The organism is Streptomyces sp. NPDC098781 (assembly GCF_044759995.1).
Classification (GTDB): Bacteria; Actinomycetota; Actinomycetes; order Streptomycetales; family Streptomycetaceae; genus Streptomyces.
On sequence record NZ_JBIWAK010000008.1, the window covers coordinates 226,347 to 282,276 of the forward strand.

A 55,930-nucleotide genomic window follows, 5' to 3' on the forward strand; every position below is an offset into this window, starting at 1 on the left:
GCTCGGCAGCCGGCTCGAGGGGCACCCCACCCCGCGGCGGGTGCCGTGGGTGGAGACGGCGTCCGGCTCGCTCGGGCAGGGGCTGCCCATCGGGGTCGGGATCGCGCTGGCCGGGCAGCGGCTGGACCGGACCGGGTACCGGGTGTGGGTGCTGTGCGGCGACAGCGAGCTCGCCGAGGGTTCGGTGTGGGAGGCCGCCGAGCACGCGGCGTACGAGAACCTGGACAACCTCACCGCCATCGTCGACGTGAACCGGCTGGGCCAGCGCGGCCCGACCCGGCACGGGCACGACCTGGACGCCTACGCCCGCCGCTTCCAGGCGTTCGGCTGGCACACCGTCGAGGTCGACGGGCATGACGTCGACGCCGTCGACCGCGCCTACGGGGAGGCCCGGTCCACCACCGGGCAGCCCACCGTCATCCTCGCCCGCACCCTCAAGGGCAAGGGCGTCGCGAGCGTCCAGGACCGTGAGGGACTGCACGGCAAGCCGCTGCCCGACGCCGACGAGGCCGTCGCCGAACTCGGCGGCCCGCGCGACCTGCGCATCCAGGTCCACGAACCGCACGCGACCCGCATGCTGCACGCCGTGACCTCCGGCAACCTCGAACTGCCCCGCTGGGACAAGGGGGACGAGGCCGCCACCCGCGACGCCTACGGCAAGGCGCTCGCCGCCCTCGGCAGCGGGCGCGGGGACGTCGTCGCCCTGGACGGCGAGGTCAGCGACTCCACACGGGCGGAGTTCTTCGCCAAGGAACACCCCGAGCGGTTCTTCGAGTGCTACATCGCCGAGCAGCAGATGGTCGCCGCCGCGGTGGGGCTGGCCACCCGCGGCTGGGTGCCGTACGCCTCCACCTTCGCCGCCTTCCTGACCCGCGCCTACGACTTCGTGCGCATGGCCTCGGTCAGCGGGGTCGGCATCAATCTCGTCGGCTCGCACGCCGGCGTCGCCATCGGGCAGGACGGGCCGAGCCAGATGGGCCTGGAGGACCTGGCGATGATGCGGGCCGTGCACGGCTCGACCGTGCTGTACCCCTGCGACGCCAACCAGACCGCGAAGCTCGTCGCGGGGATGGCCGGCCTGGACGGCGTCCGCTATCTGCGCACCTCGCGCGGCGCAGGACCGGTGATCTACGGCCCCGACGAGGAGTTCCCGGTCGGCGGCAGCAAGGTGCTGCGCTCCAGCGAGCACGACCGGCTGACCGTCGTCGCGGCCGGCGTCACCGTGCACGAGGCGCTCGCCGCCGCCGACTCCCTGGAGCGCGAGGGCATCCGGATCCGGGTCATCGACCTGTACTCGGTCAAGCCCGTAGACCGGGACACCCTGCGCCGGGCCGCCGAGGAAACCGGCTGCCTGCTCACCGTGGAGGACCACCACGAGGAGGGCGGCATCGGCGACGCCGTGCTCGACGCGTTCGCAGACGGGCGCCCGGTGCCCCGTCTGGTGCGGCTCGCGGTGCGCATGATGCCGGGCTCGGCCTCCCCGGACGAGCAGCTGCACGCCGCGGGCATCGACGCCATGGGCATCGCCGCCGCCGGCAAGCTGCTGGTGGAGGAGGCGGTCGTACGGTGACCGACGGCGACGCCACGAAACAGGTGCGCGCGGGCCGCCGTACCGTCGAGGTCAAGCGGGTCGACAAGGTGCTCTTTCCGGGCGGCTCAGGCGCGAAGGAGTACACCAAAGGCGATCTCGTGGCGTACTACCGGTCCGTCGCCCCCTTCATGCTGCCGCATCTGCGCGGCCGCCCGCTGATGCTGGAGCGGCACCCCGACGGGATCGACGGGCCGCGGTTCATGCAGAAGAACACCCCCGAGCACTACCCGGACTGGATCACCCGCGTCGAGCTGCCCAAGGAGGACGGCACCGTCTGCCACACGGTCTGCGACGACATCGCGACCCTCGTGTACCTCACGGACCAGGCCAGCCTCACATTGCACCGCTGGCTCTCCCGCACCGGCAGCATCGACCGGCCCGACCGGCTGGTCTTCGACCTCGACCCGGCCGAGGACGACTTCGGGCAGGTCCGCGAGGCGGCCGTCCTGCTCGGCGAACTGCTCGACACCCTGAAGCTGCCGTCGGCGCTGATGACCACCGGCTCGCGCGGACTGCACGTCGTCGTACCGCTGAAGGCGCAGGACGACTTCGACGAGGTGCGCGCCTTCGCTCGGGGCGTCGCCGACACGCTCGCCGACGCCCACCCGGACCGGCTGACCACCGCCGCCCGCAAGAAGGACCGCGGCGACCGCCTCTACCTCGACGTGCAGCGCAACGCCTACGCCCAGACCGCGGTCGTGCCCTACACCGTGCGCGCCAAGCCCGGCGCCCCCGTGGCCACGCCGCTGACCTGGGACGGGCTGGACGCCCCGGACCTCGACGCCCGGCGCTGGACCATCGCCGACGCCGTGGACCAGGCACGCACCGACCCCTGGGCCGGGCTGATGGGCCGCGGCCGCACCCTGGGGCCGGCCCGGCGCAGGCTCGAAGCGCTGCGCGGCTGAGGAAAACGACGCACCGAGTGACCGAAGAAGCGGCCAGGGGTTTGATCGGCGCCTTGCAGGCCACTCGGCGTAGGAGGCGCCATGAATGATTCACAGAACACACCCAAGTCATCCAGACGGCAGACGGGCGGGAAGGGCGGAGGGCCGGCCGCGATGGAGGTACTGCGTCAGGCACGGAGCCAGCTGGCGGAGCTCACCGGTATGAACGCCGAGTCGGTGTCGTCCTTCGAACAGACGGAGGACGGCTGGAGCCTCGAGATCGAGGTCCTGGAACTGACCCGCGTTCCCGACACGATGAGCCTGCTGGCGAGCTACCAGGTCGAACTCGACCACGAGGGGCAGCTCACCGGCTACCGGCGCGTCCGCCGCTACGAGCGTGGACGGTCCGACGCACATCGGCCCGGCGGCCGCTAGGCCGCCCGCCCGCGCCCGCAAGACCAACCCCAGACAAGGAGGAACGGCAGGCATGACCGTTGTCCCGGCACAGCAGAGCGGCGGCGGAGGCGGCAGCAGCGGCCTCTACGACGTGCTCGAGCTGGTACTCGACAGGGGACTCGTCATCGACGCGTTCATACGAGTCTCCCTGGTCGGCATCGAGATCCTCAAGATCGACGTCCGCGTGGTCGTGGCCAGCGTCGACACCTATCTGCGCTTCGCCGAAGCGTGCAACCGGCTCGACCTGGAGGCCGGGCCGCGCAAGGACCCGGGCCTGCCCGACCTGGTCGGCGAGATCACCGAGTCCGGCGCCCGCGGCAAGTCCAAGGGGGCTCTGTCCGGCGCGGCCGAGACCATCTCCGACGCCTTCAAGCAGGCACGTGAGGAAGGCGAGGAGCGGCCCAGGCAGCGCACCCGCAAGTCCACGACCTCGCGCAGGAAGGAGGAGCAGGAGTGAGCACGTACGTGTACGGCATCACCGCGAGCTCGCACCCCGCGCTTCCACAGGACATGGGCGGCGTCGGCGACCCGGCGCGCCCCGTGCGCGTGCTCAAGGCCGGCGAACTGGCCGCTCTCGTCAGCGACGCTCCCGAGGGGCTGCGCCCCAAGCGCAGGGAACTGCTCGCCCACTCCAACGTGCTCGCCGAGGCGGGCGCGGCCGGCTGCGTGCTGCCCATGCGGTTCGGCAGCGTCGCCCCCGACGACGACACGGTCACCTCGGTCCTCGCCGAACGGGTCGACCACTACAAGGAACGACTGGCGGCCCTGGACGGCAAGATCGAGTACAACATCAAGGCGTCCCACGCCGAGGAGGCCGTGCTGCACCGCGTCATGGCGGGCAACTCGGAGATCCGGGCCATGACGGAGGCCAACCGGCAGGCCGGTGGCGGCACCTACGAGGATCGCCTCCACCTCGGCGAGATGGTGGTCGCGGCTGTCAAGGCGCAGGAGGTCGAGGACGCCGCCGATGTGCAGCACACCCTGGAACCGGCCGCGGCTGCCGTGAGCGTCGGCCCGGAGTCCAGCGGCTGGCTCGCCAATGTGTCCTTCCTGGTGGACCGCGACGGAGCCGAGGCGTTCCTCACCGCGGTCGAGCAGCTGCGCAAGGGCCACCCCCATCTCGAAGTGCGGGTCAACGGCCCGCTGCCGCCGTACAGCTTCGTCGAGCCCGGCCCGGCCGAGCCCGCCGGTACCACGAGCGGCGTGGAGAGCGCTGAGGAGTGAGGTCGTGGGACTGATCGGAGAGGTGTTCCTGCTGCCGTTCGCCCCGGTGCGCGGCAGCGGATGGGTGATCAAGCAGGTGGTCCAGGAAGCGGAGCGCATCTACTACGACCCGAGCGCCGTGCGCGCCGAACTGGCTCAGCTGGAGGAGCGGTTGAACGCCGGCGAGATCGACGAGGAGGAGTTCGACCGACAGGAGGACGAGCTTCTCGACCGACTTGAGACGGGCCTGCGCGCAGGGTACGGGAACAGTGACGGGACGGCATGATGAACCGAGTGGGACTGGGCCTCGCGGTAGGGGCCGGATACGTCCTAGGACGTACGAAGAAGATGAAACTGGCGTTCGCCCTCGGCACGTTGGTGGCGGGCAAGCGAATGAACCTGAGCCCACGGGCCGTCGCGGACCTGGTGTCCCAACAGCTCCAGAACAACCCGCAGTTCAAGGAGATAGGGGACCAGCTGCGCGAGGATCTGCGCGGCGTCGGCAAGGCGGCCTCGGGCGCGATGGTCGAGCGGCAGCTCGACGCGTTCTCCGACCGGCTGCACGGACGTACCGCTGAGGTGCGTGAGCAGCTGACCGGCGCGGTTCCCACGCCGGACCTGGGCTCGAAGAACGAGGAGGACGCCGAGGACGCGGAGGGCACGGAGGACACCGAGGACGAGGGCCGCGACGAGGCGTCCCGCAAGGCCCCGGCGAAGAAGGCCCCGGCCAAGAAGACCGCGAAGAAGGCGGCCAAGAAGGCCCCCGCGAAGAAGACGGCTCCCTCGAAGAAGGCGGCGGCCAAGCGGACCGGCGCCCCCAGGTCGGCGGCCAGGAAGACGGCCGCCGCACGCCGGACGAAGGGCGGTGACGAGTCATGACCGAGACACTCGGATCCGCGGGCTCCGCGGCCCGCGACACGGCCAAGCAACCGCTGTCCGGCCTCGCGGGCAGTGAGGCGGCCGACCGGTTCAAGGCCGAACTCCAGGAGTACCTCGCCGCGCAGGCGACGCGGCTGCTGACCGGCGCCGGACGCAAGCTCGGCGAGACCACGGTCAAGCTGAACGACATAGCCGAGGGCCGCAGCCCCGGTTTCGCCCAGCTCGCACTCGACGGCGGCCGCAAGCTCGCGGAGGGCAAGGGACCGCTGCGCAGCGCGCTGGAACTCGGCGCAACCCGCGCGAAGGACAACGTCGTGAACGCTTTCAAGAGTCTCGGTGGGGGCGGCAAGAGGAAGAAGGGCGGGGCGGGCAACAAGCCCACTGTGATCATCGAGCACATCGATGTCGGCGTGCCGCTGCGCACGGCGTACGACCAGTGGACCCAGTACCAGGACTTCAGCACCTTCGCCAAGGGCGTGAAGAGCGCGAACCGCGCCGACGACACGACCTCCGACTGGCAGATGAAGGTCTTCTGGTCCAACCGCAGCTGGAAGGCGCACACCACCGAGCAGGTGCCGGACGAGAAGATCTCCTGGACTTCGGAGGGTGGCAAGGGCACCACGAAGGGTGTCGTCTCCTTCCACGAGATCGGCGACAACCTCACCCGCGTCCTGCTGGTCATCGAGTACTACCCCAAGGGCCTGTTCGAGAAGACCGGCAACATCTGGCGCGCCCAGGGCCGCCGTGCCCGGCTCGACCTGAAGAACTACGTCCGCTTCATCACCCTCAAGGGAGAGGCCGAGGACGGCTGGCGCGGTGAGATCCGCGACGGCGAGGTCGTCCGCAGCCACGAGGACGCGGTCGCGGAGGAGGACGAGCAGGAGTACCAAGAGAACGAGGAAGAGAACGAGGACGAGAACGGGGCGGAGTCCGAGTACGCCGAGGACGAGGACGAGGAGCCCGAGGACGAAGAGCCGGAGGGCGAGTACGAGGACGAGGAGGCCGAAGAGGGCGAGGAGGAGCCCGAGGACGCCTACGAGGAGGAGCCCGAGTACGAGGATGAAGCCGAGTACGCGGGCGGTGGGAGTCGGCGATGACGATGTCGAGCAGGATGCCGGAGCCGTACGGCCAGGGGAGCAGTGCCAACCTGGCCGACATCCTGGAGCGGGTGCTGGACAAGGGCATCGTCATCGCGGGTGACATCCGGATCAACCTGCTCGACATCGAGCTCCTGACCATCAAGCTCCGCCTCATCGTCGCTTCCGTCGACAAGGCCAAGGAGATGGGCATCGACTGGTGGGAGGACGACCCGGCGTTGTCCTCCCGCGCCCGCCGCAACGAACTCGCCAAGGAGAACGCCGAGTTGCGCGAACGTCTGGCCCAGCTGGATCCCGCCGGCGAAGCCACCAGGAAGCCCATCAGGGAATCCGCCCGGGAACAGGAGGAGTCCCCATGACCGGACTGCGCTATGTCTACGCCGTGTGCCACCCCTTTCGCTCCGCCCTCCAGGCCCAGCTGGCGGGCGTCGCCGGCGCGCCGCCGAAGCAGCTGACGCACCGCGGACTGGTCGCCGTCGTCAGTACGGTGCCCGAGGCGGACTTCGCCGAGGCACCGCTGCGCGCCCATCTGGAGGACCTCGACTGGCTCACCGTGACCGCCCGCGCCCATCAGCAGGTCATCGACGCGCTCACGGCCGTCACCACTCCGCTGCCGCTGCGGCTCGCGACCGTCTTCCGGGACGACAGCGGCGTGCGGACCATGATGGAGGCCCGCGAGCAGGACTTCCGGCGCGTCCTTGACCGGCTGGAGGGGCGGGTGGAGTGGGGCGTCAAGGTCTACGTCGAGAGAGCGCCCACGGAAGCCCCTGAGCCCGCCGGGCCCGACCCGTCCGATCGCAGGGCGGAGTCGGGCCGTGACTATCTGCGCCGGCGACGTACGCAGACGCGTGCTCATGAGGACGTGTGGCAGCGGGCCACGCAATTCGCCGGCCGGCTGCACGAAACGCTTTCCGCGTTCGCCGAGGACCGTCGGGTGCACGCTCCGCAGAGCGCCGCGCTTTCCACCGCGTCCGGGCAGAACGTGCTCAATGCCGCCTATCTGGTACCGCGCGCGGATTCCGAGGAATTCGTGGAACTGGTGGACCGGGAAAAGGACGACGTGCCCGGAATCCGAGTCGAACTCACCGGCCCGTGGGCGGCCTATTCCTTCACGGGGGAGTTCGCGGAGGAGTCGGAGGTGGAGCGGTGACCGTGGTCGAACGCCGTGAGATCGCCCTGGTGGACCTGCTCGACCGGCTGCTCGCCGGCGGTGTGGTCGTCACGGGGGACATCACCCTGCGCATCGCCGACGTCGACCTCGTCCGCATCGACCTGAACGCGCTGATCAGCTCCGTCAACGAGCAGGTCCCGTCCCCCTGGGGGGAGTTGACGTGACATCGGACCCCGACCGCCCGGAACCGCGCCCCGAGCCGGACTCACCGGCCGACCCGGCACCGCATCGCGACCCGACGTCGCGTCGCAACCGGCTGGACCTCGACCCCGACACCGTGGAACGCGACCTCGTCAAACTCGTCCTGACCGTCGTGGAGTTGCTCCGCCAGCTCATGGAGCGCCAGGCGCTGCGCCGCTTCGACCAGGGTGATCTGAACGAGGAGCAGGAGGAGCGGATCGGGCTGACGCTGATGCTGCTCGACGACCGCATGACCGAACTCCGGGAGCGCTACGGACTGCGGCCCGAGGACCTGAATCTGGACCTCGGGCCGCTGGGGCCACTGCTTCCCCGGGACTGAATGGGGCTCGAACCCGGGGAGTGGAATCACATCACCATCGATACCAGCGGCCCCTGCCGCCCGCCGTGGTCGTGCCACGCATCACGAATCCCAGAAGCCATACGACGAGAACCGCGATCGCGATCCACCAGAGCGCCTTCAGCGCGAATCCGGCGCCGAAGAGAATCAAAGCCAGAAGCAGCACGAGCAGAATGGGAACCATAATTCAACCTCCTGCTCATAGAGTCTCCAGAAGTCCGCGATTCAGGCTTGCTTGCGGCACAGAATCTCTCCGTGCGGTACACGGAACCAGCCGTCGTCCCGACGCCCCCACTCCCGCCAGGCGGCCGAGACGGCCCGCAACTGCTCCGGCGTCGCGTGCCCGCCCCGCGTGGCGCGCTCCGCGTACGCCGACGCCAGGGTGCGATCCGCCCACAGTCCGCTCCACCAGGCCCGCTCCTCGGGCGTGGAGAAGGTCCAGGCGCTCGACGTCGCCGCGATGTCGGTGAGCCCCGCCCGCAGCGCCCACGACTTCAGCCGGCGCCCGGCGTCCGGCTCGCCGCCGTTGGCCCGGGCGACCCGGCGGTACAGGTCCAGCCAGTCGTCCATCCCCCGGGACGCCGGACGCCAGGTCATGCCCGCGTAGTCGGAGTCGCGGACCGCGATGAGGCCGCCCGGCCGGGTGACCCGCGTCATCTCGCGCAGCGCGGCCACCGGGTCGCCGACGTGCTGGAGCACCTGGTGGGCGTGGACCACACAGAAGGTGTCGTCCGGGAAGCCCAGGGCGTGCACGTCCGCCACCGCGAAGTCCACGTTGACCACCCCGCGCCCGGCGGCCGTGGACCGGGCCCGCTCCAGCACTTCGGGCGCCCGGTCCACGCCGGTCACATGGCCGTCGGGGACCAGGGCCGCCAGGTCGGCGGTGATCGTGCCCGGACCGCAGCCGACGTCCAGGATCCGCATGTGCGGCTTCAGCGAATCGAGCAGGTACGCCGCCGAGTTGGCGGCGGTGCGCCAGGTGTGCGAACGCAGCACGGACTCGTGGTGCCCGTGCGTGTAGACGGCACTCTCCTCGGCCTTCGACATGGCGGTGTCCCTCGTCTCGTCGGTACGCGACACCGTACGCCCGCATGCCGAATGGTGAGACCCGCGTTTTACTATCTGGACTGGTGGCCCGTCAGGAACCCCCACGCAGCGGCCGGTAGACGGTCAGCGCCTCGGGCAGCTTCTCCAGCGTCACATCGCCGCCCACCTCGGTGACCTCGCCGTCGTAGGCGAGCAGGGCGCCCGGAGTGACGCCGGACAGGTGCAGTCGGCCGACCTGGACCGCGGCGTGTGCGGGGGAGCGGGTCAGCGGGCCCGCGACGGCCGCGGCGAGCAGACGCAGCGCGGGCCGGCGGCCGCCGTGCACGACCCGTACGTCGAGCACACCGTCGGCGAGGTTCAGCCGACGGGCGGGGGCGAGACCCAGCCGGTGGTAGGTGCCGTTCCCGGCGAACAGCAGCCACAACGGGTGCGTACGGCCGGCGACTTCGGCGTGTAGCGGGTGCCGCTCACGGCGCAGGACGCGCAGTGCCGCGAGCACCCCGGCGGGCCAGGCGCCGACCTTCGACGAGAAGCGGTCGCGCTCACGGACCAGCTCCGGATACACGCCCAGGCTGCACGTGTTGAGGAACAGGCCCTGCTGTTCGCCGCAGCTGAACCGGCCCACGTCCACGCGCACCGCCTCGCCGCGCTGCACGGCCCGGCTCAGATCGCGCTCGTTCTCCACCCCCAGGTCGACGGCGAAGTGGTTCAGCGTGCCGCCGGGCAGCACCGCCAGCGGCAGATCGTGCCGCAGCGCGATCTCGGCGGCCGCGTTCACCGTGCCGTCGCCGCCGCACACCCCGAGCACCCGGGCGCGAGCCGCCGCCTTGCCCAACTCGGTGCGGACATCGGCCGGTTCGCACTCGACCAGCTCGGCGCGCGGGAGCAGGTCGAGCAGCGCGTGCACCCGCTCGGCGCTACCGGACCCCTTGTTGGCCACTATGACCAGCCCGTCCCCCTCCGTCAGCGCCGGCACATCCGGTCGCGGCCGGGCCGGCGGGACCTGTAGATCACGCGTGGGCACCAGACCCCGTACGGCGAACGCGGCACCCGCGCCCAGCGCCGCGCCCGCCAGCACGTCGCTCGGGAAGTGCACGCCGGTGTACACCCGCGACAGCGCCACCGACCAGGCGATGGGCGCCACCACCAGGCCCCAGCCGGGGGACTCCAGGGCGACACCGGTGGCGAACGCGGCCGCCGACGCCGCATGCCCCGACGGGAACGAGGTGGTGATCGGCTGCCGCTTCAGCTGCCGGACCAGCGGTACGGGGTCCAGCCCCGGGCGGGAGCGGCGCACCGACCGCTTGCCGACGGTGTTGATGGTCAGCGAGGCCAGGCTCAGCGAGGCGAGGCCCCGCACCGCGGCCCGCCGCGCCCGTGGCGTGCGGCTGACGGCGATGGCGGCGGCCGTGGCGAACCACAGCACACCGTGGTTGGCGCTCCGGCTCAGCCGGGGCAGGACCCGCTCGGCGTACGGCCAGTGCTGCTCGGCCGCGAACTCGAACAGCCGGGAGTCGAGGGCGAGGAACCGGTCGCGCAGGTTGTGCCGGCCGGGCTTGAGGACGGTGAGGTCGACGTCTGGGCTCATACAGGGCTGGGTACCCTGAAGTGGCCGATTGCTGTCCGGCAGGCGGTGAGTGACACACGGAGGAACCCCCAGCACATGCGTCTGCTCCTCATACGCCACGGCCAGACCCCCTCCAACGTGGACCATCTGCTGGACACGGCCGTCCCCGGCCCCGGCCTGACCGCGCTCGGCGAACAGCAGGCCGCCGCCCTGCCCGAGGCGCTGGCCGACGAGGACATCGAGGCGATCTACGTCTCCACCCTGACCCGCACCCAGCTCACCGCCGCCCCGCTGGCGGCCGCCCTGGGCCTGGAGGTGATCGTGCGGGACGGCATCCGCGAGCTGACCGCCGGCGATCTGGAGATGCTGCCCGGCGACTCCGAGCAGGGGCAGCTGTACATGAAGACGGTGTTCGCCTGGTCGGCCGGCGACACGGAGCTGCGCATGCCGGGCGGCGAGAACGGCACGGAGGCGCTGGCCCGCTTCGACGCCGTGGTGGCGGAGGCGGCGGAGCGTGGCGCCGGGACGGTGGCCCTGGTCAGCCATGGTGCCGCGATCCGTATGTGGACGGCGGCGCGGGCGGTGAACGTGGATGTGCCCTTCTCTGCGGCGCATCCGCTCGACAACACCGGTGTGGTGATCCTGGAGGGGTCGCCGTCCGCCGGCTGGAAGGCCCTGACCTGGGCGGGCGCCGTGGTGACGCCGGCCGGCGACGGTGGGCCCACCGGCTGGCCCGTCGATCCCGAGCAGCCGCGGGGCGCGTGACTTCCGGCGCGGGGGCCGCCTGCCTCCCCGCACCGGAATAACGGTTTGCCCGGCCGCCTCCGCCGCCCGCAGAATGCGGCCCCATGGGACATCTGGAAGCCGCGCACCTCGAGTACCACCTCCCCGACGGGAGGGCGTTGCTCGGCGACGTGTCCTTCCGGGTGGGGGAGGGCGCCGTCGTGGCGCTGGTGGGGCCCAACGGCGCCGGCAAGACGACCCTGCTGCGGCTGATCTCCGGGGAGCTGAAGCCGCACGGCGGCACGGTCACCGTCAGTGGCGGGCTCGGCGTGATGCGGCAGTTCGTGGGGTCCGTACGGGACGAGACGACCGTACGGGACCTGCTGGTCTCGGTCGCGCCGCCGAGGATCCGCGAGGCCGCGAAGGCGGTCGACACCGCCGAGCACGCGATCATGACGGTCGACGACGAGGCGGCCCAGCTGAAGTACGCGCAGGCGCTCGCCGACTGGGCCGAGGTGCGCGGCTACGAGGCCGAGACACTGTGGGACATGTGCACGACCGCCGCGCTCGGGGTGCCGTACGAGCGGGCGCAGTGGCGTCAGGTGCGCACCCTCTCGGGCGGTGAGCAGAAGCGGCTGGTGCTGGAGGCGCTGCTGCGCGGCACGGACCAGGTGCTGCTGCTCGACGAGCCGGACAACTACCTCGACGTGCCCGGCAAGCGCTGGCTGGAGGAGCGGCTGAAGGAGACCCGCAAGACGGTCCTCTTCGTCTCCCACGACCGGGAACTCCTCGCCCGCGCGGCCGAGAAGATCGTGTCCGTGGAGCCCTCGCCGGCCGGTGCGGACGCCTGGGTGCACGGCGGCGGCTTCGCCACCTACCACGAGGCCCGGCGCGCCCGCTTCGCCCGCTTCGAGGAACTGCGCAAACGCTGGGACGAGAAGCACGCCCAGCTGAAGAAGCTGGTGCTGGCACTCCGCCAGGCCGCCGAGAACAGCCCCGACATGGCATCCCGGTACCGCGCCGCCCAGACCCGGCTGCGCAAGTTCGAGGAGGCCGGTCCGCCGCCGGAGCCGCCGCGCGAGCAGGACATCAGGATGCGGCTGAAGGGCGGCCGCACCGGCGTACGGGCCATCACCTGCGAGGGGCTCGAACTGACCGGACTGATGCAGCCGTTCTCCCTGGAGGTCTTCTACGGCGAACGGGTCGCCGTCCTCGGCTCCAACGGCTCCGGCAAGTCGCACTTCCTGCGCCTGCTGGCCGGGGACGACGTGGCGCACACCGGGGCGTGGAAGCTGGGCGCGCGCGTCGTGCCCGGCCACTTCGCCCAGACGCACGCGCACCCCGAGCTGCTCGGCCGCACCCTGCTCGACATCCTGTGGAAGGAACACGCCCAGGACCGGGGCGCCGCCATGTCCCGGCTGCGGCGCTACGAACTGACCAACCAGGCCGAGCAGGCCTTCGACCGCCTCTCCGGCGGCCAGCAGGCCCGTTTCCAGATCCTCCTGCTGGAGCTGGAGGGCGTCACGGCCCTCCTCCTCGACGAGCCGACGGACAACCTCGACCTGGAGTCCGCCGAGGCGCTCCAGGAGGGCCTGGAGGCCTTCGAGGGCACGGTCCTCGCCGTCACCCACGACCGCTGGTTCGCGCGCTCCTTCGACCGCTACCTGGTGTTCGGCAGCGACGGCCGGGTGCGGGAGACGGCGGAGCCGGTGTGGGACGAGCGCCGGGTGGAGCGGGCGCGGTAGCGCGAAGCGGCGGCGCTCACGCCCAGCGCAACAGCGCCCCCAGGCCGCCCACCGGGGCGTCCTCGCGGACCGGCTCGGTGGCCGGTGTCACCGATACCGCCCCCGCGCCGGTGGCCACCGCGCAGCGCATCAGCGCGTCGTCGGCGCGGGCCGACCAGGAGTGCTGTTCGCCGAGGATCTTCAGGTCCGTACGGCGCACCGCGAGCTGGTCCGGGTCCTCGCCGATCCACACCTCACGGTGGGCGTCGGGCCCGTCCGGGCGGATCAGGAGTTCGTCGATACGGTGCTCACGCGCCGCCTCGATCAGCGCCGGCACACCTTCCACCGCCCCGGCGTGCCCCTCGCCGTCCGGTTCGCGGGCCGCCCGGAAGCGCTCCAGCTCCCGCGCCGCCCGCTGCCGTACATGGTTCTCACGGGCCGCTTCGACGTCCTCGTCGAGCAGCCTGCTGCCGGTGCCGTGCGGAGCCTCGACCACCAGGTCGCCCAGCCGTTGCGGCAGCCGTTCGCGCACCGCCCGGCGCTCCCGGTCGGCACCGACGAGGATCAGCAGGTCGGCGCGGGTCTCCTCCTGGCAGACGGCGAGTGCGTCGGCGATCTCGGCGGCGTTGTGCTCCCAGGTGTTCTCCACCTTCAGCTGGAAGTGCCGCTCGGACCAGTCCGCCGAACTCGTCCGGTGCACCGGATGCCGCCGCCCCGTCACCGCCCCGGCGTCCTGCCGGCCCAGCGCGGTGCGCAGCTCGAACGCGGCGCCCTTGCGGTCGACGTACGCCACCACGCACACCGGGTCCTCACCGGCCAGCTCCAGCAGCGGTGTGGTGTGCGGCAGCGGCGCCCAGTGGGCGGTGTCCCGCAGCGGGGCCCGGGCCAGCGGCGGATCGAGGACCACCTCACCCGCACGGGCGAAGATCGCGCGGCCGTGCGGCTCGGACGAGTGCTCCAGATCCTCCAGCGCACCGCGTACCGCCCGGCAGGTCGCGTCGTCGCAGCCCTGCTCGCCCAGCTCCTGGGACAGGGCCTGGGCCGTCAGGTGCCGCTCGTGCGGGGTGTCCGCCGTGTGCCGCGAGGTGTCGACGTACACGGAGGCCCAGGGCCCGAGGTGTTCGTACAGTGGATGCAGAAACGCGAGATCCATGGCTGTCTCCCGTACACCGATCGGGGGCTTGTGCTCCCCGGCGGGTACCCGGACCGCATGGTCGAACACGACGAGCGGGGCACCACCATGACCGGAGTCGACCCCAGCCGGCTGGACGACACACAGCTCATGAAGGAGCTGGAGACGATCCACCGGACGCGCCACGACACGCTGCTGTACGGCTCGAACGACGCGCTTCGGGCCCACAACGAACGGATGGCGCAGCTGGAGGGCGAGTACCTGCGCCGCAACCCGCGCCGCACCGTGGCCGCGGGCCGCACCCGCGAGGGCGCCCGCGACCGCACGGGCGCCGAGGGCTCGGCCGGCTGACCGGTCCCTCGGCGCCCGCGCGGTCCCTGATCAGGCCGCCTTCGCCGACTCCTTGGCGAACACGTCGAGGAACGTCTCGCAGAACGCCTTCAGGTCGTCCGGCTTACGGCTGGTGACCAGCTGGTTGGGGCCGTGGTCGCAGATCCGCACCTGCTCGTCGACCCAGGTGCCGCCGGCGTTGCGGATGTCGGTCTCCAGGCTGGGCCACGAGGTCAGCACCCGGCCGCGTACGACGTCCGCCTCCACCAGCGTCCACGCGGCATGGCAGATCGACGCCACGGGACGGCCCTGGTCGAAGAAGTCCCGTACGAAGGCGACGGCCTTGCGGTTCGTGCGCAGATAGTCGGGGTTGGCGACCCCGCCCGGCAGGACCAGCCCGCCGAAGGAGTCGGCCGACGTCTCGCCCACGACCTCCTGCACCGGGAACTTCTCCGCCTTGTCCAGATGGTTGAACGCCTGGATCGTGCCCGGCTTCGTCGACACGAGCACCGGCTCGTGACCGGCGTCCACCGCCGCCTGCCAGGGTTCGGTCAGCTCGACCTGCTCGACGCCCTCGGGCGCGGTCAGGAAAGCGATACGCATGATGTCCTTCCGTCCTTCCGTGGTCCGGCGCGCGGGCCACGTGCTCGGTTCGGGTCGTGCGGGTCCCGGACCCGCGCGCCTCACCCGTCCGGGGCTGCGCGGCTGATCTCGGCCAGCGCCGAGTCGGGATCCCGCGTCTCGGCCAGGTCGCCGAGGCTGACCACGCCGACCGGCAGGCCGTCCTCGACGACCGGCAGCCGCCGTACGGCGTGCTCGCGCATCAGCGAGACCGCGACGGAGACCCGCTCGCCCGGGCCGATCAGCACCGGGTTCCGGGTGCACACCGCCCCGGCGCTCACCGTCAGCGGATCGGCGCCGTCCGCGACGGCCCGCACCGCGATGTCACGATCGGTGAGCACACCCAGGACGTCCTGTCCGTCGGCCACCACGACATCGCCGATGTCCTGCGCCCGCATCAGCTGCGCCGCCTCGACGAGCGAGGCGTCCGGGCGGACGGCGACCACTCCCGGGGTCATGACGTCCTTCACGAATTCGGCCATACGACGGCCCTTCCCGCGTCGACTCGGTCGCACCGGTGCCGGTACGACCGTCAGGTGTTCCCCCGCCGGGCCGGTTGCCCGCTCCCGGTCAGGGCCTCGGCCAGCTCCTGGACGTTGGCGTAGCGCGCCGAGCGCGGCAGCCGTTCCACCGACTCGGCGAGCGCGTCGGGCGCGTAGCCACGGCGCAGCTCTCCCGCCAGGTCCCGGGGGCTCGCCGGGAAGGCACCACGGCCCAGCACCCGTGCCAGCTCCAGCCGGACCGTCGCCAGGGACGCCGTCGACGACCCAGGCGCCACCGGACCACCGGCGACCTGCGGATCGTCCTCGGCGGACGGCTCCGGATCGTGCCACTCCTCGGTCCGGGTGGGACGCCCGGACCGCAGCAGTCCTTGGAGCTCGTGCTTCATCTCGTCGTCGCGGTGGACGCTCAGCCGGTCACTGCCTCGCTGCATGACTCCCTCCAGATCTTCGGGACTGCGCACCGCGTACCCGATGGCAGGGGGCCGACACCGGGTTTGCACCCCCGATGCGGGGAGACCCGGAGGGACACCCCCCGCGAAGGTTCTGGGGAAGGACCGGGCCATGGCACTGCTCACTGTGCTTCTTCCGCTCGTGATGCTCGGCGTCGTGCTGGCGCTGGGACGGTACGAGGATCTGCTGCTGCCGGGGGAACGCGAGGAGGGCCACCCGCAAGGGACGGCCCTGTCCGCTTCCGCCGCTAGTCCCGCTTCTTCTCCCGCCCCGGCAGGAACTCCTGCATCTTCGCCTTGAACCCCTGCCTGACCATCGATCCCCGGTCCGCGTCGCCCTTCAGGATCGACGTGGCCGTCGCCTCCATCTGCTCCCAGGTGGCGTGCGGGGGGATCGGCGGTACGGCCGGGTCGGTGAGGAACTCGATCACCGCGGGGCCCGCCGCCTCCAGGCCCGCCCGCCAGCCCGCCTCGACGTCCTCGGGCTTCTCCACCCGGATGCCGGTCAGACCGAGGGAGCGCGCGAAGGCCGCGTAGGCGACGTCGGGGAGTTCCTGGGAGGGCAGGAACGAGGGGGCGCCCTCCATGGCACGCATCTCCCAGGTGACCTGGTTGAGGTCACGGTTGTTGAACACGGCCACCACCAGCCGCGGGTCCTCCCACAGGTCCTGGTACTTCGCGGCCGTGATCAGCTCCGCCAGCCCGTTCATCTGCATCGCCCCGTCCCCGACCAGCGCGATCGCCGGGCGGTTCGGGTGGGCGAACTTCGCGCCGATCGCGTACGGCACTCCGCAGCCCATCGTCGCCAGGGTCCCGGAGAGCGAGCCGCGCATGCCGGGGCGCATCGTCAGATGGCGGGCGTACCAGTTGGCCGCCGAACCGGAGTCGGAGGACACGATCGCGTTGTCCGGCAGGAGGGCGTCCAGGGCACGGGTGACGTGCTCCGGGTTGACGGGGTCGGCCGACAGCCCGGCGCGTCGCTCCATGACCTCGCGCCAGCGGGTCACGTTGTCGCACACCGTGTCGTACCACTCGCGGCCCCGCTCCTCGGACCTGATCAGCGGGATCAGCCGCTCCAGGGTGGCCTTCGCGTCGCCGATCAGATTGACCTCGTACGGGTAGCGCATCCCGACCATGTGCGGATCGATGTCGATCTGCACGCCCCGCGCCTTGCCGAAGTCCGGCAGGAACTGGGTGTAGGGGAACGAGGAGCCGATGGTCAGCAAGGTGTCGCAGTCCCGCATGAGTTCGTACGACGGGCGGGTGCCCAGCAGGCCGATCGAGCCGGTGACGTACGGCAGTTCGTCGCTCAGCACGTCCTTGCCGAGCAGCGCCTTGGCCACCCCGGCGCCCAGCAGTTCGGCGATCCGCTCCACCTCGGCGCGGGCTCCGGACGCGCCCTGGCCGACCAGGATCGCCACCTTGTCACCGGTGTTGAGGACCTCCGCGGCCCGTCGCACCGAGTCGTCCGAGGGGACGGCCGTCCAGGAACTGCGGTCCAGGCTGGACGGGACCATCTTGAATTCGTGCGTGGGCGGCGAGTAGTCGAGTTCCTGCACATCGCCCGGGATGATGATCGCCGTGGGGGCGCGCCGCGCGTACGCGGTGCGGATCGCCCGGTCCAGGACGTTCGGCAACTGCTCGGGAACCGTCACCGTCTCCACGAAGTCCGAGGCGACGTCCTTGAACAGGGTGTGCAGGTCCACCTCCTGCTGATACGAGCCGCCCATCGCGGTGCGGTGCGTCTGGCCGACGATCGCGAGGACCGGGACGTGGTCGAGCTTGGCGTCGTACAGCCCGTTGAGCAGGTGGATCGCGCCGGGACCCGAGGTCGCCGCGCACACTCCGAGACGGCCGCTGAACTTGGCGTAGCCGACCGCCTGGAACGCGGACATCTCCTCGTGCCGGGACTGGATGAAACGCGGCTCGTTCTCGGCCCGGCCCCACGCCGCGAGGAGGCCGTTGATGCCGTCACCCGGATAGCCGAAGACATGCTCCACACCCCACTCGCGCAGACGATGCAGGACGTGATCGGCGACCTTCGTGCTCATGCGGGACCTCCTGGGCTCCGAGGGGACTGCGCGGCGCGGCTACGAGTGACCCCGCGCGGGCACGGAAAACCTGCGCCCGGGTTTGAGGAGCGGGAGTGCGGGCAGGCGCACCATCAGTGCTTCGGACAGGAGGCACGTCCGTGGGAGTGGTGTCTTCCCATCCACGGGTGTGTCCGCCTCCGGTGCGCGCCCGCACTCCCTCGGTGACCTACCAAACCTGAGCACGATCAAGGGAGTTGCGACGCACCATGCCCACTCAAGTGAGCGCGAAGCACCACCCGCACGACGACGCCCCCGACACCGCCGCGGACTTCCGCACGCTCGCCACGCTGCCCGACGGGCCGCAGCGCGAGACACTCCGCGCCCGCATCATCGAGGCCTGGCTGCCCATGGCCGACCGGCTCGCGGGGCGTTTCCGCAGCCGCGGCGAGAGCTTCGAGGACCTGCGGCAGGTCGCCGCCCTCGGACTGGTCAAGGCCGTCGACCGCTACGACCCCGAGCGCGGCAACGCCTTCGAGAGCTACGCCGTGCCCACCATCACCGGCGAGATCAAGCGGCACTTCCGCGACCACATGTGGACGCTGCACGTGCCGCGCCGGGTACAGGACCTGCGCAACCGCGTACGGTTCGCCGTCCACGACCTCCAGACCGTCTCCGGCCGCCGGCCGACCGAAGCCGAGATCGCCGAGCACGCCGACATGAGCGAGGCCGATGTCCGCGCCGGCCTGGAGGCGTTGGAGAGCTTCACCGCCCTGTCGCTCGACGCGGAGCTGCCCGGAAGCGACGACGGCTACTCGCTGAGCGACGCGCTCGGATCCGCCGACCCCGCACTGGACACGGTCGTGGACCGTGAGGCGGTCAGGACCAGGCTCGCCGCGCTGCCCGAGCGGGAGCGGGCGATCCTGTACATGCGGTTCTTCGGGGACATGACGCAGAGCCGGATCGCCGAGCAGTTGGGGATCTCGCAGATGCACGTGTCCCGTCTCATCAGCAGGTGCTGCCATCGGGTCCGGGAGCAAGTGCTGAGTGACGTGGTCTGAGGCTCTGGCGGCCCCCGGCGAGGCGTACCGCCAGGGGGTCGTACCGCCAGGGGGTCGTACCGCCTAGGGAGTCGTACCGCTCGTCAGCGAGATGTGGCGGGACATCGTGTCCAGGGCTTTGGCCTCCGCCATGGAGAACGCGGGGCGGGGTCCGCATCTGAAGAGGCTCAGGACACCGCGCACCGCGCCGTCGGTCGTCAGGGGCACGCACAGCAACGAGGTGACGTCCGCCTGGACGAGGACGGGGGCGCCCTGAGCGTCCCGGCCGAATGCGTCCGGGTCCTCGGGGCGCACCTGGAGCGACGCGGAGCCGGTGCGCGCCGTCTCCATGACCAGGGGGCAGTCGGCCGGATCCTGCGCCGCCAGCGCGGACGCCTCCCGGTCCGACGGGGCCAGCACCGCCGTACGGGACATCCCGTCGGCGACCGTGTCGACGACCACCCAGTCGGCGAAGCGGCCGTGGAGCACCCGGGCCGCCCGTCGCAGGACCGTCTCGCGGTCGCCGCGCGGTGCGGTCAGCAGCGTCGTGGTCATCTCGTCCAACAGGTCCAGCAGCGCGGCGTGCCGGGTCGTCTCCGCGAGGTCGGGGACCCGCGCGGCGGGCGCCGGCGCGCCGGGTGCCGTGAGCCCGCCGGGCTGGAGCACCACCAGCACCGTGGTGTGCGGCTCCCCGCTCGGACGTACGGCGGTCAGGGTCGCGTGGACCGGGGACGACGGATGCTGCTGGAGACGCACGGTCAGGCTGCGGTCACCGTCCCCCCGGGCCACGGCGGCGGCCTGCGAGCGGAACGCCGCCCGGTCGGCGTGCGCGAGGAGAGCGGTCAGCGGGCGGCCGGTCGCATACCCGGCGCGGACACCGGTGAAGATGGTCGCCGCGAAGTTCAGCCGACGCACCACCGCTTCCCGGTCCACCAGCGCCACCGGCAGCGGAAAACGCTGGAAGACCGCGCGCAGCAGATGCTGTTCCTGACGCTCGGCGGAGGCACCGCGGCCCTGCCCGGTCGAGGACAGCCGCTCGTACCAGGGCCACAACTGGCCCGCGACATGGTCGAGTTCGAAGATGGCCGCGTCCAGGACCGTCGGAAGGTCCCCGTCGGACACGGTTCGCGCCGCCTTGAGTTCCGCGACGCGGCGCACGAAGTCCGCGATCTCTTCACCGAACCCGTCCGTCTTCTCCATGGGGATGAACCTAGCTGGCGGCGTTGTGCTCCGGGGAGCCGGGGCCCGATCCGGTCTCCGATCCGGTCTCCTTCTCCAGCTGTTTTCCCCGAGCGGGACCGGGAACGCGCAGGAGGGAGGGAGGAGTTGAGGATGTCCACTGACGGCCCCGTGGGCCACTGGGGGGACGAGTCCCCGGAAGCAGCGCTTCCGGGGCGCAGGCTGTCCGTGCTGGCCGAGCAGGCCGTGCGCTGCACCGTCAACTGCTGCGGAGCCAGCAGCATGGTCGCCGAGCCGGGGTCCGAGCGACCCGCCTCCGTCACCCACCCCGACCTCGCCGGACTCGTCGCCGTACAGCTCCGCTCGGGGGACGGCCCCATCCCGGCCGCCCTGGAGCGCGGCGAGCCCGTCGACTCGGCCGACCTGCTGCACGACGAGCGCTGGCCGCAGTACCGCGCGATGGCGCTCGACTCGGGCGTACGTTCCAGCGTCACGCTCCCGTTCCGCCGGTCCGGGATGACGGTGACGCTCAGCCTCTACAGCTTCCGGCCCGGAGCTCTGGAGAACGCCCGGCACGGGCCCGTGCACGCCCTCGGCGAATTCGCCGCGAGCTGTCTCGTGCGCGACCGCTCCTACCGCGCCGCGCTCACCGAGCTCGACCACCTCGGCACCGCCCTGCGCTCCCGGCCCGTCGTCGACCAGGCGTGCGGCATCGTCATGCACGTCCTCGGCTGTGACGCCGACGCCGCCTTCGGCGTGCTGCGCCGCATCTCGCAGGGGACCAACCGCAAGCTGGCGGACGTCGCGTCCGGCGTCGTGCACCGGCGGGGGCGCGGGCTGGAGCGGGATCTGGCGGCACTGCTGAACTGACGGCCGCGCGGGTGGGTGCCGATGTCACCCGATCGGCGGTACCTCGTCGCGCGAATGGTGCCCGGCCGCGCGCGTCCGGGCGCCGGGCGGGCTGTCATGGCTGCGGGGGCACGACCGCCGTTCCCCCGCAGTCGTCGGCCGAAGGAGCTCACCCCATGAGCCGCACCGCCCGTGCTCTGTCCGTCGCCGCTCTGGCCGGTGCCGTCCTGGGCACCGCAGCCCCGGCCGCCCTCGCGGATCCGGCCGCGGAGGTCAGTCCGGGCGCCGTCGCGCCGGGCGGCAGCGTCACCGTGTCGGTCTCCTGCGACCCCGTCGACGGGACCGCGCCGGCCGCGATCGAGGCGGTCTCGCAGGCGTTCGAGGAGGGCACCGTCGAGCTGAAGCGGGTCGCCGGCAACGACGAGAAGGCCGCCGGGCCCGCCTACCACGGCACCGCCCGCGTCCCTCCCGCCGAGAACTTCGAGGGCGACCCGGACGCGGCCGGCCCCGAGTCCGAGTGGACCGTCGACGGCACATGCCCGGCGGCGGGCGGCAAGGAGGGCAAGGAGTGGAGCGCGACCTTCACGGTGGCCCGCGACAGCGGCGCGAGCGGCGGTGGCAAGAGCGGTGAGGGCGGTGAGGGCAGCTCCGAGACCGGCGTGGAGGACGGCCTTGGCGAAGCGGGCGACGTGGGCGGCGGCGGACTCGGCAGCGGCGAGGGCTGGACCGGCGGCGGCACGGGCGGCACGGGCGGTACAGGCGGCGGAGGCCGTACCGGGGGCGGCGGCCATACCTGCGCCGAGCCCCGCTCGGACCGGACGGGGTCCGGCAAGTCCGAGTCCCACTCGGGCAAGTCCGAAGGCGACGGGGCGGTGGGCGAGGAGGGCCTGGGCGAAGGTGGCGTGGGCGGCCAGGCCGAGGGAGGCACGGCGGAGGGTGACAGGACCGAGTCCGACCCGGGCACGACCGGAGCCGAGGAGACCGCACCCGAGGCGGACGCCGCCGACCCCTACTGGTACGGCAGCGGGCCCGGTTCCGGCACCGGCGAGTCCCGCTCGCAGGACTGCGGCGACGCCGCCGACCAGCACGGAGTGCAGGCCGGCACCGGCGGTACGTTCACCGACTCCGTCCCCGCACTGGTCGCCGGCGGCCTGCTGATCGCGGGCGCGTTCGGGGGCGCGGTGTACCGGGTGCGCCGTAGGACACCCACCGTGGACGACTGATCCGCACGGCCGCCGCTGTGACCGGTGCAACCCCTGCGATCGCCCATGGAGTTGCGCCACGATGGGTACGCAGAGCGCGCGGGAACGCGACACACCGTGACGAACCAGCACGGCACCAGGCACAGCGGAGGCACGGATGCGCCGGACGGACCCCGAAGGCCACGGCCCCGTCCGTTTCGGGCCGCCGTTCCCGGACGACGGACTCCCCGTGCTGCCCGAACTGGCCGCCGTGCTCGCCGCGGCCGCGGGCCGGGCCGAGAGCGAGCCCGTCGGCGGCGGCACCGCGCTGCTGGAGGCGGCATGCGGCTACTGGGGCCGGCGCGGACTGCCGACCGAGCCCGCGCAGGCGGTGGCCGGCCCCGGCGCCCCCGCGCTGCTGCTCGGGCTGACCTTCGCGCTCGGCGGCGACGTCCTGGTGCCGCGGCCCTGCGCGGCCTGGTGGGCGCCGTACGCACGCCTGCTGGGCCGGCCCGTCTTCCATGTGCCGACGCCGGCCGAGTCCGGCGGTGTCCCGGACCCGTACGCCCTGCTGGAGACCGTCCGCCGGGTCCGCGCCGAGGGCGGTGACCCGCGGCTGCTCGTGCTGTCCGTCGCCGACGACCCCACCGCCACCGTGGCCCCGCCCGAACTGCTGCACGAGACCCTGGAGGCCGCCACCGGCGAGGGCCTGCACCTGGTCAGCGAGGAGACCTGGCGCGACACCGTGCACGCCCCGCACGACACCGTGCTGGTCAGCCCCGCCGAGATGCTGCCCGAGCAGGTCACCGTGGTCACCGACCTGGCCGGCGCCCACCTCCCCCCGGGATGGCCGGCCGCGGTCGCCCGGTTCCCCGCGCACGACGACGGCAACGGCCTGCACGCGCGCGTGCTCGACGTGCTGACCGCGCTGGGCGCCGGCGTCGCCGGCCCGGTCGCCCTCGCCGCCGGGTACGCGCTCGCCGAGCCCGAGCCGGTCACCGCGCGGGTCACGGCCGCCGTACGGCTGCACGCGCGCGTGGCCGCCGCCGCGCACGCCGCCGCCGTCGGAGCCGGTGCCGTCGCCCGGCCCCCGCAGGCCGGGCGGCACCTGTACGTCGACCTCGGGCCGCTGCGCGACGGGCTGTCCACGCACGGCGTCGGGGACGCCCAGGACCTGGAGGAATTCCTCACCGCCCGGCTCGGCATGCCCGCGCCGGGCGGGCACCGTTTCGGCGACGACCTCGCGGCGCTGCGGGTACGGCTGTCCACCGGACCGCTGCTCGCGGGCAGCGCCGAGGAACGCGCGGAATGCCTCGGTTCACCCGCGCCGTTGGAACTGCCACATGTGCAACGTGCGTTGATCCACTTGAAGTCGGTCTTCGAAGATCTCCGTGACGACGCTCAGCGATGGGAGCCTCCTCGATGACGCAGCAGTCCGAGTCATCCATGTCGACGACACCGCGTGCGACCACACCCCGTCCCGACGCCGAGGCAGCCGACGCCCCGCCGGCCCCGGCACCCCTCGCGCCCCCTTTCCCCCCGTCGGCCGCACCCCGCCCGCTGGGCGAACGCCGGGTGTGGCCGCGCACCTTCCACGACCGTCTCACCGCCCCGCTGCCCGGCATCAAGGCTCTCGCCCGGTTCGCCCGTGAGGGCGCCGTACGCCCGGGCCGCGAAGGCCTCGCCGACATCCCGCGGTTGCCCTACGAACCAGGCCCACTGCCCCGCGTGGACGCGCGCACGGTCGCCGTGTCCTGGGCGGGGCACGCCAGTTGGGTCGTGCGGATCGGCGGACTGACCGTCCTCACCGACCCGGTCTGGTCGCGCCGCATCCTCGGCACCCCCGCCCGTATCACCCCCGTCGGCATCGACTGGCACGCCCTGCCCCGAGTGGACGCGGTCGTCATCAGCCACAACCACTACGACCACCTGGACGCCCCCACCCTGCGCCGACTCCCGCGCGACACCCCGGTGTTCGTCCCGGCCGGCCTCGCCCCCTGGTTCCGCCGCCGCAGGTTCACCCTGGTCACCGAGCTGGACTGGTGGGAGGCGGCGGAACTGTCCGGCGTCCGCTTCGACTTCGTGCCGGCCCACCACTGGTCCAAGCGCACCCTCGTCGACACCTGTCGCAGCCTGTGGGGCGGCTGGGTGCTCACCGCCCCCGACGGACAGCGCGTGTACTTCGCGGGTGACACCGGCTACGGCCGCTGGTTCGCCCGCATCGGCGAGCGCCACCCCGGCATCGACCTCGCCCTGCTCCCCATCGGCGCCTACGACCCCCGCTGGTGGCTCAGTGACGTCCACTGCGACCCCGAGGAGGCGGTGCGCGCGGCACAGGATCTGGGGGCGCGCAGGATGGCGCCGATGCACTGGGCGACGTTCGTGCTGTCGGCGGAACCGGTGCTGGAGCCGCTCACGCGGGTGCGGGTGGCCTGGGAGAAGGCGGGACTGGACCGGGAGGACCTGTGGGACCTGCCGGTGGGCGCCTCAAGGGTGCTGTAGGCGGTTCACGCGGAGGAAGCCTTCCGCAGGCGACGCCACAGAGCCGGTGCCGCGCTGATGACCAGCGTCAGCGCGATCGCCGCGACCACGCCCTCCCACGGCTCGTCGAACAGCGACCCGCCGAGGATCCCGATCAACTGGTACGTCAGCGCCCAGGCCAGGCAGGCCGGCAGATTGCCGCGGGCGAAACGCCGCAGCGGCCACTCGGCCAGCAGACACGCCAGCATCACCGGAATCCGCCCCGCGGGCACCAGCCGCGACAGCACCAGCACGGCCACACCGTGTTCCGTGAGCTTCTCCTGCGCCTGCGTGAGCCGCTCCTCCGGCGCGTGCGCACGGATCGCCTCCAGCCAGCGCGAGCCGTTCTTCGAACGCAGGCCCCGCCGACCCAGCCAGTACAGCGTCCCGTCGCCGAGGAACGCCGCCGTCGACGCCGTCACGAAGACCAGCGCCAGGGCGAACGGCGCCGTCTGGTGGAACGCCACCACCGCCGCGGAACTCACCAGCGCCCCCGTCGGCACGATCGGCACCAGCGCCCCGATCAGCACCAGCAGGAACAGCGACGGATAGCCGATCGCCTGCTGCGTCGACTCCACCGGCACCACCGCCGGGGTGGCGGCCAGTATCGTCACCGGGCCACCCCCAGGCGCACGCTCTCTCCGTGCGCGAGCCGGTGCACCGATACGCCGGGCGCGTGCTCGGCCGCGAGCCGCGCGAACTCGTCGCCGGGCGCGTGGAATTCATGGGGGCGCACCGCGTCCATGCCGATCGGCCAGTACGTCCCGTAGTGGACCGGCACGGCACTGCGCGGCGACAGCCTGGCCAGCGCCTCGGCGGCCCGCCCCGCGTCCAGGTGCCCCTCCCCGAGATACGGTCCCCAGCCGCCGACCGGCAGCAGTGCCACGTCCACCGGCCCGACCTGCTGCGCCATGGCGTCGAACAGCCCGGTGTCCCCGGCGAAGTACGTGCGTGCCTCGCCCTCGATGACATAGCCGAGGGCGGGGGAGCGATGCCGGCCGAGCGGCAGCCGACGGCCGTCGTGCCGTGCGGGCACGGCGCGTACGGACACATCGCCCACCGTCGTCACATCCCCCGGCGCCATCTCGGTCACCCGCAGATGCGCGAGCCGGCGCAGACCCGGCACACCCCGGGGCGCGCCCCGGGGCACGAGCAGCCGGGTGCCCCCCGGCAGCCCGGCCAGCGACGGAACGTGCAGGTGGTCGGCGTGCAGGTGGGAGACGGCGGCGATGTCGGCGCGGCGGGCGTCGGGCGCGGGCAGTGCGCCCCGGCGGCGGCGCAGGTGCGCGAGCCGGCGTGCGAACAGAGGATCGGTGAGGACGCGCACGTTCGAATCCTCGACCGTGCAGGTGGCGTGACCCCACCAGGTGATCTCCACCGGCACCTCTTTGCCTCCTTCGCGCGACTCCCCGAAGCGTACGGGCTGGAGTAGGGTCGGCGGCGAAACCCGGAGGTGAGGGGGACGCCATGGGGTCATCCGTAGTGCGCGTCACGGCGATCGCCAGTCTGACGCCGCTCGAAGAGCTGGACGCCGACCCCTTCCTGGTGGACTCCCGCAGCCAGCACGCGATGTGCGCGCGCTGGGCCGCGGAGCACGGGTTCGTGGTCGCGCGCGAGCTGCTGGTACGCCGGTTGCGGCCGGACCACGGCGTCCTGTGGGAGGGCGTGCGCCCCGGCCTCGACCTGTTCGTCGCGCCCAGCCGCAGGGTGCTGGAGAGCGCGCTGTCCTCGGTCGAGGAGTTCACCGCGGAGTGCGCCCGGCGCGGGGTGCGGGTGGAGACGGTGGGACGTGCGGAACCGCTGTACGACGCGCAGATGAAGGCGCGGGTGCACCGTCGGCTGTCGATGCCGACGGCGGGGTACGACGGGCGCTGAGCGGCGACGCTGCGCTGCCGGACCGGGAGCCACGCGGGGAACCAGCAGGGCCGATGGGCCGTTGTGTCAGGCTGGGGGGCGTGAAGGCCCGTTTCGGGACGTGAGGTGGGCTGGGCGTGCGTGGGCGTTGGCGGCGGGTTGCCAGTCAGGTCGGGCGGAGCATCGCCGTATGGGCCGTCTGTACCGTCACCATGCTCGTGCTCGCCGGGATCCTGCCGGACTTCCAGTTGCAGTCGGCGGACGACGACAGTGCCACCAGCCTGGCGATGACCGCCGCCCTCGGCGCCGGCGCGTTCGGCCTGCTCTCCGCGCTCGTCTGGCCCCTCCTGGTACGGCTGCTGCTCCTCGTCCCCGCGCTGGTGCTCGGCCTGCTGGTGTTCTTCCTGAACGGCTCGCTGCTCATCGTCGCCCTGCGCCTGGTCCCCTCCGGCGACAGCGAGGCCGCCCCCGAGACCGCCGTCATCGTCGCCGCCGTGATGTCCGCCGTCGCCTCCGCCACCGGCGCCGCCCTCGCCGTACGGGACGACGACGCCTACCGGAGCAGGCTGTACCGCCTCGCCGACCGCCGGCGCAGGGCCCTGCCGCCCGGCCCGTCCAGCCCGGGCACCGTGTTCATGCAGCTCGACGGCGTCGGCCACGACGTCCTGCTCGCCGCCGTCGGCAAGGGCCTGATGCCCACCGTCGGCCGCTGGCTCGGGGAGGGCGGCGGTCGCCCCACCCACCGGCTCACCCCGTGGCGCACCGACTGGTCCAGCCAGACCGGCGCCAGCCAGCTCGGCATCCTGCACGGCAGCAACCACGACGTGCCCGCCTTCCGCTGGTACGAGAAGGCCGGCCACGAGGTCATGGTCTGCAACCGCCCCACCAGCGCCGCCGAACTCCAGCGCCGCGCCATCGACCGCACCGGCGACGGCGGACTGCTCTCCGCCGACGGCGCCAGCCGGGGCAACCTCTTCAGCGGCGGCGCCGACGAGCAGGCGCTGGTGCTGTCCATCGCCACCAGACGGCGCGGGCGCAGCAACCGCTCTCGCGCCGGATACTTCGCGTACTTCTCCGACCCGGCCAACGCGGTGCGCACCGCGCTGTCGTTCGTCGCCGAGGTGGGGCGCGAGATCGGCCAGTCGTCCCGGGCCCGGGCCCGCAAGGTCCGGCCGAGAGTCGGCCGCGGGGGCCTCTACCCGCTGGTCCGCGCCTTCGCGACCGTCGTGGAACGGGACGTCGTCGTCGCCGCGGTGATGGGTGACATGCTCGCCGGCCGCACCGCCGTCTACGCCGACCTGGTGGCCTACGACGAGGTGGCGCACCACTCCGGGCCGATCGGCCGCGACACCGAGAAGGTCCTCGAACGCCTGGACAGGGCGCTGGCGTTGATCGAGAACGTCGCCGAGCACGCGCCGCGGCCGTACCGGATCGTCGTGCTCTCGGACCACGGCCAGAGCCCCGGCGAGACCTTCCGTGCCCGCTACGGCCTCGGGCTTGGCGACCTGGTGCGGGCCGGCTGCGGGCTGCCCGTGCCGCGCAGGGCGCGACGCACGCACAGCGGCGCCGAGGCCCGCGCGGCCGTGCGCGCGGCGCTGCGCCGGCCCGTCGAGGAGGGCGAGGAGCAGCACCGCCCCTCGCGCCGCCGTTCCGAGCCGATCGTGCTGGCCTCCGGCAACCTCGGCCTGGTCTCGTTCCCGGACGTGCCGCACCGGATGACCAAGGAGGAGATCGACGCCCGCCACCCGGCGCTGCTCACCACCCTCGCCAACCACCCCGGCGTCGGCTTCCTGCTCGTCCGCAGCCAGGAGCACGGCGGGCTCGTGCTCGGCCCGTACGGTGTGGAGATCCCGCTCGACCGACTGGACGACGATCCGGGACCGTTGGAGGTCTTCGGGCCGGGCGCCGCCGACGCCGTACGCCGGACGCACTCCTTCCCGAACACGGCCGACATCATGGTCAACTCCGCCTACGACCCCGCCGACGGAGAGGTCCTCGCCTTCGAGGAGCAGATCGGCTCGCACGGCGGGCTCGGCGGTGCGCAGGGCAGACCGTTCCTGCTGTCACCGGTCGCCTTCTCCGCGCCGGCCGGCCACGGGGAGGACCTCGTGGGCGCCGAGCACGTCCACCGGGTACTGCGCCGCTGGCTGCGGGAGGCGAACGGACCTCAGGTGCCGCTGGACGCGGAGCCGCGGGAACGGGCCGCCTGAAAATCGGCTGCGGCCGACGGCCCGTGAGCACACACTGTTCGAGTCGCACATCTCTCGAACACTCCCGAGGAGTTCCTGCTTTGCAGGCAGCTGTCACCGTCACGCCCGCCCGAATCCCCGAACTGCTTCTCGGCCTCGCCACCGTCCGGCCGGTCTTCATCTGGGGCGCCCCCGGCATCGGAAAGTCCTCCCTGGTCAGGGCCTTCGCCGAGGCGCTGGGCCTGGAGTGCGTGAGTCTGCTCGGCACCCAGCTGGCGCCGGAGGACCTGATCGGCGTGCCGCAGATCCGCGACGGGCGTTCGGTGTTCTGCCCGCCGGAGGCGATCGCCCGTGACGAGCCGTACTGCCTGTTCCTGGACGAGCTGAACGCGGCCACGCCGGATGTGCAGAAGGCGTTCTACTCGCTGATCCTGGACCGCCGTATCGGCAACTACGAGCTGCCCAAGGGCTCCATCGTCATCGGCGCCGGCAACCGGGCCACCGACAACGCGCTCGCCCGGCCCATCGCCTCCGCCCTCGTCAACCGTCTCGCCCACGTCCACCTGGAGGCCTCCGCCAAGGACTGGCTGACCTGGGCCACCAACCACGGCATCCACCCCTGGATCCTGGACCACCTCACCGACCGGCCCGACCACCTGTGGTCCAAGCCGCCCAAGACCGAGGAGCCGTTCTCCACGCCCCGCTCCTGGCACATGCTCTCCGACGCGCTGCACTCCTTCGGCCAGGGCCTGGACGAGGAGACGCTGAAGGTCCTGGCGCACGGCATGCTGACGCCGACGCACGCCACCGCGTTCTGCGGCTACGTCAAGATCGTGCGCAGCCAGTACGGCATCGAGGCCATCATCAAGGGCGACGCCGGCTGGCCGCACCGGATGCAGGACCGCGACCTGCTCTACTACCTTGCCGAGTCCTTCCGGGGCCGGCTGATCAAGGAACTGCCGGTCAGCAAGGACCACATGTCGTCGAGCGGCCGGCAGACCGCGTACCGGGCCAAGTCGCTGCTGGTGCAGCTCGCGGAGATCTCCGTGGAGGTCGCCCAGAGCGTCATCGCCTCCGACGCCGACGGCAATCCGGTGCTGCCGTCCTGGTTCCTGGTGGAGGCCGCGCGGGACATGCCCCGGCTGGTGGAGGCGCGGCGATGAGCCGCAGCCACGACAAGGGGAAGGGCAAGAAGAAGCGGGACCTCGCGGCGGAGGCCTTCACCGAGGGGCTGCGGCTCGTGCGGGCCAACCCGGCGCTCGCCACCGTGGAGTTCACCGTCTGCCGCGACGAGAAGTGCGAACAGGCGCCCCGCGAGGGCCTCGCCCGCGTCGCCTCCGACGGCGTCCTGCACGCGCACCCGGAGCGCCTGGCCGAACCCGCCACCTGGGCCTGGACCATCGCGCACGCCGTCCTCCACCTCGGCTTCGGCCATGTGCCGTCGAAGAAGGGCACGCCGGTCCAGCCCGATCGCGCCGACCTCGCCGCCCGTTGTGCCGTCGTCAACCGCTTCCTGCTCACCTTCCCGGTCGGTCAGGCCCCGGACCACCTGCCGCTGACCTACCCCGACGGGGACGAGGAGCAGATCGCCGCGCGCTGGCGGCGCGACGGCATCCCGGCCGTGTACGAGCGCTGCGGCACCGCAGGTCCGGAGCCCGACCAGCTCCTGGTGGAGTGGATGGGCTGGTTCGGCTCGCCCCCCCGACCATCAGCTGGCCTTCGCCACCGCGCTGACCCGGACCGTGTCCACCGCGATGGACATGGCGGGCGGCCGCCGGGACTCCATGGACGGCGAGCCCGTCAAGAAGCGGCCCTGGCAGTGGGCGCTGGAGTGGTTCATCACCTCCTACCCGCTGCTCGGCGGCATCGCGGCCGGCATCAAGCTGGTCGCCGACGCCGAACTCGCCCGCGCGCACGGCATCGCCGTGGCCGCCGTCAACGCCGAGGCCGGCGAGATCTACATCAACCCGCTGCGGACGTTCGAGGCGGAGGAATGGCGGTTCATCCTCGCCCACGAGATGCTGCACGCCGCCCTGCGCCACGGCGACCGCTGCGGCACCCGCGACCCGTACCTCTTCAACGTCGCCTGCGACTACGTCATCAACGGCTGGCTGCGCGAGATGCAGATCGGGGAGATGCCCCACGGCCTGCTGTACGACGCGCAGTTCACCGGCCTGTCCGCCGAGGAGGTGTACGACCGGATCGCCGGCGACCTGCGCCGGATGCGCCGTCTCGCCACCCTGCGCGGCAAGGGCCTCGGCGACATGCTCGGCGCGCCCCTCGGTCCGCCCGGCGACTTCGTCGACCTCGACGAGTTCTACCGCCGGGGCCTGTGCCAGGGCCTCGACCTGCACCAGCAGCAGGAGCGCGGCTTCCTGCCCGGCGGACTGGTCCAGGAGATCCGCGCGCTCAGCCATCCGCCGCTGCCCTGGGACGCCCAGCTGGCCCGCTGGTTCGACGAGTTCGTGCCCCGCCCGGAACCGGTGCGGACGTACGCCCGCCCCGCGCGCCGCCAGGCGTCCACGCCCGACATCCCGCGCGCCGGCCGCTACTTCCCGCCGGAGGAGATCGCCCGCTGCACCTTCGGGGTGGTCCTGGACACCTCCGGTTCCATGGGCGCCGGCCTGCTCGGCAAGGCGCTCGGCGCGATCGCCTCGTACGCCGGGGCGCGCGACGTTCCGGCCGCGCGGGTGGTGTTCTGCGACGTGGGGCCCTACGACGCCGGGTACGTGCCGGTGGCGGACATCGCCGGCCGGGTACGGGTGCGCGGGCGTGGTGGCACGATCCTGCAACCCGGGATCGACCTGCTCCAGCGCGCGGACGACTTCCCGCCGGGCGCGCCCGTCCTCGTCATCACGGACGGCTGGTGCGATGTGCTGCGGGTGCGGCGCGAGCACGCGTACCTGATTCCGCAGCGCGGTCGCCTGCCGTTCACCCCGCGTGGGCCGGTCTTCCGGGTGCAGTGAGCCGGAGTGTGGTCGGATGGGAGCACGGACCCCAGCAAACGGGCCCCCACGCGAAAGGAAGAACCGTGGCTACCACGCGCTCCGCACACACCGTCTGGGAAGGCAACCTGCTCGAGGGCAACGGTGTCGTCAACTTCGACTCATCCGGTGCCATCGCAGCCCAGCCGGTCACGTGGGCCTCGCGCTCCCAGGACGCGAACGGCAAGACCAGCCCCGAGGAGCTGATCGCCGCCGCGCACTCCAGCTGCTTCTCCATGGCGCTCTCGCACGCCCTGAACGGCGCCGGCACCCCGCCCACCAAGCTCGTCACCTCGGCCGACGTGAACTTCCAGCCGGGCGAGGGGATCACCGGCATTCACCTCACCGTCGAGGGGACGGTGCCGGGCATCGACAACGATGCGTTCGTCGCCGCCGCCGAGGACGCCAAGGCCAACTGCCCGGTGAGCCAGGCGCTGAAGGGCACGGACATCACGCTCTCCGCCAAGCTGGCGTAGCGCCCCCGGGGGTGCGGCGGGCCCGTGAGGGTGTCGCCGCACCCCCTTTTGAACGTTGAACGAGTCCGGCTTCCGTCCGCCCTGGACCGGCGTCGCCGTGCACCGGCGGCGCTCGCGTGCGACCGTATTGCGGGAGGCGTCCCGCAGCCCCCGCCGCGCCCCGGCGCACCGGGACTGAGCGCCCGCTCAGCCCCCGTTTGGCACCCGCCTCCTAGGTCACTCGCCCCATTGACAAGAACCCACTCAAGTTTTGTGCTGGAGTTCCAGAGGTGCCCTGGCGGAAGGGGACAACGATGGCACGCGCGGTCGGGATCGATCTCGGGACCACGAACTCGGTGGTCGCCGTCCTGGAGGGCGGCGAACCCACTGTCGTGGCCAACGCGGAGGGGGCCAGGACCACACCGTCGGTCGTGGCCTTCGCCAAGAACGGCGAGGTGCTCGTGGGGGAGGTGGCCAAGCGGCAGGCGGTGACGAACGTCGACCGCACCGCGCGCTCCGTGAAGCGCCACATGGGCGACGCGAACTGGCGCTTCCCCGATCAGGGCGACATCGACGGCACCCGCTACCGGGCGCAGGAGCTGTCCGCCCGGGTGCTTCAGAAGCTGAAGCGGGACGCCGAGTCCTATCTCGGCGAGGACGTCACCGACGCGGTGATCACCGTCCCCGCCTACTTCGACGACGTCCAGCGGCAGGCCACCAAGGAGGCCGGCGAGATCGCGGGCCTGAAGGTCCTGAGGATCATCAACGAACCCACGGCCGCCGCCCTCGCCTACGGTCTGGACCGGGGCGAGGAACAGACGGTCCTCGTCTTCGACCTCGGCGGCGGCACCTTCGACGTCTCCCTGCTGGAGATCGGCGACGGCGTCATCGAGGTCAAGGCCACCAACGGCGACACACACCTGGGCGGTGACGACTGGGACCAGCGGATCGTCGAATACCTGGTGAAGAAGTTCAAGGGGCAGTACGGCATCGACCTCGGCAACGACAAGATGGCGCTGCAACGGCTGCGCGAGGGTGCCGAGAAGGCCAAGATCGAGCTGTCCAGCTCCTCCGAGACCACGATCAACCTGCCCTACATCACCGCCTCCGCCGACGGCCCCCTGCACCTCGACGAGAAGCTGACCCGCGCCCAGTTCCAGGAGCTCACCGAAGACCTCCTCGACCGCTGCAAGACCCCCTTCCACCAGGCGGTCAAGGACGCCGGCATCAAGCTCTCCGCGGTCGACCACGTGATCCTCGTCGGCGGCTCCACGCGGATGCCCGCCGTCACCGAACTCGTGAAGGAACTCACCGGCAAGGACCCGCACAAGGGCGTCAACCCCGACGAGGTCGTGGCCGTCGGCGCGGCCCTCCAGGCCGGCGTCATCCGCGGCGACGTCAAGGACGTCCTGCTGCTCGACGTCACCCCGCTGTCCCTCGGCATCGAGACCAAGGGCGGCATCATGACCAAGCTCATCGAACGCAACACGACCATCCCGACCCGGCGTTCGGAGATCTTCACCACCGCCACCGACAACCAGCCCTCGGTCGGCATCCAGGTCTACCAGGGCGAACGCGAGATCGCCGCGTACAACAAGAAGCTCGGGGTCTTCGACCTGACCGGCCTGCCCCCGGCCCCGCGCGGAGTCCCGCAGATCGAGGTCGCCTTCGACATCGACGCCAACGGGATCATGCACGTCTCCGCGAAGGACATGGCGACCGGCCGGGAGCAGAAGATGACGGTGACCGGCGGCTCGGCGCTGCCGAAGGACGACATCGACCGCATGATGCGGGAGGCCGAGCAGTACGCCGAGGAGGACCGCAACCGCCGCGAGGCCGCCGAGACCCGGAACCAGGCCGAACAGCTCGTCTACCAGACCGAGAAGTTCATCCGCGACAACGAGGACCGGGTCCCGGCGGACACCAAGGCCGAGGTCGAGTCGGCGATCACCGACCTCAAGCAGCAGTTGGAGCAGAACGCCGAGACCGGTGTGCTGCGCACCGGCATCGAGAAACTCGCCACGGTGAGCCAGAAGATGGGACAGGCGATGTACGCCCAGTCCCAGCAGGCACCGTCGGACGCCGACGCGGGCACGAGCACCGGCTCGGGCTCGGAACAGGCGTCACCGCAGGACGACGACGGCGTAGTGGACGCGGAGATCGTCGACGACGAGAAGGACGAGCGGGACCAGAAGGGCGGGGCGGCCTAGGAGCCCGCCTTCTCCCAGCCGCGCCGCTCCGGCCGCGGCCCCAGCTGCTCGGGGTCGCGGCTGCGGTACACCACATACGGCCGGAACAGGTACTGCACCGGCGCGCTGAACATGTGCACCAGCCGGGTGTAGGGCACCAGCGCGATCAGCGCCATGCCGACCACCGCGTGGATCTGGTACAGCACCGGCACGCCCGCCATCCGGTCCAGGTCGGGCTGGAGGGTGAACAGGCTGCGGGCCCAGGGGGCGATGGACCGGCGGTAGTCGTAGCCGTCGCCGGAGACATGGGTGAGCTTGGCGACCATGCCCAGCACGATCGCGCCGAGCAGGACGACGTACATGACCTTGTCGTTGGCCGTCGTCGCCCGGAACACCGGGGCGTTGGTGCGCCGCCGGTAGACCAGCAGCCCGATCCCGGCGACCGTCACCACGCCGGCCGCCGTACCGCCGTACAGGGAGAACAGGTGGTACGCGTGCTCGTCGACGCCGAGCGAGTCCGTCCAGGACGCCGGGACGAACAGGCCGACCAGATGGCCGACCAGCACGAACAGGATGCCGTAGTGGAAGGCGGGCGAGGCGATGTTCAGCAGCCTCGACTCGTAGACCTGGGAGGAGCGGGTGGTCCAGCCGAAGCGGTCGTAGCGGTGCCGCCAGACCAGGCCGGCTACCAGCAGGGCGAAGGTGACGTAGGGCAGGACGCCCCAGAGCAGTGTGGTCATGGGCGCGCTTCCGGGTGGGCGGTCGGCAGGGTGGCGCACACGGCGTCCAGGACGGACGCGTACGGTGTGCCGAAGTCGGTGAGCCGGGAGCGCAGCTGCTCCAGGCAGTCCCGGTGGTCCAGCAGGAGATCGGTGTCACCGGTGCGGGCCGCGAACTCCAGGACCGCGGGCAGGTAGTCGGGCAGCTCCTCGCCGGAGAACTCCAGGCCGTGGGTGCGGTAGACGTCCTTGAAACGGAGCATCGACATGCCGCGCCGCCGGGTGTCCCCGTCCCGCCACCAGGTCAGATAGAGGCTGTGGCGTTCGGTGAGGTCGAAGACCTCCACGTAGTGCGCGGCCAGCTCCTCCGGCGAGGTGACCGCGGCGTGGTCGGTGAACTCCCTCAGCTGCGGGGCGGCTTCGCGCAGCAGCGGAAGCCGGGCGCGGAAGTCGTCGTCAGGGTAGGTCAGGCAGAGCGCGGCCGCCTGGTAGAGCACCTCGAAGGACGGCATCAGGTCTCCTCGACGTCGGCTGTCCGGTCCGCGGTCTGTCTGTCGCGCAGCAGGTGGAAGTTCTCCACCGGCACCAGCGGCAACAGCTTGCGCCCCGAGTCCTGGCCGACGGGCCCGTCCGCGCCCATCCCGGGCCCGCCGTCGTAGTCGAGGCTGCACCCCTGCGGCAGCGCCGACTCCTCCAGCCGGCGCGCGTCACCGGCGGCCGCGGTCGGAATGACGTACCGGTCCTCGTACTTGGCGATGGCCAGCAGCCGGTACATCTCCTCGATCTCCTCGGCCCGCATCCCGACGGCCTCCGGAACCGAGGGGTCCGGCTCGTCGCCGAGGTTGATCGCCCGCATGTGGGAGCGCATCGCGGCGAGCTTCTCCAGCGAGGCCCGGACCGGCCCGATGGCTCCGGCGGTGAACATCTCCGCCAGGTACTCCAGCGGGATGCGCAGGCTGTCGATCGCGCCGAACAGGTTCCCCGCGTCCTCGCCGTCGTGCCCGGTCTCCGCCAGCACGTCCACCACGGGGGACAGCGGCGGGATGTACCAGACCATCGGCATCGTCCGGTACTCCGGGTGCAGCGGAAGGGCGACCCGGTACTTGCTGATCAGCGCGTGCACCGGCGACCGGCGGGCCGCCTCCAGCCAGTCGTACGGGATCCCCGCCGCCTCGCACGCCCGCCGCACCTCGCGGTCCTCGGGGTCGAGGAAGATGTCCAACTGCGCCTCGTACAGGTCCCGTTCACGCGAGACGGAGGCCGCGGCCGTCACCCGGTCGGCGTCGTACAGCATCACGCCGAGATAGCGCAGCCGGCCCACGCAGGTCTCCGAGCAGACCGTCGGCAGACCGACCTCGACGCGCGGATAGCACATCGTGCACTTCTCGGCCTTGCCGGTGGCGTGGTTGAAGTACACCTTCTTGTACGGGCATCCCGTCACGCACATCCGCCAGCCCCGGCACCGGTCCTGGTCGACGAGGACGATGCCGTCCTCCGCCCGCTTGTACATCGCCCCCGACGGACAGGACGCCACGCAGGACGGGTTGAGACAGTGCTCGCAGATGCGCGGCAGATAGAACATGAAGCTCTGCTCGAACTCGAACCGCACCTTGTCCGAGGCCTGATCGCGCGTCCGCTCGACCATCGGGTCGAGATCGCCGTAGGCGGGGGCGCCCGCGAGGTTGTCGTCCCAGTTCGACGACCACTCGATCTTCATCGGCTTGCCGTCGAGCTGCGAGACCGGCCGGGCCACCGGGTAGTCGTCGCCCAGCGGAGCGTCGGTGAGGTTCTTGTAGTCGTACGTCCAGGGCTCGTAGTAGTCCTTGATCTCGGGCAGTTCGGGGTTGGAGAAGATCCCGGCGAGTTTGCGCAGCCGGCCGCCCGCCTTCAGCTTCAGCGCGCCCCGCCGGTTCAGCTCCCAGCCGCCGCGCCAGCGTTCCTGGTCCTCGTAGCGGCGTGGATAACCCTGCCCGGGGCGGGTCTCGACGTTGTTGAACCAGACGTACTCCATGCCACGGCGGTTGGTCCACGCCTGCTTGCAGGTGACCGAGCAGGTGTGACAGCCGATGCACTTGTCGAGGTTCATCACCATGGCGATCTGGGCCATCGGACGCATCAGTACTCGACCTCCTGGCTGCGGCGGCGGATCACCGTCACCTCGTCACGCTGGTTGCCCGTCGGGCCCAGGTAGTTGAACGCCCAGGACAGCTGGGCGTAGCCGCCGACGAGATGGGACGGCTTGAGGATCAGCCGGGTCAGCGAGTTGTGGATGCCGCCGCGCATGCCGGTGGCCTCGGTCTTCGGGACGGCGATCGTGCGTTCCTGCGCGTGGTGCATGTAGACCGTGCCGGGCGGCATCCGGTGCGAGACGACGGCCCGCGCGACGACCACGCCGTTGCGGTTGGCCGCCTCCACCCAGTCGTTGTCCACCACGCCGATCGCCTCCGCGTCCTGCGGGGACATCCAGATGTTCTGGCCGCCTCGGGAGAGGGCCAGCATGAACAGGTTGTCCTGGTACTCGGAGTGGATGGACCACTTGTTGTGCGGGGTGAGGTAGCGGACCGTCACCTCCCGCTGTCCGTCCGGGCCGAGACGTGGCTCGCCGAACAGCTTGTTCATGTCCAGCGGCGGCCGGTAGACGGGAAGCGCCTCGCCCAGTTCGTGGATCCAGTCGTGGTCGAGGAAGAAGTGCTGCCGTCCGGTCAGGGTGTGCCACGGCTTGAGGTGCTCGGTGTTGAGGGTGAAGGCGGTGTAGCGCCGCCCGCCGGACTCGCTGCCCGACCATTCGGGCGAGGTGATCACCGGCACGGGCGCGGCCTGTGTGTCCGCGTACGTGACCCGCTTGCCCTCGTGCTCGGCGGCAAGGTGCGCCATCTCCTGCCCGGTACGGGCCTCCAGGGTGCGGAAGCCCTGGGTGGCCAGGCGGCCATTGGTCGTGCCGGAGAGGGCGAGGATGGTGTTCGCCGCCTTCACGGCCGTGTCGAGGGACGGGCGGCCGTCGGCCGTCACACCGTTCAGGTGCCCGAGGTCCTCGACCTCCACGTCCGGCCTGAGCGTGATGCCCTTCGCGGGCAGCCCGAGCTGTTCCACCAGCGGTCCCAGCGAGACGAACTTGGCGCCGATCGCGGTGTAGTCCCGCTCCACCACCGTCAGGTTCGGCATGGTCCTGCCGGGCACCGGATCGCACTGCCCGCGCCGCCAGTCCAGGGCGACCCCGCCGGGCTGGGCGATCTCACCCGGGGTGTCGTGCTGGAGCGGGGTCGCCACCAGGTCCCTGCGCACGCCGAGATGGCCGACGGCCAGCTCGCTCAGCCGCTCGGCCAGCGCCTTGAACGTGTCGAAGTCGGTGCGCGCCTGCCACGGCGGATCCACGGCCGGAGTGAAGGAGTGCACGTAGGGGTGCATGTCGGTGCTGGACAGGTCGTGCTTCTCGTACCAGGTCGCGGCGGGCAGGACGACGTCCGACAGCAGCGTGGACGAGGTCTGCCGGAAGTCCAGCGACAGCAGCAGGTCCAGCTTTCCCTCGGGTGCCTCGTCGTGCCAGGTCACCTCACGCGGCCGTACGTCCTCGGGAGCCTCCTCGGCCCGCAGCGAGGAGTGCGTGCCCAGCAGGTGCCGGGTGAAGTACTCCGCGCCCTTCGCCGACGAGCCCAGCAGGTTGGCCCGCCACAGCGTGAGGATGCGCGGCCAGTTCTCCGGCGCGTCCGGGTCCTCGCAGGCGAACTTCAGCGTGCCCGCGCGCAGTTCGGCCACCACCCGGGACACCGCGTCGCCGAAGACCTCGCCGAGTTCCAGCGGATTGCGGTCGAACGTCGGATACGACGGCATCCACCCCACGCGCGCCGACAGCGCCAGACAGTCCGCGCTCGTCATCCCCCGGAACCGTCCGGCGCCGAGCGGCGAGGCGAGCACATCGGCGGTGAAGCGGTCGTAGCGCCACTGGTCGGTGTTGAGGAACCAGTACGCCGTGCCGATCATCTGGCGCGGCGGACGCGACCAGTCCGACGCGGCCGCGAGCGTCGCCCAGCCAGTCACCGGACGGCACTTCTCCTGGCCCACGTAGTGCGCCCAGCCGCCGCCGTTGCGGCCCTGGCAGCCGGTGAGCTGGAGCAGGGCGAGAAAGGCCCGGTAGATCGTCTCGGAGTGGAACCACTGGTTGGTGCCTGCGCCCATCAGGATCATGCAGCGGCCCTTGGACCGCTCCGCCGTCCGCGCGAACTCCCGGGCGATCCGTACGCACTTGGCGGCCGGTACCGAGGTCTGCGCCTCCTGCCAGGCAGGCGTGCAGGGGGAGCCGGCGTCGTCGTAGGACGCGGGCCAGCGGCCCGGCAGCCCCCGCCGTCCCACGCCGTACTGCGCGAGCAGCAGATCGAAGACCGTCGTCACCAGGGGGCCGTGCGCGCCGCCGAGCTTCGTCGCCGGTACGCCACGCCGTACGACACCCCCACGGCCCTGCCCGTGTGCCCCGCCCTCGGTGTCGAAGCGCGGCAGCAACACCTCGACACCGGCGGCGACCTCACTGCCGTGCAGGCTCAACTTCGGCTTTGTGTCGCCCAGTTCGAGATTCCAGCGCCCCTTGCCCGACTCGGTCCAGCGGAAGCCCAGCGAGCCGTTCGGGGCGACGGCCCGGCCCGAGACCTCGTCCAGCACGACCGTCTTCCACTGGGCCGCCTCACCCTCCTGCCCCAGGTCCGAGGCGCGCAGGAACTTCCCCGGGACATGGCTGCCGTCCCGCTCCTCCAGCGTGACCAGGAAGGGCAGGTCGGTGAACTGCCGTACGTAGTCCGCGAAGAACGGTGTCTCGCGGTCGACGAAGAACTCCTTGAGGACGACATGCCCCATCGCCAGAGCCAGCGCGCCGTCCGTGCCGGGGTGCGGATGCAGCCACTCGTCGGCGAACTTGGCGTTGTCCGCGTAGTCGGGGGCGACCACCACGACCTTCTGGCCCCGGTAGCGGGCCTCCGCCATCCAGTGCGCGTCGGGCGTGCGGGTCACCGGGACGTTCGAGCCCCACATCATCAGATACGCCGCGTCCCACCAGTCACCCGACTCCGGTACGTCGGTCTGGTCGCCGAAGACCTGCGGGGAGGCGACGGGCAGATCGGCGTACCAGTCGTAGAACGACAGCATCGGGGCGCCGATCAGTGAGTGGAACCGGGCGCCCGCCGCGTGCGACACCATCGACATCGCCGGGATCGGGGAGAAGCCGGCGATCCGGTCGGGGCCGTGCGTCCTGATGGTGTGGACGTGCGCCGCCGCGACCATCTCGATGGCCTCGTCCCAACTCGCCCGCACCATGCCGCCCTTGCCGCGCGCCTGCTGGTAGCGCCGGCGGCGCTCGGGGTCGCCCTGCACGTCCGCCCAGGCCAGGACGGGGTCCTTCAGACGCTCCTTCGCCTCCCGGTACATGCTCAGCAGCACACCGCGGACGTAGGGGTGGCGGACCCGGGTGGGGGAGTAGGTGTACCAGGAGAAGGCGGCGCCCCGCGGGCAGCCGCGGGGCTCGTACTCGGGGCGGTCGGGGCCGACGCTCGGATAGTCGGTGGCCTGCGTCTCCCAGGTGATGATGCCGTCCTTGACGTACACCTTCCAGCGGCAGGAGCCCGTGCAGTTCACGCCGTGCGTCGAGGTCACGACCTTGTCGTGGCTCCAGCGGTCCCGGTAGAACGCGTCCGCCTCGCGACCGCCGGTCAGCGCGACGCTGTGCAGATCGGGCGCGGGCGTGCCGGGCCGGAAGAACCTGCCGGCCCTCAGCAGCGCCGCGCCCGGCTCGGCGGGCGAGGTGGGCGGTATCCGGGTGTCGGTCACAGGCGCTCCCTTGCTTGCCCTGATCACGAACCTAGGGCGGGGCGGGGGAGCGCACCTGTTCACGGCGCCCGTACGGGTAAGGGAACCGGCACCCGTACGGGTCAGGGCACGGGTCAGGGCTTGCGGGCGACCCCCGCGTACACGGGCACGATGCCCTCGGCCTGGGCCGCCACGTCCACCGGCTCCGGACGCCAGCCGTAGACCGGGATGACGCCGGGGCCGAGCAGCTCCAGCCCGTCGAAGAAGCGGGAGAACTCCGGCAGCGAGCGGGGGAAGAAGGGGGTGCCGCTGCGCCGGAAGTGGTTCGCCGCGTTCTCGACGGCCTCCGGGCTGAGGTCCGGGGTGACCTGGGACAGGATCAGATGACTGCCCGGGGCGAGCGCAGCGACGTATCTGCGCAGCAGGCCGTACACGTCGTCCCCGTCGGGGTCGTCACCCAGGTAGTGGGTGAGCGCGACCAGCGACAGCGCGACCGGCTCGGTGAAGTCCAGGGACTCCCCGGCCCGGCCCAGCAGCGCCTCGACGTCCCGGACGTCGGCGTGCACATAGTCGGTGCTGCCCTCGGCCGAGCCTTGCAGCAGGGCCTCCGCGTGCCGCAGCACGATCGGGTCGTTGTCCGCGTACACCACCTTGGCGTCGGGGGCGACGCCCTGTGCCACCTGGTGCAGATTGGGCTCGGTGGGAATGCCCGTGCCGATGTCCAGGAACTGGCGGGTACCGGTCTCGGCGACCGTACGCACGGCGCGCTGCATGAACCGGCGGTTGGCGCGCGCCCCGCGCAGCACCGTGCCGTCCACGGCGAGGATCTTCCGGGCCAGTTCCTCGTCCACCGGGTAGTTGTCCTTGCCGCCCAGCCACCAGTCGTAGACGCGGGCCGGATGGGGCCGGCTGGTGTCGACGCGGGCGGGCGCGGACTCGGATCCGGTCATGGGGTGTGGTCTCCTCGGGGGCTCGATCGCTCTCGTGGTGCTCTGCCGGTGCGGTGCCTCAACAGGTCTCGCGGTACTCCCGCAGGATCTTCTTCGTGCGTTCCGCCGACGCCGCGGCCGTCGACATGTGGTCCAGGACCTCCAGATGCGCGGCGACCTCCCTGCGGGAGTCGAGATACAGGGCGCCGCTGAGGTATTCGGTGTAGACCATGTCGGGCAGCTCCGGCTCGGCGAACCGGAACAGCGTGAAGGGCGCGTACGTCCCCGGGTGCGGGCCGGAGGCGAACTCGGCGATCTGGACCGTGACCCGGTCGCGCTCGGCGAACTCCAGCAGCTTGTCCACCTGGTCGCGCATCACCTCGCCGCCGCCGCTCACCGGGCGCAGCAGCACCGTCTCGTCCATGATCACCCACAGATGGGGCGGATCCGGGCGCTCCAGCAGGCGCTGGCGCTCCATGCGCAGCGACACATGCCGTTCGACGGTCTCCGGCCCGGTCTGCCCGATCGTGCCGGTCCGCATCACGGCACTGGCGTACTCCTCGGTCTGGAGCAGGCCGGGCACGAAGTGCGGCTCGTAGCAGCGCATGATCCGGGCGGCGCCCTCCAGGCTCACATACAGGCTGAACCAGTCCGGCAGCACATCGTGGAAGCGCTGCCACCAGCCCGGCTGGTTGGCCTCCTCGGCCAGCGAGACGAACGCGGCAGCCTCCTCCTCCGGGACGCCGTACGTCTCCAGGAGCACCTGGACGTACGGGATCTTCAGAGCGACCTCGGCCGTCTCCATCCGGCGTATCGTCGCCGCGGTGACGCGCAGGACCCGCGCGGCCTCCTCACGGTCCAGGCCGGCCGTCTCCCGCAGCTCTTGCAGGCGTTTGCCCAGCACCACCTGGCCGACGGTGGGGGCGGGTCGCCGCTCACTCACGCCACGCCTCCCCTACGCGCCGAAAGTACGGCGAGCAGTCTGCCACGTTCGAGGGCGCCGTGGGGGAGGCGGGCCCTCCGGTTCCGTGGGGGTGGCCGGTCTTGTACGTCGACTGCGGATGGCCCGTGTCCGTCTGCCCAGTTCCCTACGCCTGCACGGGAGTTGATGGTGACTCGGTCCCCGGTGCCCTCCCCATTACCTCGCGGGTAATCGACCCCTTGCCCCCTCCGCGGGATCGTGGAGGCACCGGGTTCCGGGGCGGCGCACTCCGTTCCGGGACTCGGGTCCCACCACCGCCAATCGACCTCGACGGAGGGTGATTCACCATGTCCGCCACCACGCTCGCCGGGCTCGCCCGGGCCTCCGACCCGCAGACCGTGCTGCGCCGCTTCCTGGCCCTCGACGCGGTGGTGACGGGGGCGAACGGGCTCGCCTATCTCGTCGCGTCCGGGCCGCTGGGCCGTCTCCTCGGAGTCGACTCCACCCTGCTGCTAGCCCTCGGCGGGATCCTCGCGGCGTACGCGGCGGCCGTCGGGCTGCTCGCCTCCCGTGCCCGGCCCGGCGCCTTCCCCGTACGCGCCGTGATCGAGATCAACCTCGCCTGGGCCGCGTTGAGCCTGATCGCCCTCGCGGTGTGGCTGTCGCCGTCGGCCGCGGGTGCCGTGTGGACGGTTCTCCAGGCGCTCGTGGTCGCCGGGTTCGCGGTCCTTCAGCATCTCGCACTGAGGGCGCGTCAGGGGACCAGTGACTGAAGGTACTTGACCGTCGCCGGGTCGGCCGGGAGCAGCGTCTCGATGGCCAGCTCGGCCACGGTCACGTCCATGGGGGTGTTGAAGGTGGAGATGGACGAGATGAAGGACAGGACGCGGCCCTCGTGCTCGATCTGCAACGGCAGCGCGAAGTACGGCACGGGCTCGGCCGGTTCCGCGCCCGGCTCCTCCTCGGGCACCGGGTACGCCGCCACCTCCTCGTAGAGCTCGCGCAGCGGCTCCGAGCGGTGCAGGGCGATCTGCCGCTCCATCTGTGCCAGGAGATGGCCGCGCCACTCACGAAGATTGCGGATGCGCGGTGCGAGGCCCTCCGGGTGCAGGGTCAGGCGCATCGCGTTGAGCGGGGGTTCGAGGAGGTGCGCCGGCATGCCGTCGAGCAGCATCAGGATGCCGCGGTTGGCCGCCTGCACGTTGTACATCGCGTCCACCACGATCGCCGGGTACGGCTCGTAGCCCTGGATCAGCTGCTCCATGCCCGCGCGCAGCGCGTCCAGGGCCGGGTCGTCCAGCGGGGTCTCCGGGTAGTGCGGGGCGTAGCCGGCGGCCAGCAGCAGCGCGTTGCGCTCGCGGACCGGTACCTCCAGGTGCTCGGCCAGCCGCAGCAGCATCTCCTCGCTCGGCCGGGAACGGCCCGTCTCGATGAAGCTGATGTGCCGCGCCGAGGAGTCGGCCCGCAACGCCAACTCCAGCTGACTGACCCGACGTTGCTCACGCCAGGCCCGCAGCAAGGGGCCGACGCCCTGACCGGAGGGCGCGGCGGCGGGGGCGGCGCCGGACGGGACAGTGGTCATGGGTACGACCGTAGTCGAGGAACGGGTGGAATGCCGGAGTCGTGGATGCTGTCCTTGGCTGACGAGGGGGTGTATGGCGGCGAGGGTGCAGCGCTGGCTGCTCGGCGGGGCTCTCGGGGACGCCGTTCGCGACGGCGACCTGATCACCGGACGGTGGCTGTACGCCCGCCGCACTCACGGTAGAGGCGTCTGCGTCTCCGAGGTCGCCCAGCTGTACGTACCCGACCCGTGGCCGGCGCTCGGCCGCAAGCCCGGTCAGGCCCCCCGAGGGCTGCGGCGGCGTGCTGCGCTCCGCCTCGTTCGGCCTGGTGAACCCGGCCGAGCCCGCCTCCGGCATGGCCGCCCGAGCGGCCCGGCGCACCCACCGCCACCGGCTGGTACGCGGCCCGCGTCCTCGCCTCGATCGTGGCGCACCTCGTCGCGGGCGTCTCCCTGGAGGGTGCGGCCCTGCGCAGTCACCGGCGGCCGACCCGCCACCCGGTCACGTGCGGGCCTCGGCCGCCCCAACCGAGGCCCGGGACCTGGCCAGGCAGGTCGCCCCCACCCCCCCCACGAGCCCGGAGGTGTCCCGCCCCCGCCACCGGGCACCCTTCTGACCAGGGCCGCCGCGTCCCGGCTGTGGCAGGCTGAAGGCGTAGCCGACCGTTCGGGAAGGAGCGATGCCATGCCCCTGGAAGCCCTGTCGCAGAAGGAGATCGAGGACCGGCTCGCGGAGCTGCCGGGGTGGTCGCTCGACGGCGACCGGATCGCCCGCTCCTACCGGCTCCCCTCACACTTCGCGGCCACGGCGATGGTCGTGCACATCGCGCAGGTCCAGGAGGAGCTCGACCACCACTCCGACCTCACCCTGGGCTACAACACGGTGTCGCTCACCGTGAACACGCACACGGTGGGCGGTGTGACCGAGCGGGACTTCGCCCTCGCCCACCGGATCGAGGAGCTCGCGCCCGGCCACGGGGCCCAGTGACGGGCGTGCTGGACTACGACAAGGAAGCCGAGCGGTACGACGCCTCACGCGGCGGCGAGCCGAGGGCGGCCGCGGCGGCCCGGGCCGTACTGGGACTCCTGCCGGACGGCACCCGGAGCCTGCTCGACGTCGCCTGCGGCACCGGCATCGTCACGCGACGGCTCGCCGCCGGCCGCGACGCACTGACCGTGACCGGCGTCGACCTCGCACCCGCGATGGTCCGGCATGCCGCCGCCCGTATGCCCGGGGCCGTCGTGCTCGCCGACGGCCGCCGGCTGCCCTTCCGGGGCGGCCGGTTCGACGCCGTCAGCAGCGTGTGGCTGCTGCACCTGGTGCCGACCGCCGAGGACGTACGGACCGTCGTGGGCGAGTGCGCCCGCGTGCTGCGGCCCGGCGGGGTCTACGTCACCACCGTCGACAAGGCCGCCGCCCACAACGTCGGCAGTGACATCGACGCCGTGATGGCCGCCCGGCCGCGCCGCCCGGCCCGGGACGCGGCGGACCTCGTCGAGTCCTACGCCCTCGAACACGGCCTGCTCCCGGCGGGCGGCGCCCGTTTCACCGGGCACGGCCAGGGCCGCAGCCCCCGCCGTACGGTCGCCGACCTGCGCCGGGGCTGGTTCGTCACCCTGCCGCCCGGCGAGGCGCTCGCCGACGGATTCGCCGCCCGGCTCGCGGAACTGCCGGACCAGGACCGTCCCCGCGCCGACCCGGTGTTCACACTCCGGGCGTTCCGGAAGGCCGCGTGAAGTCCATCGTCCAGTTGGTCAGCCAACTCTCACCGCCGTCGACGGAGAACGCCTGCTCCCACCGGGCCGCCGTCGGGGAGACGCCCGACCAGACGAACCGCACGCGCACCTCCTTCCCGGCGTAGGTGTCGTCGCCGTAGAACTCCCCGCGTCCGCCCTCGAAGCGGCCGAGGACCGGCGGGAACAGCGTCCCTGTGACGCTGGAGGCCCAGCTCAGCGACCACTGCTCGGTCTCCCGGTCGAAGAGCCGCAGGGTCGCGCCCTTCGCCGACAGGTACGGCATGTCGATCTCGTCGACGTTCGCGGCCCCGTCGAACAGCGGCCGGCAGCGGCTGGTCGACGGGAACTCATCCCACTCACAAGCCGGGTCGAGGAAGTCGGTGCGCCGACGGTGGCGGACCTCCCAGTCGCCGTGGAAGAAGTCGAAGTCGTGCGGGCTGCTCATGTGCGGTCTCCAGTGGTTCCTTCGGGCAGGGAGTCGGCCAAGTAGGCCTTAAGGTCCGGGACTTCGGGCGCGAGTAGGTGCCGTGCCCAGGCGTCCCGTTCGTGCAGGATCGGCGGGAGCTCCCAGACGCAGCCGATCCACGGCCGGTCGGGCGCGATGAAGTGGGTGGGGTCACGGTCCGGGCAGCCGAGCACCGGCTGGCCCGCCGACGCGAACCTGAAATGCAGGACGTTGTCCCACACCCAGCTGTAGGCGTTCAGATAGGCGCCGTCGTCCCCTCCCCGGTGGAGGACGACGAACGTCGCCGGGGGAGTGCCGTCCGGCTCCGGCAGCAGCTCCGGCAGGATCGCGTACGCCGCCTTCTCCACCTCGGGCGCGATGCCGGCCGGGTCGGCGGTGACGTGGTAGCGCTTGATGTGCCGCCCGGCCACCTCGATCGGCTCAGGCACGGTCAGCAGTTTCTCCGTGAAGGGCATGCCGTGACGTTAGGACCGCTTCACTGACATCCTGTGTCAGTGAAGTCCAGCCGGCTCGTCTCCGTCCTCCTGCTGCTCCAGACCCGGGGCCGGATGACCGCGGCCCAGCTCGCGCAGGAGCTGGAGGTGTCGGTGCGGACGATCTACCGGGACGTGGAGGCCCTCGGCGCCGCCGGGATCCCGCTGTACGGCGACGCGGGCCACGCGGGCGGCTACCGCCTCCTCGACGGCTACCGCACCCGCCTCACCGGCCTGACCGCCGACGAGGCCGAGGCCCTCTTCCTCGCCGGCGCCCCAGGCCCCGCCGCTCAACTGGGCCTCGGCTCCGTCCTGGCCGCCGCCCAGCTCAAGGTCCGCGCCGCCCTGCCGCCGGAGCTGCGCGGCCACGCCGACCGCATCAGCGGCCGCTTCCACCTCGACGCGCCCGGCTGGTACGCCGACGCCGACGAGACGCCGTACCTGCCCGCGGTCGCCGACGCCGTCTGGAACGGCCGTGTCCTGCGGATCCTGTACCGCCGCTGGCGTGAACCCACCGATGTGGAGCGCCGCCTGGAGCCGTACGGACTCGTCCTCAAGGCAGGCCGCTGGTACGTCGTCGCGGGCCCCGGTCCGCGCACCTACCGCGTCGATCAGATCCTCCGACTCACCGTCACCGAGGAGGAGTTCGTCCGCCCGGACGGCTTCGACCTGGCCTCGTACTGGGCGGCGTACCAGCGTGACTTCCACGACCGCCTGTACAGCGGGCGGGCGGTGGTGCGGCTGGCGCCCGGAGTGACCCTCGACCGTGCGGCCGATCACCGTACGGACACGGACGGTTGGACCCGCGTCACCGTCCCCATCGAGTCCGTCGACCGCGCCCACGCCGAGTTCCTGCGCCTGGGCACCGGCATCGAGGTGCTCGAACCGCCCGAACTGCGCGACCGGATCGCCGGGACGGTGGCCGAACTGGCCGAAAGGTACGGCAACTCGCGTACGGACAGCGGCGACTGAGGGAACGGAATCCGTCCGTCCTCCCGAGGAGGCACGCCAAGTGCAGCACCCGCGCAAGTACAGCAGACGCCGGGCCGCCCTCTCCGCGGCCCTCGCCACCGCCGCCCTGATCGCCGCCGGACTCACCACCCTGAACGGCGCCACGACAGCTGAGGCGGCCACCGCCCGGCAGGTCGAGGCCCTCGACCGGGGCGTGGTCAGCGTCCACACCGCAGGCGGCAACCTGGTCAGCTGGCGCTGGCTCGGCACCGACCCGAACGACGTCTCCTTCAACGTCTACCGGGCCGGCACCAAGGTCAACGCGGCCCCGATCACCGGCTCCACGAACTACTTCCACACCGGCGCCCCCGAACAGGCCGACTACACCGTCCGCGCGATCGTGAACGGCGTCGAACAGGGCGACTCCGTGCACGCCGTCCAGTTCCGGCCGGGCTACAAGGACGTCCCCATCAGCCCGCCGGCAGGGGGCACGACCCCCGACGGATTGGTGTACACCTACGAGGCCAACGACGCCTCGGTCGGCGATCTCGACGGCGACGGCGCCCTCGAGTTCGTCCTCAAGTGGCAGCCCACCAACGCCAAGGACAACTCCCAGTCCGGCTACACCGGCAACACGATCGTGGACGGCATCGAACTCGACGGCACCCGGCTGTGGCGCGTGGACCTGGGCCGCAACATCCGCTCCGGCGCGCACTACACACAGTTCCAGGTGTACGACTACGACGGCGACGGCAAGGCCGAGGTCGCCATGAAGACCGCCGACGGCACGGTCGACGGGACGGGCGCGGTCATCGGCAACTCGTCCGCCGACCACCGGAATTCGAACGGCTACGTGCTCTCCGGCCCTGAGTACCTGACCATGTTCGACGGGCGGACCGGCAAGGCGATGGGGACCGTGGACTACGTCCCGGCCCGGGGCACGGTCTCGTCCTGGGGTGACTCGTACGGCAACCGCGTCGACCGGTTCCTCGCCGGCACCGCCTATCTGGACGGCTCCCGCCCGTCCCTGATCATGGCGCGCGGCTACTACACCCGTACGGTCATCGCCGCCTGGGACTGGCGCAACGGCGGCTTCACGCGCCGCTGGACCTTCGACACCAACTCCTCCACCAACACAGGCAAGGGATTCGACGGCCAGGGCTCGCACAGCCTGTCCGTCGGAGACGTCGACGGCGACGGCAAGGACGAGATCGTGTACGGCGCGATGGCCGTCGACGACAACGGCAACGGCCTGTGGACCACGAAGACCGGCCACGGTGACGCCCAGCACCTCGCCGACCTCGACCCCTCGCACGCGGGCCTGGAGTACTTCAAGGTCTCGGAGTCGACCGGCCAGCCCGCCGAGCTGTACGTCGACCCGGCCGACGGCACCATCGAGTGGAAGCTGGCCGCCTGCTGCGACAACGGCCGGGGCGTGGCCGGGGACATCTACGCCGGGAACGGCGGCGCCGAGATGTGGTCCGCCTCCGACAGCTCCATCCGCGACGAGGCCGGTGCCGCCAAGGGCCGCGAGCCGTCCTCGGTGAACTTCCTGTCCTGGTGGGACGGCGACCCCGTCCGCGAACTGCTCGACGGCACCCACATCGACAAGTACGGCACGTCGTCCGACACCCGTCTGCTGACCGGTTCCGGCGTCTCCGCCAACAACGGCACCAAGGCCACGCCCGTGCTCTCCGGCGACATCCTCGGCGACTGGCGCGAGGAGGTCGTCTGGCGCACCAGCGGCAACACCGCCCTGCGGATCTACTCCACGCCCTACGAGACGAGCACGAGGATCACGACCCTGCTGCACGACACGATGTACCGCACGGGTCTCGCCTGGCAGAACACCGCCTACAACCAGCCCCCGCACCCGAGCTTCTTCCTCGGCGACGGCATGGCGACCGCGCCCAGGCCGGCCGTGTACACCCCTTGACGGAGCAGGAGAGGCGGTCGCCCGAGTGGTGTCGGGCGACCGCGTGCACCCATGAAGAGCGCGTCGGCGCCGTGACCCCTACTCCAGCAACTCCGCGTAGGAGCCCATGGCCAGCGCGATGTCCGCCTGAGCCCAGAAACGGTGATACGTGAACGACGGCACGGCACCGCCCGCGAGATAGCTCTCGATCTTCGACCAGGCCGGATCGTCCTCGTAGAACGACCGTATCGAGTCGAAGGTCGACGACGGGTCGATCGCGTCACCGTTCGGCATCGTGCCGTTCCACCCGCTCGGGATGTGGACCGGGTCGTCGAAGCGGCTGTAGTCGGCGCGGCTCTCCGGGACGGCGATGCCCAGGGCGTCCTGGTGGTTGTCCCACATGCCGTCCAGCAGGGCCTTGGCCGTAGTCGCGGCCGCCGTGTCGCCGGAGCGGTCCGCGTAGTACGTCAGGGTCTTCGCGTACGCGGCCGCCACACCGACGTCGTCGGTGTAGTCGGCGACGGTGACATGAAGTCCGTTGTTGGCGCCCGGACTTGACGGGTTCCAGGTGTCGGGCTGCCCCGACCACTGGAGCGTGGACGGGATCCGGTACGTGCCGTCCGGATGGACGGTCGTCTCGGACAGCGCCCAGTCCACCCACTTGTCCAGCACGGCCTTCGCCGCCGCGTTCCCCGTCTGCTGGTAGTATTCGGCGACCCGCTCCATCGACCACGCCTGGAAACCGAACCACTGGTTGGACGGCGGGTCGTGGTAGACGGGCTGCTGGTCGTAGTACATGCCGTAGAACGTCGACTTCCCGGTGGGCGGCGTCGCGTACCGGCCCGCCCAGCTGTTGGTCGCTCCACCCGCGATCGCGCCCTCACCGGACTGGAGCCAGCGGTAGAACTCGACCTGCCGCTGAAGGGACTTGGCCCAGTCCGCCTGCCCCGTCGCCGACTTGGGCTTCAGGTCGGCGTACGCGCTGAGCGCGTATGCGGCCATCGGGTTCTGGTAGCCGCCGTGGGCATGGCTGGAGCCGATGCGCCAGGCCCAGCCCGCCGAGGTGTCGGTGGCACCGCCCCAGGCGTAGTACCAGGACAGCAGATAGTGCGAGGCGTCCTTGCCGGTGCCGGCCGGACAACTCGACGCTCCCACACAGTTGCCGACCTTCTTGAAGTACTTGTCGTACATCGCGTACCGCAGGTAGTCGCCCATCTTCGCGGCCTTCGCCACGGTCGCCGAGACCTCGCCGCCCTTGCCCTGCTCGTCGGCCCACTGGTCCGCCCAGTACGCGGCCTGCACCGCACGGGCGTCGGCGTCCGGGGCGTTGGTGAACTTCCACTGCCTCGCGTACGACGCGTCACCCGTGAACAGGTCCAAGTACCCGTTCGCACCGCCGTACTTGAAGGCATCGCAGGTCGGCTGCGGCACCGTCTCCCACACGGACTCCTGCGCGCCGCGCTGGAAGGTGTTGATGTACGACGGCCCGGTGTCGGCCGGCCCCGCCTCGCACTTGCCCGGCGAGTTGCCGTACCCGTAGACGTTGTCGACGTCCTGGAGCCAGTGCATCCCGTAGACGTCGTCCGTGCCGTACGCGCTCTTCAGCTCACCCGCGATCGGGTCCGAACCGACCGGGACCGAGGAGTCGAGCTTCGCCGGGTACTCGTTCGGCGTGTCCAGCTCGGGCGCGTAGGTCGCCGGCTTCGAGGCGTTGTAGAAGGAGTTGGTCGGCTGGTCGGCGTGGGTGGGGATCATGTACTTCTCCATGATCTCCCAGGCCCCGTTGAACTTGGACCAGTCGCCGGTGACCCTGCCGTACATGGCCTGTAGCCACAGAAGGTAGCTGTAGGCCTCCGAGGTGGTCTCGTGACCGTGGTCCGGCGCCTCGACGATCAGTGTCTCGACCGAGTGGTACGGGATTCCCTCGGGCGAGAAGTAGCCGTTCGCCGGGTCGGTGATCTTGCCGTACAGCTCCAGGAACCGGGCGTCGTACGCCTTCGTCGCCGCGATCTGGGTCACCGTCACCGACGCCTTCGCGTGCCCCGCGGCCGTCGACTCGAAGGTCGCCGAACCCGTGCCGGAGGAGTCGGCGGAGACGGTCACCTTCTGGGCGGTGTTCCAGTTCGACGGCGTGAAGGTGAGCGAGGCGCCGCCGGTCACCGACACGCCCGAGTTGCCGCCCGTGCGGGCGGTGGTGACGGTCACGTTCGCCGACGGCTGGGTCGACAGCTTGACGTCGAACGTCGCCGACTTGCCCTGCTGGACCGGGAGTTGGGCCGGTGTGGCCACCACGGCGGGACCCGAGGCGACCGTGATGCCGACCGGTGTGGACTCGCCGGACGCGCCCAGGCTGTCGTACGCCTTCGCGAGCAGCGAATGACCGCCCACGGTCAAGCTGGAGACCGAGAGCGAGTACGGCGCCGTGGTATCCGTGCCCAGCAGCGTGGTGTCGTCGTAGAACTCGACCTTGCCGATGGTGGCGCCGTCCGCGGCGGCCGCCGTGGCCGCGAGCGGGACGGCGTCGCCCTGCGCGTAGACGGCACCGGCCGCCGGGCTGGTCAGCACCGTGACGGGGGGCTGGTGGGCGCCGACGCACCGCGTGCCGTTGACGGCGAAGTCGGTGGGCGCGGCGTTGGTGCCGCTGTAGGCGAACTGCGCACCGGTGGTGACGGCCGCTCCGGCGGCGATGCGCCCGTTGTAGCCGGCGTCCTTCACCGTGATCGCCCGGCCGGACTGCGACCAGGTGCCGTTCCAGCCGTTGCCGAGCTTCTGGTCGCCTGTGTAGGCGTAGGTCAGGGTCCAGCCGTCGATGACGTCCGTACCGCGGTTGGTGAGGGTCAGTTCCGCGGTGAAGCCGGAGCCCCAGTCGTTGGTCCGGTAGTCGACACCGCACTGAACCGCCGCCGCCCGGGCGGGAGTCGAGGCGGGGCCGAGCATGGTCAGGGGAAGCGCCAGCGCCGCCAGGACGGCCGTCCACAACCGCCGTACGGCTCTGTGTCTGCGTGGGGGATGCACGTGCTGGTTCCTCCTCGTGGCTCGGAGAAGACAAGGCTTGAACCAGTGGGAGCGCTCCCATAGTGAGGACGGGGGTGCAAGGGGTCAAGGTGCTCGAAGAGTCGAAAAGATTCGACAGGTCCAGTTGAGCAAAAGTCAGTAACTCCTCTGTCCATCCCCGTCACTTGGCGCTAACTTCAGGGACACCAGTGGGAGCGATTCCATCAGTCGACGCGTCCGTCACGGCGCGCCCGATCTGCAAGGAGTCGCTCATGCGACACCCCCCGCGTTCCGTACTTCTAGCCTGCACCGGAGCGGTCGCCCTCGTCGCGGCCGTGACGGTGCCGGTGGTCACGGCCCAGGGAGCCACCCCCGCCTGCGCGGTCACGTACTCCGTCACCAGCCAGTGGGACAGCGGCTTCCAGGGCGCCGTGGAGATCACCAACAACTCGATGCCCGTGAGCGGTTGGAGCCTCGGCTTCGACTTCGCGGGCGGCCAGAGGGTCACCCAGGGCTGGAACGCCAAGTGGTCCCAGTCCGGTACGACGGTGACCGCGACCAACGAGTCCTGGAACGGCACGCTCGCCACCGGCGCGAGCGTCAGCGCCGGCTTCATCGCGTCCTGGTCGGGGACCAACGCCGTACCGACGACGTTCAAGCTCAACGGCACCACCTGCAACGCCGACACCGAACCGTCGCCACCCGGTCCGACGGACCCGACCGATCCGCCGGACCCCGGTGACGGCACGGCGCCCCCGGCCCTGCACGTCTCCGGGAACAGGCTCGTGGACGCCGACGGCACCACCCGTCGCCTGCTCGGCGTCAACCGGTCCGGCGGCGAGTTCATGTGCGTCCAGGGCTACGGGATCTGGGACGGCCCGGTCGACGACGCGGCCGTCGCGGCGATCGCCGACTGGAACGCCAACACGGTCCGCATTCCGCTGAACGAGGAGTGCTGGCTGGGCCTGTCCAACATCAAGCCCGAGTACGGCGGCGCGAACTACGTCGACGCCGTCAGGGAACTGGTGGCGAGGGTCAAGGCGCACGGCATGACGCCGATGCTCGAACTCCACTGGTCCTGGGGCCAGTACACCGGCAACTCGGCGGGCTGCTCCGACGTGCACGCCACCTGCCAGAAGCCGATGCCCAACACGCAGTACACGCCCGCCTTCTGGGCGTCGGTCGCGAGCACCTTCAAGGACGACCCGACCGTCGTCTTCGACCTGTTCAACGAGCCCTACCCGGACCGCGCGACGCCCACGACCACCCAGGCGTGGCAGTGCTGGCGGGACGGCGGCACCTGTCCCGGCATCGGGTACGAGGTCGCCGGCATGCAGGATCTGGTCGACGCCGTACGGGGCACCGGTGCCCGCAATCCGATCCTGCTCGGCGGACTCGCGTACTCGAACGACCTGAGCCAGTGGCTGACGTACCGGCCCACCGACCCGGCGGGCAATCTCGCCGCCGCCTGGCACGTCTACAACTTCAACACCTGCGCGAACGAGAGCTGCTGGAACTCCACGCTCGCACCCGTCGCCGCCCAAGTGCCTTTGGTCGCCGGGGAGATCGGGGAGAACACCTGCTCGCACTCCTTCGTCGACCAGGTCATGAAGTGGTTCGACGACCGGGAGCTGTCCTACCTCGGCTGGACCTGGAACACCTGGAACTGCTCCTCCGGTCCGGCCCTGATCTCCGCCTACGACGGAACCCCCACGTCGTACGGCATCGGGTTGCGCGACCATCTGCGCTCCCTCGACCGGTAATTCCTCTCACTCAGAAGGAACCCGCACTCATGAGTCGTACCAGAACAGCGATGCTCGCTGCCCTGACGCTGGTCGCCGGGGCCTCCGGAACCGCGCTCGCCGCGGACCCCGACGCGATCGGCACGGCAGCCGTGCCCTGCACCGTCGACTACAAGGTGCAGAACCAGTGGGACACCGGTTTCACCGCCGCGGTCACGGTCACCAACCAGGGCGCCGCCAAGTCGAACTGGTCGGTGAAGTGGTCGTACGCCGGAAACCAGAAGGTCACCAACGGCTGGAACGCGCGGATCGGCCAGAGCGGCGCCGACGTCACCGCCGCCAACGAGAGCTACAACGGCACGCTGGCGACCGGCGGTTCGGTGAGCTTCGGCTTCCAGGCCTCCTACAGCGGCACCAACTCCGTCCCCGCCACCTTCACCCTCGACGGCGTGACCTGCAACGTCGACGACGGAGGCGGCGGCCCCACGGATCCGACGGACCCCGGGCCCACCGGTCCCCGGGTCGACAACCCGTACTCCGGCGCCAAGGTGTACGTGAACCCGGAGTGGTCCGCGAAGGCCGCCGCCGAGCCGGGCGGCAGCCGGATCGCGGGCCAGCCGACCGGTGTCTGGCTCGACCGGATCGCCGCGATCAACGGCGTGAACGGCGGCATGGGCCTGCGCGACCACCTCGACGAGGCCCTGACCCAGAAGGGCTCCGGCGAACTGGTCGTCCAGCTGGTCGTCTACAACCTGCCGGGCCGCGACTGCGCCGCCCTCGCCTCCAACGGCGAGCTCGGCCCGACGGAGCTCGGCCGGTACAGGACCGAGTACATCGACCCGATCGCCGCGATCCTCGCCGACCCGAAGTACGCCTCGCTGCGGATCGTCACCACGATCGAGATCGACTCGCTGCCGAACCTGGTCACCAACACCGGCAGCCGTCCCACGGCCACCCCGCAGTGCGACGTGATGAAGGCCAACGGCAACTACCAGAAGGGCGTCGGCTACGCCCTGAACAAGCTCGGTGACGTCGCCAACGTCTACAACTACATCGACGCCGGCCACCACGGCTGGATCGGCTGGGACGACAACTTCGCCGCCAGCGCCACCGTGATGAAGGAGGCCGCCACCTCCGAGGGCGCCACCGTGAACGACGTGCACGGCTTCATCGCCAACACGGCCAACTACAGCGCCCTGAAGGAGAACAACTTCACCATCGGGGACTCCGTGGGCGGCAAGTCGGTCCGTGAGTCGAAGTGGGTCGACTGGAACCGCTACGTCGACGAACTGTCGTTCGCGCAGGCCTTCCGGAACCAGCTGGTCACGACCGGGTTCAACTCCGGGATC

The 55,930-nt window shown here is 71.5% G+C and carries 53 protein-coding genes and 1 pseudogene (2 of these 54 only partly in view); 33 read left to right on the forward strand and 21 right to left on the reverse strand.

Translation table 11 applies throughout. From position 1 onward, the window contains the following. The 12 genes from ACIQWG_RS30320 to ACIQWG_RS30375 all read left to right on the forward strand — a co-directional run. On the forward strand, positions 1–1,570 hold the 3' portion of the coding sequence (locus ACIQWG_RS30320) for a transketolase (RefSeq protein ID WP_404101434.1). It extends 278 nt beyond the left edge of the window; 1,570 of the gene's 1,848 nt are visible here — the last part of the coding sequence; its start codon lies beyond the left edge, outside the window; it ends in the stop codon at positions 1,568–1,570. After that, a complete protein-coding gene (ligD, locus tag ACIQWG_RS30325) occupies positions 1,567–2,496 on the forward strand; it encodes a non-homologous end-joining DNA ligase (RefSeq protein ID WP_404101436.1) in 930 nt (309 codons plus the stop codon). The genes ACIQWG_RS30320 and ligD overlap by 4 nt, the downstream gene beginning before the upstream one ends. Before the next feature lie 81 nt (positions 2,497–2,577). Continuing rightward, a complete protein-coding gene (locus ACIQWG_RS30330) occupies positions 2,578–2,910 on the forward strand; it encodes a gas vesicle protein (RefSeq protein WP_404101438.1) in 333 nt (110 codons plus the stop codon). Positions 2,911–2,962: 52 nt separating this feature from the next. Next, on the forward strand, positions 2,963–3,388 hold the full coding sequence (locus ACIQWG_RS30335) for a gas vesicle structural protein GvpA (RefSeq protein ID WP_404101440.1): 426 nt from the start codon (positions 2,963–2,965) through the stop codon (positions 3,386–3,388). Beyond that, positions 3,385–4,155 carry a GvpL/GvpF family gas vesicle protein gene (locus ACIQWG_RS30340; RefSeq protein WP_404101442.1) on the forward strand — a complete coding sequence of 257 codons (771 nt, stop codon included), beginning with the start codon at positions 3,385–3,387 and terminating at the stop codon, positions 4,153–4,155. The genes ACIQWG_RS30335 and ACIQWG_RS30340 overlap by 4 nt, the downstream gene beginning before the upstream one ends. A gap of 4 nt (positions 4,156–4,159) precedes the next feature. Beyond that, the gene (locus tag ACIQWG_RS30345) at positions 4,160–4,420 is read left to right on the forward strand and encodes a gas vesicle protein GvpG (RefSeq protein WP_404101444.1); all 261 of its coding nucleotides are present in this window, start codon (positions 4,160–4,162) and stop codon (positions 4,418–4,420) included. Beyond that, positions 4,420–5,013, forward strand: coding sequence for a DNA primase (locus tag ACIQWG_RS30350; RefSeq protein WP_404101830.1), 594 nt, complete (start codon positions 4,420–4,422; stop codon positions 5,011–5,013). Before ACIQWG_RS30345 ends, ACIQWG_RS30350 begins: the two co-directional genes overlap by 1 nt. Beyond that, positions 5,010–6,110, forward strand: a complete 1,101-nt coding sequence (locus tag ACIQWG_RS30355) for an SRPBCC family protein (RefSeq protein ID WP_404101446.1) — start codon at positions 5,010–5,012, stop codon at positions 6,108–6,110. Before ACIQWG_RS30350 ends, ACIQWG_RS30355 begins: the two co-directional genes overlap by 4 nt. Next, entirely contained in the window at positions 6,107–6,469 is a 363-nt protein-coding gene (locus ACIQWG_RS30360) for a gas vesicle protein (protein ID WP_404101448.1), read from the forward strand. Before ACIQWG_RS30355 ends, ACIQWG_RS30360 begins: the two co-directional genes overlap by 4 nt. Further along, on the forward strand, positions 6,466–7,260 hold the full coding sequence (locus ACIQWG_RS30365) for a GvpL/GvpF family gas vesicle protein (RefSeq protein ID WP_404101450.1): 795 nt from the start codon (positions 6,466–6,468) through the stop codon (positions 7,258–7,260). Before ACIQWG_RS30360 ends, ACIQWG_RS30365 begins: the two co-directional genes overlap by 4 nt. Further along, positions 7,257–7,445 carry a gas vesicle protein gene (locus tag ACIQWG_RS30370; RefSeq protein WP_031475810.1) on the forward strand — a complete coding sequence of 63 codons (189 nt, stop codon included), beginning with the start codon at positions 7,257–7,259 and terminating at the stop codon, positions 7,443–7,445. The genes ACIQWG_RS30365 and ACIQWG_RS30370 overlap by 4 nt, the downstream gene beginning before the upstream one ends. A 92-nt stretch (positions 7,446–7,537) precedes the next feature. After that, on the forward strand, positions 7,538–7,801 hold the full coding sequence (locus ACIQWG_RS30375; protein ID WP_404101832.1) for a gas vesicle protein K: 264 nt from the start codon (positions 7,538–7,540) through the stop codon (positions 7,799–7,801). 31 nt (positions 7,802–7,832) lie between these two features. Here ACIQWG_RS30375 and ACIQWG_RS30380 read toward each other — a convergent pair whose 3' ends face one another. The 3 genes from ACIQWG_RS30380 to ACIQWG_RS30390 form a co-directional block, all read right to left on the reverse strand. Then, positions 7,833–8,003 (reverse strand): hypothetical protein, encoded by a 171-nt coding sequence (locus tag ACIQWG_RS30380; protein WP_062702272.1) that lies wholly within the window; start codon positions 8,001–8,003, stop codon positions 7,833–7,835. A 41-nt stretch (positions 8,004–8,044) separates the two neighbouring features. Continuing rightward, positions 8,045–8,866, reverse strand: coding sequence for a class I SAM-dependent methyltransferase (locus ACIQWG_RS30385; RefSeq protein ID WP_404101453.1), 822 nt, complete (start codon positions 8,864–8,866; stop codon positions 8,045–8,047). Positions 8,867–8,957: 91 nt separating this feature from the next. Further along, positions 8,958–10,454: a bifunctional phosphatase PAP2/diacylglycerol kinase family protein gene (locus ACIQWG_RS30390; RefSeq protein WP_404101455.1), complete on the reverse strand. Its 1,497-nt coding sequence runs from the start codon at positions 10,452–10,454 to the stop codon at positions 8,958–8,960. Positions 10,455–10,529: 75 nt separating this feature from the next. On the opposite strand from ACIQWG_RS30390, the gene ACIQWG_RS30395 reads away from it, so the two are divergent. After that, positions 10,530–11,198 (forward strand): histidine phosphatase family protein, encoded by a 669-nt coding sequence (locus tag ACIQWG_RS30395; RefSeq protein WP_404101457.1) that lies wholly within the window; start codon positions 10,530–10,532, stop codon positions 11,196–11,198. A gap of 83 nt (positions 11,199–11,281) precedes the next feature. Then, complete coding sequence (locus tag ACIQWG_RS30400; RefSeq protein ID WP_404101459.1) at positions 11,282–12,901, forward strand: ABC-F family ATP-binding cassette domain-containing protein; 1,620 nt, start codon at positions 11,282–11,284, stop codon at positions 12,899–12,901. 16 nt (positions 12,902–12,917) lie between these two features. Here ACIQWG_RS30400 and ACIQWG_RS30405 read toward each other — a convergent pair whose 3' ends face one another. Then, positions 12,918–14,033 (reverse strand): Vms1/Ankzf1 family peptidyl-tRNA hydrolase, encoded by a 1,116-nt coding sequence (locus tag ACIQWG_RS30405; protein WP_404101461.1) that lies wholly within the window; start codon positions 14,031–14,033, stop codon positions 12,918–12,920. A 57-nt stretch (positions 14,034–14,090) separates the two neighbouring features. Between ACIQWG_RS30405 and ACIQWG_RS30410 the strand changes: the two genes are divergently transcribed. Beyond that, complete coding sequence (locus tag ACIQWG_RS30410; protein WP_404101463.1) at positions 14,091–14,363, forward strand: DUF6158 family protein; 273 nt, start codon at positions 14,091–14,093, stop codon at positions 14,361–14,363. 30 nt (positions 14,364–14,393) lie between these two features. On the opposite strand, the gene ACIQWG_RS30415 is transcribed toward ACIQWG_RS30410, so the two are convergent. The 4 genes from ACIQWG_RS30415 to ACIQWG_RS30430 form a co-directional block, all read right to left on the reverse strand. Next, on the reverse strand, positions 14,394–14,945 hold the full coding sequence (locus ACIQWG_RS30415) for a type 1 glutamine amidotransferase domain-containing protein (protein ID WP_404101465.1): 552 nt from the start codon (positions 14,943–14,945) through the stop codon (positions 14,394–14,396). 80 nt (positions 14,946–15,025) lie between these two features. Further along, positions 15,026–15,445 carry a CBS domain-containing protein gene (locus ACIQWG_RS30420; RefSeq protein ID WP_404101467.1) on the reverse strand — a complete coding sequence of 140 codons (420 nt, stop codon included), beginning with the start codon at positions 15,443–15,445 and terminating at the stop codon, positions 15,026–15,028. A 50-nt stretch (positions 15,446–15,495) separates the two neighbouring features. Continuing rightward, positions 15,496–15,897 (reverse strand): DUF2795 domain-containing protein, encoded by a 402-nt coding sequence (locus ACIQWG_RS30425; RefSeq protein WP_404101469.1) that lies wholly within the window; start codon positions 15,895–15,897, stop codon positions 15,496–15,498. A gap of 266 nt (positions 15,898–16,163) precedes the next feature. Beyond that, the gene (locus tag ACIQWG_RS30430; RefSeq protein ID WP_404101471.1) at positions 16,164–17,966 is read right to left on the reverse strand and encodes a thiamine pyrophosphate-requiring protein; all 1,803 of its coding nucleotides are present in this window, start codon (positions 17,964–17,966) and stop codon (positions 16,164–16,166) included. A 248-nt stretch (positions 17,967–18,214) separates the two neighbouring features. Here ACIQWG_RS30430 and ACIQWG_RS30435 point away from each other — a divergent pair, with 248 nt between their 5' ends. Next, positions 18,215–19,006 carry an RNA polymerase sigma factor SigF gene (locus tag ACIQWG_RS30435; protein ID WP_404101473.1) on the forward strand — a complete coding sequence of 264 codons (792 nt, stop codon included), beginning with the start codon at positions 18,215–18,217 and terminating at the stop codon, positions 19,004–19,006. Between the two features lie 63 nt (positions 19,007–19,069). Here the strand turns inward: ACIQWG_RS30435 and ACIQWG_RS30440 are convergent, their stop codons facing one another. Continuing rightward, positions 19,070–20,185, reverse strand: a complete 1,116-nt coding sequence (locus tag ACIQWG_RS30440; protein WP_404101475.1) for a GAF domain-containing protein — start codon at positions 20,183–20,185, stop codon at positions 19,070–19,072. A gap of 132 nt (positions 20,186–20,317) precedes the next feature. Here ACIQWG_RS30440 and ACIQWG_RS30445 point away from each other — a divergent pair, with 132 nt between their 5' ends. The 4 genes from ACIQWG_RS30445 (at position 20,318) to ACIQWG_RS30460 (ending at position 24,696) form a co-directional block, all read left to right on the forward strand. Continuing rightward, positions 20,318–21,034: an ANTAR domain-containing response regulator gene (locus ACIQWG_RS30445; protein WP_404101477.1), complete on the forward strand. Its 717-nt coding sequence runs from the start codon at positions 20,318–20,320 to the stop codon at positions 21,032–21,034. A 155-nt stretch (positions 21,035–21,189) separates the two neighbouring features. Next, entirely contained in the window at positions 21,190–22,236 is a 1,047-nt protein-coding gene (locus ACIQWG_RS30450) for a hypothetical protein (protein ID WP_404101479.1), read from the forward strand. A 136-nt stretch (positions 22,237–22,372) separates the two neighbouring features. Continuing rightward, on the forward strand, positions 22,373–23,620 hold the full coding sequence (locus tag ACIQWG_RS30455) for an aminotransferase class I/II-fold pyridoxal phosphate-dependent enzyme (RefSeq protein WP_404101481.1): 1,248 nt from the start codon (positions 22,373–22,375) through the stop codon (positions 23,618–23,620). Next, positions 23,617–24,696, forward strand: a complete 1,080-nt coding sequence (locus ACIQWG_RS30460; RefSeq protein WP_404101483.1) for an MBL fold metallo-hydrolase — start codon at positions 23,617–23,619, stop codon at positions 24,694–24,696. Before ACIQWG_RS30455 ends, ACIQWG_RS30460 begins: the two co-directional genes overlap by 4 nt. Positions 24,697–24,701: 5 nt before the next feature. On the opposite strand, the gene ACIQWG_RS30465 is transcribed toward ACIQWG_RS30460, so the two are convergent. Together ACIQWG_RS30465 and ACIQWG_RS30470 are read right to left on the reverse strand one after the other, a co-directional pair. Then, positions 24,702–25,328 (reverse strand): DedA family protein, encoded by a 627-nt coding sequence (locus ACIQWG_RS30465; RefSeq protein WP_404101485.1) that lies wholly within the window; start codon positions 25,326–25,328, stop codon positions 24,702–24,704. Next, the gene (locus ACIQWG_RS30470; protein WP_404101487.1) at positions 25,325–26,098 is read right to left on the reverse strand and encodes an MBL fold metallo-hydrolase; all 774 of its coding nucleotides are present in this window, start codon (positions 26,096–26,098) and stop codon (positions 25,325–25,327) included. The genes ACIQWG_RS30465 and ACIQWG_RS30470 overlap by 4 nt, the downstream gene beginning before the upstream one ends. A gap of 83 nt (positions 26,099–26,181) precedes the next feature. Here ACIQWG_RS30470 and ACIQWG_RS30475 point away from each other — a divergent pair, with 83 nt between their 5' ends. From ACIQWG_RS30475 to dnaK, 6 genes and pseudogenes are all read left to right on the forward strand, one after another. After that, a complete protein-coding gene (locus ACIQWG_RS30475; RefSeq protein ID WP_404101489.1) occupies positions 26,182–26,589 on the forward strand; it encodes a hypothetical protein in 408 nt (135 codons plus the stop codon). 191 nt (positions 26,590–26,780) lie between these two features. Then, a complete protein-coding gene (locus ACIQWG_RS30480) occupies positions 26,781–28,778 on the forward strand; it encodes a phage holin family protein (protein WP_404101491.1) in 1,998 nt (665 codons plus the stop codon). Positions 28,779–28,858: 80 nt separating this feature from the next. Continuing rightward, positions 28,859–29,920 carry an ATP-binding protein gene (locus ACIQWG_RS30485; protein ID WP_404101493.1) on the forward strand — a complete coding sequence of 354 codons (1,062 nt, stop codon included), beginning with the start codon at positions 28,859–28,861 and terminating at the stop codon, positions 29,918–29,920. Beyond that, positions 29,917–31,723 (forward strand): annotated as a pseudogene (locus ACIQWG_RS30490) (hypothetical protein). Before ACIQWG_RS30485 ends, ACIQWG_RS30490 begins: the two are co-directional and overlap by 4 nt. A gap of 65 nt (positions 31,724–31,788) precedes the next feature. Next, positions 31,789–32,217, forward strand: a complete 429-nt coding sequence (locus ACIQWG_RS30495; RefSeq protein ID WP_404101495.1) for an OsmC family protein — start codon at positions 31,789–31,791, stop codon at positions 32,215–32,217. A 293-nt stretch (positions 32,218–32,510) separates the two neighbouring features. Then, positions 32,511–34,406 (forward strand): molecular chaperone DnaK, encoded by a 1,896-nt coding sequence (gene dnaK / locus ACIQWG_RS30500; RefSeq protein WP_404101497.1) that lies wholly within the window; start codon positions 32,511–32,513, stop codon positions 34,404–34,406. Here dnaK and narI read toward each other — a convergent pair. From narI to ACIQWG_RS30530, 6 genes are all read right to left on the reverse strand, one after another. Beyond that, on the reverse strand, positions 34,403–35,125 hold the full coding sequence (gene narI / locus ACIQWG_RS30505; RefSeq protein ID WP_404101499.1) for a respiratory nitrate reductase subunit gamma: 723 nt from the start codon (positions 35,123–35,125) through the stop codon (positions 34,403–34,405). The two genes, dnaK and narI, sit on opposite strands and share 4 nt — an antisense overlap. After that, positions 35,122–35,616, reverse strand: a complete 495-nt coding sequence (gene narJ, locus ACIQWG_RS30510; protein WP_404101501.1) for a nitrate reductase molybdenum cofactor assembly chaperone — start codon at positions 35,614–35,616, stop codon at positions 35,122–35,124. Before narJ ends, narI begins: the two co-directional genes overlap by 4 nt. Beyond that, positions 35,616–37,220 (reverse strand): nitrate reductase subunit beta, encoded by a 1,605-nt coding sequence (gene narH, locus ACIQWG_RS30515; protein ID WP_404101503.1) that lies wholly within the window; start codon positions 37,218–37,220, stop codon positions 35,616–35,618. The genes narJ and narH overlap by 1 nt, the downstream gene beginning before the upstream one ends. After that, the gene (locus tag ACIQWG_RS30520) at positions 37,220–40,912 is read right to left on the reverse strand and encodes a nitrate reductase subunit alpha (protein ID WP_404101505.1); all 3,693 of its coding nucleotides are present in this window, start codon (positions 40,910–40,912) and stop codon (positions 37,220–37,222) included. Before ACIQWG_RS30520 ends, narH begins: the two co-directional genes overlap by 1 nt. Before the next feature lie 113 nt (positions 40,913–41,025). Then, positions 41,026–41,841: an SAM-dependent methyltransferase gene (locus ACIQWG_RS30525; RefSeq protein WP_404101507.1), complete on the reverse strand. Its 816-nt coding sequence runs from the start codon at positions 41,839–41,841 to the stop codon at positions 41,026–41,028. A 58-nt stretch (positions 41,842–41,899) separates the two neighbouring features. Continuing rightward, entirely contained in the window at positions 41,900–42,763 is an 864-nt protein-coding gene (locus ACIQWG_RS30530) for a helix-turn-helix domain-containing protein (RefSeq protein ID WP_404101509.1), read from the reverse strand. 326 nt (positions 42,764–43,089) lie between these two features. Between ACIQWG_RS30530 and ACIQWG_RS30535 the strand changes: the two genes are divergently transcribed. Beyond that, complete coding sequence (locus ACIQWG_RS30535) at positions 43,090–43,515, forward strand: hypothetical protein (RefSeq protein WP_404101511.1); 426 nt, start codon at positions 43,090–43,092, stop codon at positions 43,513–43,515. Here ACIQWG_RS30535 and ACIQWG_RS30540 read toward each other — a convergent pair. Then, positions 43,497–44,324 (reverse strand): helix-turn-helix domain-containing protein, encoded by an 828-nt coding sequence (locus tag ACIQWG_RS30540; RefSeq protein ID WP_404101513.1) that lies wholly within the window; start codon positions 44,322–44,324, stop codon positions 43,497–43,499. The two genes, ACIQWG_RS30535 and ACIQWG_RS30540, sit on opposite strands and share 19 nt — an antisense overlap. 664 nt (positions 44,325–44,988) lie before the next feature. Here ACIQWG_RS30540 and ACIQWG_RS30545 point away from each other — a divergent pair. Further along, positions 44,989–45,291 (forward strand): 4a-hydroxytetrahydrobiopterin dehydratase, encoded by a 303-nt coding sequence (locus ACIQWG_RS30545; protein WP_404101515.1) that lies wholly within the window; start codon positions 44,989–44,991, stop codon positions 45,289–45,291. A gap of 5 nt (positions 45,292–45,296) precedes the next feature. Then, complete coding sequence (locus ACIQWG_RS30550) at positions 45,297–46,040, forward strand: class I SAM-dependent methyltransferase (protein ID WP_404101517.1); 744 nt, start codon at positions 45,297–45,299, stop codon at positions 46,038–46,040. Here the strand turns inward: ACIQWG_RS30550 and ACIQWG_RS30555 are convergent. Both ACIQWG_RS30555 and ACIQWG_RS30560 read right to left on the reverse strand, forming a co-directional pair. Next, positions 46,009–46,485 (reverse strand): hypothetical protein, encoded by a 477-nt coding sequence (locus ACIQWG_RS30555; RefSeq protein WP_404101519.1) that lies wholly within the window; start codon positions 46,483–46,485, stop codon positions 46,009–46,011. The two genes, ACIQWG_RS30550 and ACIQWG_RS30555, sit on opposite strands and share 32 nt — an antisense overlap. Further along, on the reverse strand, positions 46,482–46,961 hold the full coding sequence (locus ACIQWG_RS30560) for a hypothetical protein (protein WP_404101521.1): 480 nt from the start codon (positions 46,959–46,961) through the stop codon (positions 46,482–46,484). Before ACIQWG_RS30560 ends, ACIQWG_RS30555 begins: the two co-directional genes overlap by 4 nt. A 39-nt stretch (positions 46,962–47,000) precedes the next feature. On the opposite strand from ACIQWG_RS30560, the gene ACIQWG_RS30565 reads away from it, so the two are divergent. Then, entirely contained in the window at positions 47,001–47,951 is a 951-nt protein-coding gene (locus ACIQWG_RS30565; RefSeq protein WP_404101523.1) for a helix-turn-helix transcriptional regulator, read from the forward strand. Between the two features lie 40 nt (positions 47,952–47,991). Next, a complete protein-coding gene (locus ACIQWG_RS30570) occupies positions 47,992–49,866 on the forward strand; it encodes a rhamnogalacturonan lyase (protein ID WP_404101525.1) in 1,875 nt (624 codons plus the stop codon). Between the two features lie 78 nt (positions 49,867–49,944). Here the strand turns inward: ACIQWG_RS30570 and ACIQWG_RS30575 are convergent, their stop codons facing one another. After that, the gene (locus ACIQWG_RS30575; RefSeq protein WP_404101527.1) at positions 49,945–52,860 is read right to left on the reverse strand and encodes a glycoside hydrolase family 48 protein; all 2,916 of its coding nucleotides are present in this window, start codon (positions 52,858–52,860) and stop codon (positions 49,945–49,947) included. A 251-nt stretch (positions 52,861–53,111) separates the two neighbouring features. Here ACIQWG_RS30575 and ACIQWG_RS30580 point away from each other — a divergent pair, with 251 nt between their 5' ends. Both ACIQWG_RS30580 and ACIQWG_RS30585 read left to right on the forward strand, forming a co-directional pair. Continuing rightward, positions 53,112–54,602 (forward strand): cellulose binding domain-containing protein, encoded by a 1,491-nt coding sequence (locus ACIQWG_RS30580; RefSeq protein ID WP_404101529.1) that lies wholly within the window; start codon positions 53,112–53,114, stop codon positions 54,600–54,602. 29 nt (positions 54,603–54,631) lie between these two features. Then, positions 54,632–55,930, forward strand: partial view of a glycoside hydrolase family 6 protein gene (locus tag ACIQWG_RS30585; RefSeq protein WP_404101531.1) — the 5' portion only. 420 nt of this gene lie beyond the right edge of the window; only the first 1,299 of its 1,719 coding nucleotides appear in the window; the start codon lies at positions 54,632–54,634; its stop codon lies beyond the right edge, outside the window.

Excerpts from the sequence above, each read along its gene's own strand:
- ACIQWG_RS30455 (WP_404101481.1), top strand. The coding sequence starts at position 22,373 with ATGCGCCGGACGGACCCCGAAGGCCACGGCCCCGTCCGTTTCGGGCCG.
- ACIQWG_RS30395 (WP_404101457.1), top strand. The coding sequence starts at position 10,530 with ATGCGTCTGCTCCTCATACGCCACGGCCAGACCCCCTCCAACGTGGAC.
- ACIQWG_RS30355 (WP_404101446.1), top strand. The coding sequence starts at position 5,010 with ATGACCGAGACACTCGGATCCGCGGGCTCCGCGGCCCGCGACACGGCC.
- ACIQWG_RS30445 (WP_404101477.1), top strand. The coding sequence starts at position 20,318 with ATGTCCACTGACGGCCCCGTGGGCCACTGGGGGGACGAGTCCCCGGAA.
- ACIQWG_RS30400 (WP_404101459.1), top strand. The coding sequence starts at position 11,282 with ATGGGACATCTGGAAGCCGCGCACCTCGAGTACCACCTCCCCGACGGG.
- ACIQWG_RS30580 (WP_404101529.1), top strand. The coding sequence starts at position 53,112 with ATGCGACACCCCCCGCGTTCCGTACTTCTAGCCTGCACCGGAGCGGTC.
- ACIQWG_RS30555 (WP_404101519.1), bottom strand. The coding sequence starts at position 46,485 with ATGAGCAGCCCGCACGACTTCGACTTCTTCCACGGCGACTGGGAGGTC.
- ACIQWG_RS30380 (WP_062702272.1), bottom strand. The coding sequence starts at position 8,003 with ATGGTTCCCATTCTGCTCGTGCTGCTTCTGGCTTTGATTCTCTTCGGC.
- ACIQWG_RS30335 (WP_404101440.1), top strand. The coding sequence starts at position 2,963 with ATGACCGTTGTCCCGGCACAGCAGAGCGGCGGCGGAGGCGGCAGCAGC.
- ACIQWG_RS30405 (WP_404101461.1), bottom strand. The coding sequence starts at position 14,033 with ATGGATCTCGCGTTTCTGCATCCACTGTACGAACACCTCGGGCCCTGG.
- ACIQWG_RS30460 (WP_404101483.1), top strand. The coding sequence starts at position 23,617 with ATGACGCAGCAGTCCGAGTCATCCATGTCGACGACACCGCGTGCGACC.
- ACIQWG_RS30540 (WP_404101513.1), bottom strand. The coding sequence starts at position 44,324 with ATGACCACTGTCCCGTCCGGCGCCGCCCCCGCCGCCGCGCCCTCCGGT.
- ACIQWG_RS30410 (WP_404101463.1), top strand. The coding sequence starts at position 14,091 with ATGGTCGAACACGACGAGCGGGGCACCACCATGACCGGAGTCGACCCC.
- ACIQWG_RS30545 (WP_404101515.1), top strand. The coding sequence starts at position 44,989 with ATGCCCCTGGAAGCCCTGTCGCAGAAGGAGATCGAGGACCGGCTCGCG.
- ACIQWG_RS30430 (WP_404101471.1), bottom strand. The coding sequence starts at position 17,966 with ATGAGCACGAAGGTCGCCGATCACGTCCTGCATCGTCTGCGCGAGTGG.
- ACIQWG_RS30435 (WP_404101473.1), top strand. The coding sequence starts at position 18,215 with ATGCCCACTCAAGTGAGCGCGAAGCACCACCCGCACGACGACGCCCCC.
- ACIQWG_RS30475 (WP_404101489.1), top strand. The coding sequence starts at position 26,182 with ATGGGGTCATCCGTAGTGCGCGTCACGGCGATCGCCAGTCTGACGCCG.
- ACIQWG_RS30365 (WP_404101450.1), top strand. The coding sequence starts at position 6,466 with ATGACCGGACTGCGCTATGTCTACGCCGTGTGCCACCCCTTTCGCTCC.
- ACIQWG_RS30480 (WP_404101491.1), top strand. The coding sequence starts at position 26,781 with ATGCTCGTGCTCGCCGGGATCCTGCCGGACTTCCAGTTGCAGTCGGCG.
- ACIQWG_RS30415 (WP_404101465.1), bottom strand. The coding sequence starts at position 14,945 with ATGCGTATCGCTTTCCTGACCGCGCCCGAGGGCGTCGAGCAGGTCGAG.
- ACIQWG_RS30450 (WP_404101479.1), top strand. The coding sequence starts at position 21,190 with ATGAGCCGCACCGCCCGTGCTCTGTCCGTCGCCGCTCTGGCCGGTGCC.
- ACIQWG_RS30350 (WP_404101830.1), top strand. The coding sequence starts at position 4,420 with ATGAACCGAGTGGGACTGGGCCTCGCGGTAGGGGCCGGATACGTCCTA.
- ACIQWG_RS30390 (WP_404101455.1), bottom strand. The coding sequence starts at position 10,454 with ATGAGCCCAGACGTCGACCTCACCGTCCTCAAGCCCGGCCGGCACAAC.
- narI (WP_404101499.1), bottom strand. The coding sequence starts at position 35,125 with ATGACCACACTGCTCTGGGGCGTCCTGCCCTACGTCACCTTCGCCCTG.
- dnaK (WP_404101497.1), top strand. The coding sequence starts at position 32,511 with ATGGCACGCGCGGTCGGGATCGATCTCGGGACCACGAACTCGGTGGTC.
- ACIQWG_RS30385 (WP_404101453.1), bottom strand. The coding sequence starts at position 8,866 with ATGTCGAAGGCCGAGGAGAGTGCCGTCTACACGCACGGGCACCACGAG.
- narH (WP_404101503.1), bottom strand. The coding sequence starts at position 37,220 with ATGCGTCCGATGGCCCAGATCGCCATGGTGATGAACCTCGACAAGTGC.
- ACIQWG_RS30440 (WP_404101475.1), bottom strand. The coding sequence starts at position 20,185 with ATGGAGAAGACGGACGGGTTCGGTGAAGAGATCGCGGACTTCGTGCGC.
- ACIQWG_RS30360 (WP_404101448.1), top strand. The coding sequence starts at position 6,107 with ATGACGATGTCGAGCAGGATGCCGGAGCCGTACGGCCAGGGGAGCAGT.
- ACIQWG_RS30535 (WP_404101511.1), top strand. The coding sequence starts at position 43,090 with ATGTCCGCCACCACGCTCGCCGGGCTCGCCCGGGCCTCCGACCCGCAG.
- ACIQWG_RS30425 (WP_404101469.1), bottom strand. The coding sequence starts at position 15,897 with ATGCAGCGAGGCAGTGACCGGCTGAGCGTCCACCGCGACGACGAGATG.
- ACIQWG_RS30420 (WP_404101467.1), bottom strand. The coding sequence starts at position 15,445 with ATGGCCGAATTCGTGAAGGACGTCATGACCCCGGGAGTGGTCGCCGTC.
- ACIQWG_RS30560 (WP_404101521.1), bottom strand. The coding sequence starts at position 46,961 with ATGCCCTTCACGGAGAAACTGCTGACCGTGCCTGAGCCGATCGAGGTG.
- ACIQWG_RS30330 (WP_404101438.1), top strand. The coding sequence starts at position 2,578 with ATGAATGATTCACAGAACACACCCAAGTCATCCAGACGGCAGACGGGC.
- ACIQWG_RS30525 (WP_404101507.1), bottom strand. The coding sequence starts at position 41,841 with ATGACCGGATCCGAGTCCGCGCCCGCCCGCGTCGACACCAGCCGGCCC.
- narJ (WP_404101501.1), bottom strand. The coding sequence starts at position 35,616 with ATGCCGTCCTTCGAGGTGCTCTACCAGGCGGCCGCGCTCTGCCTGACC.